Raw genomic sequence first — 53,871 nt, forward strand, 5'->3', positions numbered from 1 at the left:
TCGGGATAGACGTCGAATGTCTTGTCGCCCTTGCCGATCTCAGGCTCGACCCAGTTGGCCTTGTATTTCAGCATCAGATGCACTTTTTCAGGCGGCGTTGGCAGATCGCTGTCGATCGCCGAGGCGAAGGGATGCACCAGGTCCGGCCAGGTTGGGTCGTAGAGCCAGAGCGCCGACCCGCATTTGCGGCAGAAATTGCGCTCCCCGGTCGAGATCTCGCAGTGGGGATGCTCGTCATCCTCGATCTCGGCGCGATAGACGCCGAGATTGCTCTTGCCCCTGATGTTCAGCGTCTCGTAGGCGGCGCCGAGATTGATGGCGAAACCGCCGCCGCCCTGCTGCTTGCGGCAGATCGAGCAGTAGCACAGCATGAACGGCACAGGCGTGTGGCTTTCCACCTCGAAACGCACGGCGTTGCAGCGACAGGACCCCTTGAGCAGCACAGGCATGGCAAAAACTCCGACAGGATAGCCACAACCTGTCAGCATGATTTTGGTTGCGGCGATGACAAGGCCAAATGCCGGTGACATGATCGCGGCATGGACAATGAGCGCATCGCGGAACTGTTCGAGGGCCTCGGTCCGGTCAGCATCCGAAAACTATTCGGCGGCAAAGGCATCTATTTCGATGGCGTCATCGTCGCCATCGTGCTGCGCGGCGAATTGCTGCTGAAAGCCGACGCGCAGAGCGCATCGGAGTTCGAAGCCGCGGGCTGCCGGCAATGGACCTACACCGGCTCTCGCCACGGCAAGCTTGTCGCCATGCCCTATTGGAGCATTCCCGACAGCGCTTTCGACGATCCCGACGAAATGACGGTGTGGGCGCGACGCGCCTACGAAGCTGGGCTGCGGGCGGGGAAGTAGGCTCCCGCCAGCACGAGGCACCCCTCATCCGGCCGCTTCGCGGCCGCCTTCTCCCCGGCGGGGAGAAGAGGTTTGCGTTGAGGCCGCAAGTTCCTCTCCCCTCGGGGAGAGGTCGGATTGCCCCGAATTGCTCTTTGCAATTCGGTCTTGGTAATCCGGGTGAGGGGGACTTTCTTGGCAGTCCCTACAGCGCCTTGGCGATCTCAGCCGCCAGCCTTGCATTGTTCTCGACCAGCGCGATGTTGGTCTTCAGGCTGCGGCCGCCGGTGAGTTCGAGGATTTTTCCCAGCAGGAACGGCGTCACAGCCTTGCCGGTGACGTTGAGGGCTTCGGCCGCCTTTTGGGCGGCTTCGATGTAGCCCGCCATTTCTTCAGCGGGGATTTCGTGGGATTCCGGCACGGGATTGGCAATCAGCATGCCGCCGCCCAAGCCCAGAGCCAGGCGTGTCCGGTAGAAATGCGCGATATCTTCCGGTCCGTGCAAGGTCAATGGCGCCCGGAACGGTGACTGCCGCGACCAGAAGGCCGGCATCGTCTCGCAGCCATGGCCGACCACGGGCACGCCGCGCGTCTCCAGCACTTCCAGCGTCTTTTCGATGTCGAGGATCGCCTTGGCGCCGGCCGAGACGACGATCACCGGTGTACGCGCCAATTCATCGAGGTCGGCCGAGATGTCGAAGCTCTTTTCCGCCCCCTTGTGCACGCCGCCAATGCCGCCGGTGGCGAACACCTTTATCCCGACCATGTCAGCCGCGATCATGGTGGCGGCGACCGTGGTGCCACCGGTGCGGCCCTGCGCGACGGCGAAGCCGAGATCGGCGCGCGACAGCTTCATGGCGTCACCGGTCATCGCCAGCGATTCGCGTTCGCCGTCCGAAAGCCCGATCTTGATGCGGCCGTTGACCACCGCGATGGTTGCCGGCACGGCGCCGCCGTCAGCGATGATCTTTTCGACGTTGGCCGCCATGGCGCCATTGTCGGGATAGGGCATGCCATGGGTGATGATGGTGCTTTCGAGCGCCACCACCGGGCGCCCGGCGGCCAGGGCCTGCGCCACCGGTGCGTGGATATCGATGAAGGGGCGGGCGGTCTCTGGCGTCATCTCTGATCTCCAATCCGGAGTGCGGCGCATCCATCAGGAAAGCGTAGCTTCACCGCGCGTTATGAACTTGCCGGGTCTCATGCCACTTCCCTGGCATCCGGCACAAGGGCCAGCGCTTCCGCGAAGCTCGCCGCGGTGAATTCGGGCACCGCGTCGGCGCTTTCGATGGCCAGCGTTGCCGCGGCGACGCCCTCGCGCACGGCGTGGCGCAGCGGATGGCCCCGCAGCAGTGCTGCGACCGTCGCACCTGCCAGCGCGTCGCCGGCGCCGGTGACATCGGCGACTTTTCTGGGGGCAGGCGGCAGGATCGAAAAGGCGCCTGTCTCATCGAAACCCAGCACAGGGCCGCTGCCTGCCGTGACCACGCCGCTGGCAAGGCCGCTGCACCGCAACCCGTCGACCATTTCCCGCTCGGCGGCCGCTGCATTGACACCGGCCAGCACGACGGCCTCTCGCCGGTTCATGAAGAGCTGGGCCAGCCCGCCGAGAACCGGTATCAGCCGCGTTACCTTCGCCGGCGAAATCGCGATGGCGAAAACCGGTTTACCGGCGGCGAGCGACAGCAGCCGCTCCAGGGCGGCCGACGGCAGATTGGCGTCGCACAGGATGGCATCGGCGGCGGCCACCTCCTGGCGTATCTTGGAACGCCTGATCTGCTTGGGAAAAGCCAGGTCGTACAGTGCCATGTCGGCAAAGCCGACGATCAATTCGCCCTCGCGATCGATCAATGCCGTGTAGCTCGGCGTGGTACGGTCGAGGAACACCGCCGAAAGATCGGCGATGCCTGCCTCGGCGATGGCCCGTGAAACCGTATCGGCCGATGCATCGCCGCCCCGCATCGACACCAGGGAGGCCGACACGCCGCGCCGTACCATGCTGCGCAACGCGTTGAAGACGCCGCCGCCGACATCCTCGCGCATCGTGCCGGGATTGGAGGCTGCCGGCACGTAGGGACCGTACACCTGGCCACGCCGGTCGATATGGGCGCCGCCCACGGCCAGGATCTTCGGGGATTCCACCATGGCGGCGATATGACCTTTGTTGTTGCGGCCGCACAAGCGCTAGAGTGCGCGACAGAGCTTCGCATGCTGGTCGGCGATTCGGCCGGGCGATACGATCGAGCCGTCTGGCCCAATGCGGAGCCCGTTCGTGCCCGAGCTTGCGAGACAAAAAAAGAACAAACCGCGATATCCTTTGTTTTTCAGTTGGTTGTCACCCCTTGCCAAATGAGAACAAAAAAGGTACAAAATGGTAGGGATTACGGATTGTCCGGCCTTCATTGACGACCAAGGGGTGATGTATCATGGCTCAGAATTCTTTGCGGCTGGTAGAGGATAAGGCAGTGGACAAATCAAAGGCTCTGGATGCGGCGCTGTCGCAAATCGAGCGGGCTTTCGGCAAGGGCTCGATCATGCGGCTCGGCGCCAACGAGCAGGTCGTCGAGATCGAAACGGTGCCGACCGGCTCGCTCGGCCTCGACATCGCGCTCGGCGTCGGTGGCTTGCCGCGCGGCCGTATCATCGAGATCTATGGGCCGGAAAGCTCCGGCAAGACGACCCTGGCCCTGCACACCGTGGCTGAAGCCCAGAAGAAGGGCGGCATCTGCGCCTTCGTCGATGCCGAGCACGCGCTCGATCCGGTCTACGCCCGCAAGCTCGGCGTCGATCTTGAAAACCTGCTGATCTCGCAGCCCGACACCGGCGAGCAGGCGCTGGAGATTTGCGACACGCTGGTGCGTTCCGGCGCCATCGACGTGCTGGTGGTCGATTCGGTGGCGGCGCTGACGCCGCGTGCCGAGATCGAGGGCGAGATGGGCGATTCGCTGCCGGGCCTGCAGGCCCGCCTGATGAGCCAGGCGCTGCGCAAGCTGACCGCGTCGATCTCGCGCTCCAACACCATGGTCATCTTCATCAACCAGATCCGCATGAAGATCGGCGTCATGTTCGGTTCGCCCGAAACCACGACCGGCGGCAACGCGCTGAAATTCTACGCTTCGGTTCGCCTCGACATCCGCCGTATCGGCTCGGTCAAGGATCGCGATGAGGTCGTCGGCAACCAGACCCGCGTCAAGGTGGTCAAGAACAAGTTGGCGCCGCCCTTCAAGGTGGTCGAGTTCGACATCATGTATGGCGAGGGCGTCTCCAAGACCGGCGAACTGGTCGACCTCGGCGTCAAGGCCGGCGTGGTCGAGAAATCGGGCGCCTGGTTCTCCTATAATTCGCAGCGTCTCGGCCAGGGCCGCGAGAATGCGAAACTGTTCCTGCGCGACAATCCCGATACCGCGCGCGAGATCGAGCTGGCGCTCAGGCAGAATGCCGGATTGATCGCCGAAAAGTTCCTCGAAAATGGTGGCTCCGAGGGCAATGGCGACGACGGTTTTGAGGACGAAGCCGGCGCGATGTAGGCAACGGTCAGAATTTGGCCATAAATCCAGACTATTAGTCAATGCTTAAGTAAAAGAGTTCTGTAGCACCGCGTTCCAAACCGCCGGCCTTCGCGCCGGCGGTTTTCGTTTGGGCGGCCCCGCAAGTGCCGGTGCAAAGCGCGAATTGGCCCAATTCCGTGTTTCTGGACAGGGTCAAGAGCTACGGCTAAAAGGCCAGCTCCATCTTCTAGAAAATACAGAGCCATCTCCCGCCGGTCCGGCCGGCGGCTCTCTTGAAAAGGCAGTATCCATGAGTGGCGTCAACGAGATCCGGTCGACCTTTCTCGACTATTTCCGCAAGGAGGGCCACGAGGTCGTGGCCTCAAGCCCGCTCGTGCCGCGCAACGATCCGACATTGATGTTCACCAATGCCGGCATGGTGCAGTTCAAGAATGTCTTCACCGGTTTGGAGAAGCGGCCCTATTCGCGCGCCACCACAGCCCAGAAAAGCGTCCGCGCCGGCGGCAAGCACAACGATCTCGACAATGTCGGCTATACCGCGCGCCACCTGACCTTCTTCGAGATGCTCGGCAATTTCTCCTTCGGCGACTATTTCAAGGAGCGCGCCATCGAGCTTGCCTGGAACCTCATCACCAGGGAGTTCGGGCTGAAGAAGGACAAGCTGCTGGTCACCGTCTATCACACGGACGACGAGGCGGCTGGCTTCTGGAAGAAGATCGCCGGTTTCTCCGACGATCGCATCATCCGCATCCCGACCTCGGACAATTTCTGGGCGATGGGCGACACCGGTCCTTGCGGACCATGCTCGGAAATCTTCATCGATCGTGGCGAGCACATCTGGGGTGGACCTCCCGGCAGTCCCGAGGAAGACGGCGATCGCTTCCTCGAATTCTGGAACCTGGTGTTCATGCAGTATGAGCAGGTGACGAAAGAGGAGCGCGTCGACCTGCCGCGCCCGTCGATCGACACCGGCATGGGCCTGGAGCGCATGGCGTCCATCCTGCAAGGGGTGGAGAGCGTCTTCGAGACCGACCTGTTTCGTCATCTGATCGATGCGGCATCCTCGGCACTTGGGCGCGCGCCCGACGCCGAAACGGTTGCGTCCTACCGTGTCATTGCCGATCATCTGCGCTCGTCCTCCTTCCTGGTCGCCGACGGCGTGCTGCCGTCGAACGAAGGCCGCGGCTATGTGCTGCGTCGCATCATGCGCCGCGCCATGCGCCATGCGCAGTTGCTGGGGGCGAACGAGCCGCTGATGTGGAAGCTGGTGCCGGCGCTGGTGCGCGAGATGGGCCAGGCCTATCCCGAACTGGCACGCGGCGAAACGATGATCGCCGAGACCCTGAAACTCGAGGAGACCCGTTTCCGCAAGACGCTGGTGCGTGGCCTCGGGCTGCTGTCCGAGGCGACGGAGAAGCTCGGCGCCGGCGACATGCTCGATGGCGAAACGGCATTCAAGCTCTACGACACCTATGGCTTCCCGCTCGACCTGACGCAGGACGCGCTGCGGCAGCGCAGCATCTCGGTCGACCTTGCCGGCTTCACCAATGCGATGGAGCAGCAGAAGGCGGAGGCGCGCAAGCACTGGGCCGGGTCCGGCGAGGCCGCCACCGAGACGGTTTGGTTCTCCGTGCGTGAAAAGACCGGCGCCACCGAATTCCTCGGCTACGAAACCGAGCAGGCGGAAGGCCTCATCGAGGCGCTGGTCAAGGACGGCAAGACCGTCGACAGCGCCGGCAAGGGCGATGCGGTCGCCGTGGTCGTCAACCAGACGCCGTTCTACGGCGAGTCCGGCGGCCAGATGGGTGACACCGGCATAATCTCGGGCGAGGGCTTCTCGATCGAGATTTCCGACACGCAGAAGAAGGCCGATGGCCTCTTCGTGCATCTCGGCAAGGTGGTCGCCGGCACGGTCAGTCCGGGTGCCGCGGTCGAACTTAAGGTCGATCATGCCAGGCGCTCCCGGCTGCGCGCCAACCACTCGGCGACGCACCTGATCCACGAGGCGTTGCGCGAGGTGCTGGGCACCCATGTCGCGCAGAAGGGTTCGCTGGTCGCACCCGAGCGTCTGCGCTTCGACATCTCGCACAACAAGCCGATCTCCGCGCAGGAGCTCGAAGAGGTCGAGCGCATGGCCAACGAGATCGTCGTGCAGAACGGCCCGGTGACCACGCGCCTGATGTCGGTCGACGACGCCATTGCCGAGGGCGCGATGGCGCTGTTCGGAGAGAAATATGGCGATGAGGTGCGCGTGGTGTCGATGGGCACGGGCTTGCATGGCGCCAAGGCCAACCGGCCTTATTCGGTCGAGCTCTGCGGCGGCACGCATGTCAGGGCGACCGGCGATATCGGCCTGGTGCGCATCGTCTCGGATGGTGCTGTCGCCGCCGGCGTGCGCCGCATCGAGGCATTGACCGGCGAGGCCGCGCGCAGGCATCTCGATGAGCAGGACCGACGCCTGAAGACCACGGCGGCAACGCTTAAGATCTCGCCCGCAGATGTGCCAGCGCGCGTCGAAGCGCTGCTCGAAGAGCGCAAGAAGCTCGAGAAGGACCTGGCCGAAGCGCGCAAGAAATTGGCCCTGGGCGGCGGGTCGCCTGCCGATGCTCCTGCCGCCAACGAGATCGTCGCTGGCGTCGGCTTTCTCGGCAAGGCGGTGTCAGGTGTCTCGCCAAAGGACCTGAAGCCGCTGGCCGATGCCGGCAAGACTTCGTTGGGTTCTGGCGTCGTCGTGTTCGTTGGCGCCGGAGAAGACAACAAGGCGAGCGTTGTGGTCGCTGTCACCGATGATCTCGTCGGCCGTTTCAGCGCCGTCGACCTTGTTCGCGTGGCCTCCGCAGCATTGGGCGGGCAGGGCGGCGGCGGCCGCCCCGACATGGCGCAGGCCGGCGGCCCGGATGCGTCGAAGGCCGATGATGCGATCGCGGCAGTGAGGGCGGCGCTCGAGGCAGCGTAGCTACCATGCGTGGGGCCAGGCGGGATCCTTTCTCTTGGGGCAGCGCTGCCCCTCATCTGGCTGCCGCCATTTTCTCCCCGTAGAACGGGGAGAAATGCCCGCCAGGGCAGGGGCGGCGCGACGTCGAGGAAGCTCACCTCGAGTTATACGCTTTTTCGGTACGCACGAAGCTCGGGCGGCCAGCCATTCGCAAATACAAATCCCAGATGCCTGCAAACTGCGCCAGCAATCCCCGTCCTTCTGGAACCTTGACGAAGTAGCCGATGATCGGCGCGGCGTGCAGATCGGCCAGGGTCAGCTGGTCGCCGAGCAGCCAGGGCCCGTCTTGCTTCAGCGAAGTCAGCGCCTTCAGCACCGTCTCTGCCTGCCGCAGGCCATCCGCGATCAAGCTCTCGTCGGGCACTTCCTTCTCCAGACGCTCGACCGCGACATCCCAGACCATTGCACGGTAGGCGTAGGCGTCGAGCATGCCGATGATCTGGTTCATCCTTGCGCGGGCGCGTATGTCGGCGGGCTGCAGCGCCGGCCCGTCGAAGGCCTCGTCGACGTAGCGAGCGATCGCGCTCGCCTCGAACAGGCGGAAATTGTCATGCTCGAAGGCCGGGATGCGGCCGAAGGGATGGTGTTTGCCGTACCATGCCGGCGCGCCACCTTCTGCAAAGATGTCGACCGGCACGAGATCGTAGGCGATGCCTTTCTCCTCGAGCGCAAGCCGGACGATGCGTACATAGACGCTGTAATCCGCGCCGTAGACGACCGGCTTGCCCATTTGTCCGCGAGGCGGTTACGCCATCGCCTTCTGCAAATTCTCGCCGATCTTGTCGAGGAAGCCGGTGGTCGAGAGCCAGGGCTGGTCGGGGCCGATCAAGAGCGACAGGTCCTTGGTCATGAAGCCGCTCTCGACAGTCTGGATGCAGACCTTTTCGAGCGTCTCGGAAAAACGCTTCAGTTCGGCGTTGTCGTCGAGCTTGGCGCGGTGCGCGAGGCCTCGCGTCCAGGCGAAGATCGACGCGATCGAATTGGTCGAGGTTTCCTCGCCCTTCTGATGCTGACGATAGTGGCGGGTCACGGTGCCGTGCGCGGCTTCCGCTTCGACGGTCTTGCCGTCCGGCGTCATCAGCACCGAGGTCATCAGGCCGAGCGAACCGAACCCTTGCGCCACCGTGTCGGACTGGACGTCGCCGTCATAGTTCTTGCAGGCCCAGACATAGCCGCCCGACCATTTCAGGCTCGACGCCACCATGTCGTCGATCAGGCGGTGCTCGTACCAGAGCTTCTTCGACTTGAACTCGGCCTCGAATTCAGCCTCGTAGACTTCCTGGAAAATATCCTTGAAGCGGCCGTCATAGGCCTTGAGAATGGTGTTCTTGGTCGACAGGTAGACCGGATAGTTGCGCAGCAGGCCGTAGTTCAGCGACGCCCGGGCGAATTCGCGGATGGACTCGTCGAGATTGTACATGGCCATGGCGACACCGGCGCCGGGCGCGTCGAACACGTCGTGCTCGATGACCTGGCCGTCCTCGCCGACGAACTTGATCGTCAGCTTGCCCTTGCCGGGAAAGCGGAAATCGGTGGCGCGATACTGGTCGCCGAAGGCGTGGCGGCCGACGATGATCGGCTTGGTCCAGCCGGGCACCAGGCGCGGCACGTTCTTCATTATGATCGGCTCGCGAAAGATGGTGCCGCCCAAAATGTTGCGGATGGTGCCGTTCGGCGATTTCCACATCTTCTTCAGCTTGAATTCCTCGACGCGCTGCTCGTCGGGGGTGATGGTCGCGCATTTCACGCCGACACCGTATTTCTTGATGGCGTTGGCCGAATCGATGGTCACCTGGTCGTTGGTGGCGTCGCGATGCTCGATGCCCAGGTCGTAATATTCGAGCTCGAGGTCGAGATAAGGGTGGATCAGCTTGTCCTTGATGAACTGCCAGATGATGCGGGTCATCTCGTCGCCGTCGAGTTCGACGACCGGGTTCGCCACCTTGATCTTCGCCATGGAAAGAATGCCTCGTTGCTGGGAATGGGACGGCCTTGCCCGCGTGGCGTCGGCCGGGGATGCCGCCCGTATATCAAAGCGCTTTTGGCCACGCAAACGGCGATCGGTCACGAATGTGAGCCCACGGCGCCGTCATTTGCGAATGCTTCATTTTCGCGGCCGAATATGGCAGGGGACGCTGAAATGCCGCAAACAGCAGTTCATTGACAATCATGCCCATTACCAAAGATCCCGATAACACCGCAGCCGGCCCGGCGATCATCCTTGTCGAGCCGCAGCTCGGCGAGAATATCGGCATGGTCGCCCGCGCCATGGCCAATTTCGGACTGTCGGAACTGCGTCTGGTCAATCCGCGCGATGGCTGGCCGAGCGAGAAGGCGCGTGCCGCCGCCAGCCGTGCCGACCACGTCATCGATGCCGTCAAGGTTTTCGACGATCTGGCCTCGGCACTTGCCGACCTGAACTTCGTCTTCGCCACCACCGCAAGGCAGCGCGACGGTTTCAAATCCGTGCGTGGACCGGTGGAGGCGGGCAGGATGCTGCGCGCCCGTCACGCAATGGGGCAACGCACCGGTATCCTGTTCGGTCGCGAGCGCTTCGGCCTCTACAATGACGAGGTTGGCCTCGCCGACGAGATCGTCACTTTCCCGGTCGATCCTGATTTCTCCTCGCTCAACATCGCCCAGGCGGCCTTGCTGATGTCCTACGAGTGGATGAAGTCGGGCCTGGAGGACGAGACCAGGACCAATTTTTCGGGGCCGGAGATGAAGCCTGCAAGCAAGGAAGAATTGCACGGCCTGTTCACCTATCTCGAAGGCGCGCTCGAGGCGCGCGGCTATTTCAGGCCGGCGCCGAAGAAGCCGAAAATGGTCGACAACCTCCGCGCCGTGCTGACGCGGGCAGGCTTTGCCGAGCCGGAGCTCAAGGTGCTGCGCGGCATCATCTCTTCGCTTGACCGGTTCTCGCCGGCGATGCCGCGCGGCGATGGGTCACCTGGCGATGACCCGAGGCGTTTGCCCGCGGCGGCGGCGCGCGCCCGCAAGGCGGAGGCGACTGGTCGGGCGCCGGACGCTAGCGGCGACGACACGGACACGCCACTGCTCGGCGGCAAGGGAACCGACAATGACTGACCAGCCGATCCTGATGTTCGATTCCGGCGTCGGCGGTCTGACCGTGTTGCGCGAGGCACGCGTCCTGATGCCCGACCGGCGCTTTATCTATGTCGCCGACGATGCCGCTTTTCCTTTTGGCGCCTGGGAGGAGCCGGCCCTAAGGGAGCATATACTAGGATTATTTGCCAAACTGCTCGACCGCTTCGCGCCGGCCATCTCGGTTATCGCCTGCAACACCGCCTCGACACTGGTGATCGACGCGCTGCGCGAAAGATTTCCCGGCCATCCCTTCGTCGGCACGGTGCCGGCGGTTAAGCCGGCGGCCGAGCGCACGCGCTCCGGGCTGGTCTCGGTGCTGGCGACGCCGGGCACGGTGAAGCGCCAGTACACGCGCGACCTGATCAGCAAATGGGCGCAGAAATGCCATGTCCGCCTGGTCGGCAGCGACAGGCTGGCTGGCCTGTCCGAAGCCTATATGCGCCAGGGCTTCGTCGACGAAGAGGCCGTGCGCGCCGAGATCGAGCCATGCTTCATCGAGCGCGACGGCATGCGCACCGACATCGTCGTGCTGGCCTGCACGCACTATCCCTTTCTGGTCAATCGCATGCGCAAGACCGCTCCCTGGCCGGTCGACTGGATCGATCCGGCCGAGGCGATCGCACGGCGCGCCCTTTCGCTGCTGCCGCCGATCAATGGGGCGCTGCCGCAAGCCGAGCCTGATATCGCGGTCTTCACCTCGGGCAAGGCGGACTTCGCCGTCAGCCGCCTGATGCAGGGGTTCGGGCTGACCGTTCACTTGGACAGCGGCAAAGCCGCCCGCCACTCAAACAGGTTCGAAGACGATGCTGCGTTGATCCGGATCGGCCAGGACTAGCCTAAGCGTCAGACCATCACCCTGTCTGAGCCCCGAGGCCTTCACGGTGGCAACGACAGCCATGTCGGCAAGCTGAATGCGCACGCCATGGTCGACGAAGTCGGTGACGACGGCTTTGAACGTCTCGCCCTCGCGCCCCTCCAGCATTACCGCCTCGGCAAGGTCGATGGCCGCGTGGTTGATCTGCGAAGCGCGGCTATCCGCGCGTCCCATCGCCTTCGGCAACCTGGCAAACGCGTCGGTAACAGCCTGGGGCACGGGCTGGCCGTTGGCGATAGCCAGCGCGCAGCGCACGACATAACGATCGGCAAGGCGCCTCAGTGGGGCGGTTGCATGGGCATAGGTCGCGGCCATCGCCTCATGCCATGGGACAACGCCGTCCTGATACGGTTGATAGGATGCGCCGGGGCTTGCATGGCGGATTTCCAGCATCAGCGCCGCCTGATGCGGATCGGTCGGATCGAGGGTTCGCTGATAGTCCCGCAAGCTGGTCGAGGCCGGCCAGGACAGTCCGAGAGCCTGTGCCGCGTTGCGCAGCCTTTGAACCTTGAAGGCATCCGGCCCCGACATCACCCGAAAAAGGCCGGTATGATGCGCAAGCATGGCATCGGCGATCGCCATGTTGGCGGCCAGCGAAAGCGCGGCGTTGTCCTGCTCGGATTGCAGAAGCGGCCTGAACGAAAGCCGGAATGTGCCGTCGGCAAGCCTTTCCACCTCCTGCTCGGGTGGGTCGACGCGGGAAGCCCCACGGCGCCGCTCATTCGCCGCCATGCGCCGCGCCATTTCGGCGAAGCCGGCCGGGACATCGGAGGCCTTCACGCTGTCATAGGCGAGCTTCGCGCGGCTTTGAATGATTGCCCGCTCCGCGCCGTCCAACTTCGTCGCGCCGTCCTGCGCAACCCGAACCGTGAAGATAGCAGCTGGACGGGGTCCATCCGGCAACAGGCTCGCCGCACCCTCGGCAATTACCGGCGGATAGAGCCCGGCCTTGCCGTCCGGCAAGTAAAGCGTCTCGCCCCGCGTCCAGGCTTCGCGATCGATCGCGTCGCCGTCCTCGACGAACCAGGCCACGTCGGCGATGGCGTAATGCAGCAGAAGATCGCCACCGCTCGCCTCGATCGAGAACGCCTGATCGAGATCGGTGGAAGCAGCCGGATCGAGCGTGACGAACGGCATTTCAGTTCGATCGGCATGCTGGTTGGGCACACGTTTGGCCGCCGCCTCCGCCGCGGCAAGCACATCGGCCGGAAATCCGTCCGGCACGTGGAATTCGGCGCGGATTTTCGCCAGTCCCGCGGAGAGAACCTGTGAGGGATCGGTCAGGGATTTCATTCAGCCGTCCTACACTGGGGTTCCGGACACGAGAAGGCTGCCGACGAAAATCGCCGAGCGCGGCCAAGGGTTGGCACCAGGCGGACGGGGAGCAGCGCCACTGGCGCTGGAACCGCCGCCGAAGCGTGGCGTTTCTCCTGACAGCAAAGGAGACCCGCCATGCCAGCCACTTCGAAAGCCCAGCAGAAAGCCGCCGGCGCCGCACTCTCCGCCAAACGCGGCGAGACCAAGAAAAGCGAACTCAAGGGCGCCTCCAAGGGCATGTATGAATCGATGAATGAAAAGCAGCTCGAGGAATTCGCCGAGACGAAGCGCAAGGGATTGCCGGAGAAAAAATCCTAAGGATTGAGCGCTCGAGCCAGACTACCTTGGAATGAAAAAGGGCCAGCGACGTTCGCTGGCCCGGGAATTGTGGCGTTGAACAGTCTTACCAGCGGCAGCGCCGTACTCTCTCGACGATCACCCTGCGATGGCCATGCCGCCACACCACTCGCTTCTTCACGACGATGCGGCAGACCTGCTTGTGGCCGTGCCAATGACGCGCCATGGCCGGCTCAGGGGCCACCGCCATCGACCCGGCAAGCACCGCGGCCCCTGCCAGGGTAAGGAAAAACTTCTTCATGCAATTAAGCTCCTCTAGCTCCAGTCCCTTCCTGGTGCCGCTGGCGCAAACCTCCCGCCACATCGGCATCGCATCAACGCCTTGGACGCTATACGGTTGCGTTGCGCCGCGCCACTCACAAGCTTGACACCGGTTAAATCTCGGTTTAACCAGCCGCCAACGCCGGGCAGCGATGTCCGGTGTTTGTTTTGTATACGCAAGATCTGTCACGACAATCGTTTCCGATCTTGTTTGAACTGACGTGTCCCGTGGGTTTTCCGCCGCGTTGCGTGGGAAAACCCTGTCAGGTCTCGAAAACGGAGGCCAGAGGAGGGCGCGTTTCCTTCACCCGGACCAAGAGGTGCCGGGTGTGTTGTCTTTGAAAGGGAATGCGATGAGCAAGCGCGAATCCGCGAAATACAAGATCGACCGCCGTCTCGGCGAAAATATCTGGGGCCGCCCTAAGTCCCCGGTCAACAAGCGTGAATACGGCCCCGGCCAGCATGGCCAGCGCCGCAAGGGCAAGCTTTCCGACTTCGGCCTGCAGCTCCGTGCCAAGCAGAAGCTGAAGGGCCACTACGGCGACGTGTCGGAAAAGCAGTTCCGCAAGGTCTATGAAGAGGCCGATCGCCGCAAGGGCGACACCTCGGAGAACCTGATCGGCCTGCTCGAATCGCGTCTCGACGCGGTTGTCTACCGCTCCAAGTTCGTGCCGACCATTTTCGCCGCCCGTCAGTTCGTCAACCACGGCCACGTCAACGTCAACGGCAAGCGCGTCAACATCGGCTCGTATCGCTGCAAGCCGGGCGATGTCGTCGAAGTGCGCGAAAAGTCGAAGCAGCTGGTGATCGTCCTGGAATCGGTTGGCCTCGCCGAGCGCGACGTGCCCGACTACATCGAAGCCGATCACAACAAGATGACCGCGACCTTCTCGCGCATCCCGGGCCTGGCGGACGTTCCGTTCGCCGTGCAGATGGAACCGAACCTGGTCGTCGAATTCTACTCGCGCTAAGCGAACGCTTTTTTGCGATACCGGAAAGGCCGCCCTCGAGGCGGCCTTTTTTGTTTCGGGCACCCGTTTTGCGGCGTGTCGCTAAAATCAATTTCGATTTTCCAGACAATGCGCTAAGCCGGGCGGAAGTCACATCCGGGGCCGTCGCGCCATGAACATGCAGCCAGACATCGAAACACTAGAACCGGCCGCCGAAGGCGGCTCTCACCCGCTGTTCGCCGATGTACCGTCCTCGGTCGAGTTCAACAAGCTGCGCAAGCGACTGCTGCGGCTGACCCGCCAGGCGATCGAGGATTTTTCGATGGTGAAGCCGGGCGAGCGCTGGCTGGTCGCGCTATCGGGCGGCAAGGATTCCTACGGTCTGCTGGCCATGTTGCTTGATCTCAAATGGCGCGGGATGCTGCCAGTCGAGTTGCTGGCCTGCAATCTCGACCAGGGCCAGCCGAATTTCCCCAAACATATCCTGCCCGACTATCTCGACACCAACGGCATAGCGCACCGTATCGAATACCGGGACACCTATTCGGTCGTGACCGACAAGCTCCCCGAAGGCAGCACCTATTGCTCACTCTGCTCGCGGCTGCGGCGCGGCCATCTCTACAGGATCGCGCGCGAGGAAGGCTGCTCGGCCCTGGTCCTCGGCCATCATCGCGAGGACATCCTCGAAACCTTCTTCATGAACCTGTTCCACGGCGGGCGGCTTGCCGCCATGCCGCCAAAACTGCTCAACGACGAAGGCGACGTCATGGTGTTGCGGCCGCTGAGCTACTGTGCCGAAATCGATCTGGAGAAATTCGCTGCCGCGATGCGGTTCCCGATCATCCCTTGCGATCTCTGCGGCAGCCAGGAAGGGCTGCAGCGCAACGCCATGAAAGCGATGCTCGAGGACATCGAAAAGCGCATGCCCGGCCGCAAGGACACCATGATTCGCGCTCTGTCCAACACCAGGCCGTCGCATTTGCTCGACCGAAAGCTGTTCGATTTCGCCGCCCTCAATGAAACCCTCGCGATCAGGCAAGACATTTCCGATGACATTTGACGACACCGCGATCGACTGGCTGGCCGGCATTCTGGCCGAGGCAGCCCAAGCCGAAATCATGCCGCGCTTTCGCCGACTGGGCGAGGGCGACGTCAGGCAGAAGACTTCCGCCGCCGACCTGGTGACGGAGGCCGATGTCAACGCCGAGCGGCTGATCGCCGCCAGGCTGCGCGAGCGCTATCCCTCTGCCATGGTGGTGGGCGAGGAGGCCTGCTCCGAAGATCCGGCGCTGCTCGACGGCTTGGGCGATGCCGAACTGGCGTTCACCGTCGATCCGGTGGACGGCACCTTCAATTTCGCGTCCGGCGTGCCGCTGTTCGGCGTCATGCTGGCGGTCGTGGTCAGGGGGGAGACGGTCGCGGGCATCATCCATGATCCGGTGGGCAAGGACTGGCTCATCGCCGCCAGGGGTGCCGGCAGTCATATCAGGCATGCCCATGGCAGCCTGGAGAAAGTGCGTGTGGCGGCGCCAGTGCCGATCTCGCAGATGACCGGCGCGGTGTCCTGGCAATATCTCGACGAACCGGAGCGCTCACGCTTGGCGCGCAACCAGACCAAGGCACTGTCGCAGTTCGCCTATCGCTGCGCTGCTCACGAATATCGCCTGCTGGCGAGCGGGCATGCGCATTTTGTCGTCTACAACAAGCTGATGCCCTGGGATCATCTGCCCGGCGTGCTGATCCATCAGGAGGCCGGCGGCCATGCCGCTCGGATCGACGGCAGCGCCTATCTGCCTTCGCATGTCGATGGCGGCCTGCTTGTCGCGCCGGACCAGGACAGCTGGCAGGAACTGCGCCGCGAGCTGTGGGCGGAATAGGACCAATTCCTGTGGCTTGAACCGTTGTATGATCGAGTCGGGCGTTTTGGCGGAGGCTCTCGGATGAAACCTCGGTTCGCAATTTTTGCGGCGGCTCTTGCCGTGGTGCCGTTTGCGAACGCGGCAATCGCGCAAGAACGCCCCTGTCACAGTCCCGATCCTATCGACACCATCAAGGAGATGTCGGACGCTATCTATGCCTGCTGGAAGCCGCCACCCGGAACCGCGGGCATGTCCTTGACCATCCAGTTCTCGCTTCGTCGCAACGGGACGCTGATCGGGACGCCTCGCGCCACCTATTCCGATCTGGGGGTCGATCCGCGGCTCAGCCGAGCCTTCGTGGCGTCCATTCTCAAGGCGCTCGACGACGCTCTTCCATTGCCCTTTTCAAATGGCATGGGCGGAGCGATCGCGGGGCGGATGCTCTCTCCTCGCTTCACGGCGGCGCTTGAACGCGCATCCTGACGCCACCAGCAGACGACAATCAATGCAGGTCGGTGACGTGGCCTGAAACGGGGGCGTTCTGCGGCTGGAACATCTTGCCGCGTTCCGCAAACAGGATCATCAGCAGCGCGGCCACCGAGACGCTGCAGAAACCGGCGGCTAGCGGCGTCACCGTGCCGTTGAAAGCCTGACCGATCAGCGTGCCGAGAATGCCGCCGAGAAAAGTCTGCATGAAACCCAGGATGGACGACGCCGTGCCGGCCAGCTGGCCAAGCGGCTCCATGGCCAACGCATTGAAATTGGCTCCAAGACAGCCAAACGGCAGCATGGCACTGGCAAAGAAGGTGATGAACAGCCAGAGCGGCATCTTCGTTTCCAGTGAAACCACCAGCCAAGCCAGGCTGATCACCAGAAACAGCAACAGCGCGCTTTGCGACAGGCGGCGCATGCCGACGCGGCCGACGAGGCGCGAGTTCAGATAGTTGGAGAAGGCGAGTACGCCCGCGACACCGGCGAAAATGACGGGAAACATCTCGCCGACGTCGAAGATGTTGACGTAGATTTGCTGCGCCGAGGCGATGAAGCCGAACATGGCGCCGAAGATGAAGGTGCTGGCGAAGGCATAGCAGAGCGCGATGCGGTTGGTGAGCACGATGCGGAAGCCGCCGAGGATGGATGAAACCGTCAGTGGCCGGCGATATTCGGGATGCAGCGTCTCGGGCAGGCGCAGCAGCGACCACGCCGAGACGATCATAGCTCCGACGGCCATGGTGACGAATATCCAATGCCAGGTCGCGAACAGCATGATGAACTGACCGATGCCTGGGGCCACGACCGGTATTGCCATGAACACCATGAAGATCAGCGACATGACTTCGGCCATACGCCGGCCGTCGAATGTATCACGCACGATCGAAACCGCTATGACGCGCGTGGCAGCCGCGCCAAGACCTTGCACGGCGCGGCATATTAAGAGCGTTTCGAAGCTCGGCGCGATGGCGGCCGCCGCGGCCGCCGCCACATAGATGATCAGGCCGCCGACGAGCGGCGAGCGGCGCCCGAACCGGTCCGAGATCGGCCCGAAGAACAGTTGGCCGCCGCCGAAACCCAGTATGTAGGCGGTGACCACATATTGCCGATGATTTTCGTTCTCGACCCCCAGCGAGGCACCGATCTGCTGCAGCGCCGGCAGCATGATGTCGATGGCCAGCGAATTGAGCGCCATCAGTGCCGCGCAGAGCGCGATGAACTCCCAGCGCGGAATCGGCAATTGGCTTGCCCGGGACACGGTGCTTGCCCCTTGCGGCGCTGATTTCTGCTGGTCCACGGCAAGTCCGATCTCTCAAACGAAAACGCGCCGGCGGGCCGGCGCATTTGGCTCGTCTTGGTCCCGGGATCCGGGCTTGTAAAATTGCCGAGGTGGGGCCGCCCCGGTGGCTTGGGCATGTCGATACCGACACGCCCAAAACGGAAGTCAGGCGGCGCCTTTGACGCTCACGCCCTTCTCGACCAGGAAGGTCTGCAATTCGCCGGCCTGGAACATTTCGCGGATGATATCGCAGCCGCCGACGAATTCGCCCTTGACGTAGAGCTGCGGGATCGTCGGCCAGTTGGAATAGTCCTTGATGCCCTGGCGCAGCTCGGCGGAGTCCAGAACGTTCACGCCTTTGTAGTCGGCGCCGATATAATCGAGGATCTGGACGACCTGGCCGGAAAACCCGCATTGCGGGAAGCCGGGCGTGCCCTTCATGAAAAGGACGACGTCGTTGCCCTTCACTTCATTGTCGATGTAGTCGTTGATGCCGCTCATGGAATATCCTTTCACGCCTGTGGGAGTCAGGCTCGAAACATGTCCCTCAAATAAACCCATAGGTTGCCCGAAACAAGACTTTAGCCATGCCATCACCCGAATGGCGCAAAGAATGGGCGGCTTTGGGCCAAGCGTGTCGGGTGGAATGCCTCAGTCGGGAACGCTGGTCTGCAGCGCCAGCGCGTGAAGCACGCCGCCCATATTGCCCTTCAGCGCGTCATAGACCATCTGATGCTGCTGGACCCGGCTTTTTCCGCGAAAGCTCTCGGCCACGACCTCAGCGGCGTAGTGGTCGCCGTCACCGGCGAGGTCGCGAATCGTCACACGGGCATCCGGTATGCCGTCCTTGATCAGTTTTTCGATGTCGTGGGCGTCCATTGCCATTGTGGAAATTCCTGTTTCGGAAGGGCGGCGGCGCGGCGGCCTATGTGATGAGAGTCGGGCAAGCCTAAAGCCTTTCCGATCCGGATTGAAGCGGTTCTGTCCAGTGTCCGTTCTGTTGGTGTTTCAGGCGATGGGTTCACCCGGCCCGTGCGCCGGCTCATCCTCGCGCATCGAGAAGGCGCGGCCAAGGCTGAAGACCAGCACGTAGAGCGGGAGGTTGACCGCCATGTTGGCGATCGGCAGATAGCTGGTCATTCGCCAGGCAGGCGAGAAGAACGGCTGGCCGTAACCATCGCAGACAAGTGAAGAGCCGTACTCCCACAGGGGCCCCAAAACGGCCGAGACGGCGAAAAGCTTGATGCAGGTGACGACGTGTCTTGTCCGCGCCTGGTCCGGCAGAAGCCGGTTCCAGAGCACCACGCAGACGATCGGAACCGCATAGATGAGGTTCTGCAGCACAAGCATGGGAAGCGTGCCGTTGGCCGCGGCGAGGAATTCTCCGCGCGTTTCCAGCCTGGGGCAAACCTCGCTCGATGTCGTCGAGAGCAGGAAGAAGACGAACGGCCCGAGGCACCAGAAGAAGAACAGCGACGGCCAGAAGACGACTGCAAGCAGCGCCCGGACGGCCAGTTTCTTATGATTGAGCAGGATCTCTGGACAAAACGGTTTTCCCTTCGTCCAAGAAAACCGGTTTCCACCTTTCGGGATCATGCCCTGGTCAACTGGCGTGATCCATGAAGCGCGGGAACCAGCCTTCATGGGCGGCGGTCAAGTCGCTGACCGGGATTGCCCTGGCATCGCCGAGCTTCAGCGCGGCGCCCCCGGTCGAGCCGATCCACGGCGCGAAAATACCGAGATCGCCCTGCTGCTTGCGGATGGCGTCCCATTCATCGCCATGCGGATCGATCGACAGCGTCAGGAGATAGCGGCCCTGGTCTTCGCCGAACCAGACCGGGATCGGATCGGTACCGACAAGCCCGGGAACGGTCGCGCCGATGCCCGACGCCATCGCCATTTCGGCCAGCGCCACCGCAATGCCGCCATCGGAGACGTCATGCGCCGCCGTGACGACGCCGGACGCGATCAACGAGCGCACATGGTCGCCGACACGCTTCTCGTGTTCGAGGTCGACCGGCGGCGGCGGGCCGTCGCTGCGGCCGTGGATATCCCTGAAATAGACGGACTGGCCAAGATGCGTTCCCCAGGAAGCCGGTGCGCCGACCAGCAGGATCATCTGGCCTTCCGCGGCGAAACCGATCCGCGCCATCTTCGACCAGTCTGATATCAGGCCGACGCCGCCGATGGTCGGTGTCGGCAGGATGCCTTGGCCGTTGGTCTCGTTGTAGAGCGAGACATTGCCCGACACGATCGGGAAACCAAGCGCCCGGCAGGCGTCGCCGATGCCTTTCACCGCGCCGACCAGTTGGCCCATGATCTCTGGCCGTTCGGGATTGCCGAAATTGAGATTGTCGGTAGCGGCGAGCGGCAGCGCGCCGGTGGCGGTCAGGTTGCGCCAGCATTCGGCCACCGCCTGCTTGCCGCCCTCGTAGGGGTCGGCTTCGCAATAGCGGGGCGTCACGTCGGAGGAGAAGGCCAGCGCCTTGGTTGGATGGCCCTCGACCCGCACCACGCCGGCGTCGCCGCCCGGAAGCTGCAGCGAATTGCCCTGGATCAGCGTGTCGTACTGTTCCCACACCCAGCGGCGCGAAGACAGGTCCGGTCCGCCAAGCAGCTTCAGCAGCGCATCGGCGAGGTCGGCCTGCGGGATATCGTTGGCGGCAAGCGGCGCCGGCTTCTTCGGCTCGACCCAAGGGCGATCGTATTCGGGAGCCTTGTCACCGAGATCCTTGATCGGCAGATTGGCGACCTCGTTCCCCTGGTGCCGCACGCGGAAGCGCAGATCGTCGGTGGTCTTGCCGACGATGGCGAAGTCGAGGCCCCATTTGTGAAAGATCGCCTCGGCCTCCTTCTCCTTTTCAGGGCGCAGCACCATCAGCATGCGCTCCTGGCTTTCCGACAGCATCATCTCGTAGGCGCTCATGCGCTCCTCGCGCACCGGCACCTTGTCGAGGTCGAGTTCGATGCCGAGGTCGCCCTTGGCGCCCATTTCGACCGCCGAACAGGTGAGGCCGGCAGCACCCATGTCCTGGATGGCGATCACGGCGCCCGAAGCCATCAGTTCGAGAGAGGCCTCCAGCAGGCATTTTTCGGTGAAGGGATCGCCGACCTGCACGGTCGGGCGCTTCTCGTCGATCTTGTCGTCGAATTCGGCCGAGGCCATGGTGGCGCCGCCGACGCCGTCGCGGCCGGTCTTGGCACCGAGGTAGACGACCGGTAGGCCGACGCCCTTTGCCTCGGACAGGAAGATGGCATCGGTCTTGGCAAGGCCCGCGGCAAAGGCATTGACCAGGATGTTGCCGTTGTAGCGGGCGTCGAAATTGACCTCGCCGCCGACCGTCGGCACGCCGAAGGCATTGCCGTAGCCGCCGACGCCGGAAACCACGCCCGCGACCAGATGCCTGGTCTTGGGATGGTCGGGCGCGCCGAAGCGCAGCGCGTTCATCGCCGCGATCGGCCGCGCGCCCATGGTGAAGACGTCGCGCAAGATGCCGCCGACGCCCGTCGCCGCACCCTGGTAGGGCTCGATGAAGGAGGGATGGTTGTGGCTTTCCATCTTGAAGACGACGCAGTCGCCGTCACCGATGTCGACCACGCCGGCATTCTCGCCCGGGCCCTGGATGACTTGCGGGCCGGTGGTCGGCAAGGTGCGCAGCCATTTCTTCGAGGATTTGTAGGAGCAGTGCTCGTTCCACATCGCCGAGAAGATGCCGAGTTCGGTGAAGCTCGGCTCGCGACCGACCAGGTCCAATATGCGCTGATACTCATCGGGCTTCAGCCCATGCGAGGCGATGAGGTCTGATGTGATCGGGACGGAATTGGAAGTGGTCATGGGCGTCGATTTATGTCCATGGAGCAGGGATTTTGAGTCTCCTCTTATCGCAAGCCTTGCGGCCGATACACCCGTCGGCTGAGGAAAAAGGCAGAAAGCTACAGGGGTGATGACCATGATGGTTGCGGCCAGGCCTTTTGGTGAGCAGCGAAAGGCGTCCACTCAGCTTTCAAGTCCCCGCAAAACCAAAATGGGGAACGCTCCGATGCCCCGGTCGTTAGGTCCCTATCACCGAGGAGACAGAATCATGGCTACCAAGCAAGGCAAGAACGACAATCGCCTCTCGGACAAGGAAGCTCTCCATATCGCGGAGACCACCGACGTTTCGCCGCGGCAGGCCAAGGAATTGGCTGAGAAGCACGGCAAGCAAAAGGCCGAGAAGGAAGCCAAGAACTTCAAGGCCGAAGGTTGATCCGGGTCTGGTTCTGACAAGTCCAGTGTCGCAAGTCGACGTCTCGAGGCAGCAGGGCGGGTGGCCGCGAACGGTTCAGGAAAAACTGTCGTAGCCCGCGCGGCCCTCGTCCAGCAGCCGCCTGATCACCGCGACGCCGCCGGCAACATCCTCGCGCCCGCTCGGCTGCGAGACACCGAAGCGCACCCCATGGAAAACCCGCTCCGAGCGCCCCGCCTTGAATTCATCCTCATCGTCGATCAGCACGCCATGCTCCAGGCAGGCATTCTTGAACGTGCCGGAAAGCCAGGGATCGGGCAGGGTGAGCCAGACGAACGGCACCTTGTCGTGCGATCTGAATGAGAAGCCCGCCAAACTTTCGCGCACTATGGACATGCGGGCGCTGATCTCCGCGATGCTGCGCTTGCGGATTTCGCTGGCCTGGCCGGAAAGCACCAGCCGGGCATTCACCTCCGCCAGCAGGAATGGCATGCCGCCCGTCATCATCTTGTGGGCGACCCGGATGCGATGGCGATAGGCGGGCGGGCAGGAGAGCCAGCCGCCGCGCAGTCCGGCGGCGACCGACTTCGACAGGCCGCCGGCGATGATGGTGCGCTCGGGCGCGAATTCGGCAAGCAGCGGTGTCGGGTCGTCGGTCAAATGGCCGTAGAGGTCATCCTCGATCAGGATGACGTTGTAATCACGGGCGATACGCGCGATCGCCTCGCGTCGCGCCGACGACAAGGTCACCAAGGTCGGATTCTGCGCCGTCGGTATCAGGAAGATCATCTTGGGGTGCTTTTGCGCGCAGACGCGTTCGAAATCCGCCGGATCGAGGCCTTCATCGTCCGATGCAACCAGCGCGGTGCGCCGGCCGATCAGGCCGGCGCTGCGGGAAATCTGCGAGTAGGTGAGGTGCTCGAAGGCGACATAGTCGCCGGGCGTGGTCAGGGCCGCGATCGCGGCCATCACCGCGGCGTGGGTACCGAGGGTAGGCACGATTGTATCGATCGTTGGCCGGAAGGCATTCCGGGACAGCCAACGGGCGCCGGCTTCGTACCAGCGATCCGGGAAGTCGCGCGTGTAACTTGAAATCTCATGCGGATGGTCCTGAGCGGTGCGCGACAGGACGTCGGCTACAACGGCGCCTTGGCCGATATCAGGGGCTGCCGTGCTGTCGAACCGCAACTTGCCCTTGGGGGCATCGACATAGCGCGTGCCTTCCACGCTGGTGTCGGGCGCCTCCGGCTTCGTAACTCCGATGTTCTGGCTAAGCACATAGGTCCCGCGTCCGACTTCGCCGCTGACGAGACCGCGCTCGCGCAGCAACTGATAGGCCCGCCCGACGGTGCCGACCGTGGCGCCGATGTCGTAGGCAAGGTCGCGCTGTGGCGGCAGTTTTGCCCCCGCGCCGATCACTCCTCGATCGATATCCGCCTCGATGGAATCCGCGAGACGCTGATACAGCGGGCCTGAACCGGTGAGATCTGGAATCCAATTTGTCATGGTGACAATTTTCTATATTGCACCGTTTTGGGAGTCAATACATACCGGCAATGCACCCAACCGAGGGTGCAATTGACATTTGGCAGAAAGAAAATGAATACAATCGGAACATTCCGCCACTCGGAAACCCAATTGCTCGGTCAGCCTGCTCGCCCGTCCGGGCAGCGCGGCTTCGCCGGCCGAATTGTGCATGTGGTCAGTTCGCTGGCGAAATGGATCGACCGCCTGCTGGAGCGCCGGCGCGGCCGACTGGCGCTGCTGGAGATGACCGACGATCAACTCAAGGACATCGGCATCTCACGCTGCGACGCTCACCGCGAAGGCATTAAGCCGCTCTGGGAATAGCGGCCCGTCTACCGGGCGCCTTTGCTCCCGAGGCGCCCGATAGCGTGGTCGACGAAAACGGCGACGACGCATATCACCAGGAAAAGTGTGGTTATGGCGAGCGCGGCCACGGCGACGCTCTCAACGCCGTTCCTGGCGACATCGAGGAAGGGATAGGGCACTTCGCCCGCCAGCGGCGCGCGCGCCAGCGCATAGGCCAGATAGGCGATGGGATAGAGCACCCACCAGGAGATGTCGCTCCATCGCGTCCTGCCATCGGCGCCCGATATCAGCCACCACAGCACGAACAGCACCGGCGTCACGTAGTGCAGCAGGATGTCGCAGAGCAGGAACAGGCCTTGCGGCTGCCAGAGCCGCGCCAGAACCGTGGCATAGACGATGAACACCAGGGTGATCGAAGCCGCGACGCCCGCGCGCATCCGCGGTCCGGCAAAGGCCGGCAGCCACGCATAGAAGCCGGATGACAACAGCGAGGCGTGGACCAGCACGGCGCCAATGTTGGTCAGGATGGTGAAGAAGCTGAAATAGAACACGATCGAGCCGAGCAGGCCGCGGCCCGCTACCATCGAAGCCGGAATGGTGATCGAGAACTGCAAAGCGAGCACTATCAGGCCAACAACCAATCCCGCGATCTGCAGGAACCGGCCCATGGCTGGCTCAGGCCGTGGCCGCGCAGGCCGGATTGCCCGCCTGCCAGCGCGCGACATCGGAGCTGATGCGTGCGCCGAGCGGGTCCTTCATCAACGGTCCGAAGACGTCGACACGGCTTGAATTGCCCTGTGCCTGCACGACCAGCAACGGTTTGCCGCCATAGTGCTTGGCCGGCACCAGAAGGAAGCGCGGGGTGCCGCTGAACGAGTTCAGTTCATTGGCCATCTGATACTGCCTGAAGGCCGGATCCTTGCTGGCGATCCAGCATTTGTGGGCCGATATCGCCACCTGTTCCATGGAGAGCAGCGCGGCGCTCTTGCCCGACGGCACGGGCGTGCTCTTGGGGCTCGATTGGCAAGATGCCAAGGCAAAGCCTGACACGGCGATCAGGGCGATCGTCCTGTTCTTGATCAAGCGGCACCCATTTCGAGTTCGGACAGAGAGATCTTCAGGCCGTCGGTCATCTCGCCCCACACCCTGGACAATGCCGGATGCTGCGAAGCGATCTGCTCATAGGCATCGAATCTGGGATAGGCGTCGAGCAGGTCGTGGCGGCCGGTCATGGCGCGGAAATTGTTGAAGATGAACCGCGTCGGCGTCAGCCAGGCATCGGCGAAACTGATGTCGCTGCCGAGCGCGAAGGGGCCTTGCGCCATGCGTGCCTCGATGGCGGCCAGCCCATGGTGCAGACGGGCGAATTGGGCGTCGATCTCGGCAATGTCGCGCTTCGGCACGAAATGCAGTTCGAAAAGCTTCATCGTCGGTGTGAGTACGTCGAGATCGACGATGCGGGCAAACATGCGCACCAGCGCGCGGTCCTTCGAATCGGGCGGCAACAGAGCCGGTTCGGGAAACCGTTCCTCGAGATATTCGGCGATCACCACCGATTCGACGATCGTTTCGCCCGAGCCGGTGATCAGAACCGGAATCCGGTTCATCGGCGAGATGGCGCGAAACGCCTCGGGGATCGGAAAACCGGGCGGAGGCGCGATGATCTTGATCGGCACGTCCTTGATATAGGACAGCGCCCGCACGATCGAAGAGTAGGGCGACAACGGCCGCGAATAGAGTTTCATGACCGTCTCTCCCTCACGCTATGATCTTGAATTGCCGCAATTCTTAAGGTTGCGGTTGCAAACTTCAAGCGGCAATGCCCAAGGCGCCTTCGAACAGCGCTCTGCCGTCATTGCCGCCATGCGCTGCTTCTATCAGATTCTCGGGATGCGGCATCAGGCCGAGCACATTGCCTTGTTCGTTGACGATGCCGGCAATGTCGTTGATCGAGCCGTTCGGGTTGGTGCCTTCGGCATAGCGGAACACCACCTGGCCTTCGCCCTCGAGACGGGCAAGTGTGTCGGCGTCGGCAAAGTAATTCCCGTCGTGATGCGCCACCGGCGAGCGGATGATCTGGCCCGGCTGGTAGCGACGCGTGAACATGGTGTTGGCGTTGGCGATCTCGAGCTTGACCTGCCGGCAGACGAATTTCAGCGAGGTGTTGCGCATCAGCGCACCTGGCAGCAGACCGGCCTCGACGAGAATTTGGAAACCGTTGCAAACGCCGATGACCATGACGCCCTTGGCCGCCTTTTCGGCGACCGCCCGCATGACCGGCATGCGTGCCGCGATCGCGCCGCAGCGCAGATAGTCGCCAAAGGAAAAACCGCCTGGGATGGCGATCAGGTCGACATCGGGAATTTCGGTGTCGGTCTGCCAGACGGTTGCCGGCGCCTGTCCGGAAATCTTGGTCAGCGCCGCGATCATGTCGCGGTCGCGGTTGAGGCCAGGGAGAAGGACGACGGCTGATTTCATTTTGGTTCGTAAGGCCTTTGTGCTTCGGCAAGTTCGCGCGGGTCGAGACGGCGCTCGATATGTTCTAGCCAATCATCCCGGCGAGCGAGCACGCCATAGATGTTCTTCACGTCACTCTCGGTGGCTATCAGATGACCGCGGATGGAGCCAAGCTCGGATTTTACCTCTCCGAGCGTCAAATCCATCCTGTCCAACCGTGATTGAATGGACTTGAGGCCTTCAAATATCAAAGCTTCCATCGCTCTCGGCCATCAGTTCCTCCGGCACAACTTCAGGTAAGCGTCACACTATAATTCTCAATTACAGTGTTCGCCAGCAGCTTGTCGCACATGGCCTTGAGATCGGCCTCGGCCTTGCCCTTGTCGCTTTCCGAAAGCTCGACGTCGAACACCTTGCCCTGCCGCACTTGGCCGACGCCATCGAAGCCCAGCCCCGACAGCGCGTGTTCGATCGCCTTGCCTTGCGGGTCGAGCACACCATTCTTGAGGGTGACGGTAATGCGGGCCTTGATCACGCTGGACATGCTCCTGTTCTGAACGTTGGGCGCAAGCCGGTGTCAGTGCGGCTTGCCTTTGAGGCCATCGGTCGAGGCGACAAGCACCGGACCGGTAGGACGCGGCGGCTCGTTCTCGTTCATGATGCCGAGGCGGCGGGCGACTTCCTGATAGGCCTCGACGAGGCCGCCCATGTCGCGGCGGAAACGGTCCTTATCGAGCTTGTCCTGCGTCGCCACGTCCCACAGGCGGCAGGAATCCGGCGAAATCTCGTCGGCCACGACGATGCGCATCATGTCGCCCTCGAACAGGCGACCGCACTCGATCTTGAAGTCGACGAGCTGGATGCCGACCCCCATGAACAGGCCGGAGAGGAAATCGTTGACGCGGATGGCCAGCGCCATGACGTCGTCGATCTCCTGCGGGCTTGCCCAGCCGAACGCCGTGATGTGCTCTTCCGAAACCATCGGATCGTCGAGCGCGTCGGCCTTGTAATAGAATTCGATGATCGAGCGCGGCAGGACGGTGCCTTCCTCGATGCCGAGGCGCTTGGACAGCGAACCGGCGGCGACATTGCGCACCACCACCTCGAGCGGGATGATCTCGACTTCCTTGATCAGCTGCTCGCGCATGTTGAGCCGGCGGATGAAGTGGGTCGGGATGCCCATGCGGTTCAAATGATTGAAGATGTATTCGGAAATGCGGTTGTTAAGTACACCCTTGCCGTCGATGACCTCGTGCTTCTTCTTGTTGAACGCGGTTGCGTCGTCCTTGAAGAACTGGATCAGCGTGCCCGGCTCGGGTCCCTCATAGAGGATCTTGGCCTTGCCTTCATAAATGCGGCGGCGATTTTTCATTTGAATTTTTCTCTGGATTTGCGGACAGGCGGCAAGCGACCACTTCCTGTCCGTCCGCCTGAATTAATGCGGCGACGGTGACGTTCAATGCCGGGTCTATCCCAATCACACCGTTTGCTCAATCGGCAAATCCTTTCAATCAACCGCTTTCGGGACTGAAATGCCGCAGCGCAGCATATGACGAAGCATATTGACCGGCCCGCGACCTTTTGGTTTGTGCTTCGGCAACACACATATCCATTGCCAACGAATCGGATTTGACCGGAGGGACGCCATGAGCAGCATGAAAGACCGCGAAGAGGGCTTCGAGCGCAAATTCGCATTCGACGAGGAGCTTCGGTTCAAGGCTTCGGCGCGGCGCAACAAGGCGCTTGGTCTGTGGGCAGCCGAAAAGCTCGGAAAATCCGGCGCCGATGCCGACGCCTACGCCAAGGAAGTCGTTGTTTCCGACATCGAGGAAGCCGGCGACCACGACGTGTTCCGCAAGATCCGCAAGGATTTCGATGCCGCCGGCGTCGAGCAGTCCGATCACCAGATCCGCCGCACCATGGACGAAATGATGGCGCAGGCGATCGAGCAGATCAAGAACACCTGATCCGGCCGCTTTCTGGCCCAATCGACCGCCCTGCCGATCCGGGCGGTTTTTCTTTGCCTTTGCGGCGGTTTCCGGCTGAAACTGCCGACGTTAACGAGGAAAGAGATTAGATGTCCCTGAAGTCCCGTCTTGCCGCAGATGAAACGCTGGTAACCGCCTGGTCGGGCGTGCCGGACGCCTTGACCGTGGAGATCCTCGCCAGGCAGGACTTCGATGCCGTGACACTCGACATGCAGCATGGCGGCCATCACGAGGACAGCGTCCTGCGCGGCCTGGCACCCGTGCTGGCCCTGGGCAAGCCGGCGCTGGTGCGCATTCCCGTTGGCCGTTTCGACATGGCCAGCCGTGCTCTCGATTTTGGCGCCGAAGCAGTCATTGCGCCGATGGTCAACTCGGTGGCCGATGCAAAGCTGTTCGCCGCGGCCATGAAGTATCCCCCGCTCGGCGAGCGCTCGTGGGGTCCGACCTATGCCTTTCCCCGCCATGGCAAGGGCGACTATGCCGAATGGCTGCGCGACGCCAATCAGCGCACCATGGCTTTTGCCATGGTCGAGACGCGCGCCGCGCTCGATGCGCTTGACGGTATCCTCGACACGCCGGGCATCGACGGCATTTTCCTCGGGCCGTCCGACTTCTCGATCGCCTGGACCAACGGCACCACGGTCAATTCGACGCTGGAAAGCATGATGGAGACGGTGGCTTCGGTTGCCGAGCGCACCCGCAAGGCCGGCAAGCATGCGGCGATCTATGTCGTTGAACCGGCTATCGCCGGCCGCGTCATGTCGATGGGCTATCGCCTGCTCGCCACGGGTTCCGAGCACGCGCTGATTTCATTGGGAGCAAGGACCTTGCTCAAGGACATGCGGGACTCGATCGGATCCTGAACCAGCGGACTGCTGTCGCCAGCGTGTTGCTCAGGCCTTTGCACCGCGAGCGCCGTGGCGGCCGATCCGCCGCGTCTGATCCTGTCGAACAAAGCGCCGAGCGCCTGGACCCACCAGTTGTTGAAAGCCATCAGCGGCAATGCCGCGAGGATCGACCCAGATATCGCGGCGGCAGCGCCGAGTGCGGCGGAGTCGCTTGCCAACAGCGCCCATGATCCCAACGAGCAGATAACGGGTACATGCACGAGGTAGAGCGGGAAAGACAGGTCGCCCAGGAAACGTGCGGCCTTGCCGGAGAGCCATGACGGTGGGTCATCCATGCTCAGCACGGCGTAAACCAGCATGATGCTTGCCGGGATGGCCACGCAAGCTTGCCGCAATCCGATATCGGAAGCTGCAATATCGAGCACGGCGAAGGGCCGGTATATTCCCACAGCATCTCCTGCATAACCCAGCAGCACCAGCGAAATAATCGCCATGGCCCCTCTCACCCATCGATTCGGGCGAAATCCCATGGCGAGAAGCGGATAGAGTAGGAGGCTGGCCGGAAAGGCACAAAAAAAGAAGCTGACTTGCACCGCCAAGAATACGCCTGTTGCTATGCAAAGCCAGGACAATAGCGCCCAGCGGCCTTGGAAGAAAAAGACGATCGGGGCGAGGGCGAAGGTCAGCATGCTGCCCCAGAACTCGATCGTCATGGTCCACAGGCTGCTGTCGTAATATTTGTCGCCGTAAATGAATGTCCGCCACGCTCCTTGCAGGAATGCGTCGGAGAAACTCGCTGTCTCCCGCGACAGTACCTTTGAAGCATTGCCGAATCTGCCGAGCCACTCAGATTGAGCGACCGCCGCTGCATCCTCGAAGAAATACAGATCGAGCTTGAAGATGACACAGGACGATAGAACCACAACAAGCACGGGTCCAGCCAGACGAGGCAAACGTTTGATCGCACCCAGCCGAAGGTCTTGTGCGTCGCGGGACTGGAAATAACGCTTCACAAGCACATAGGAAGAGAGGACGAAAAACAAGTAGACGGCAGAGCCGCCATTGAAAGCGAGGAAAGCCAGACTTGTCTTGAGCGATTGCGCAGCCGCCTCTTCGCCCGCCGCGGACGGCGCAAAAGCACACAAGATATGCCAATTGAGAACGATAAGCGCTGCGGCACCTCTCAAGAATTCGAGTGAAGCGTCCTTGCGCAAGCATTGACCTTTGTTTCAAGGGCGAAGAATTGGCAGCCCGGTTCAAGCACGGATGATCATCCAGAAAGCAATTTCCACTGCTTCTGAATAGTTAACGCTGGCCCTCTTAAATTATTATTTATTCGAGTCCTGCAGTTTGATCGAATGCCATCGTGCGTTGATTTTGGCGCGCCTCAGAGGTCCGTCAGAAACTTGGCGAAGGTCATCGATCCCTCGGGCCAGGGGCCAAAGCCTGAATCCTCGCTGAGATGGCCGGTTTCTCCGGCATCGATGAACAGCGAGCCCCAGGCGCCGGCGATGTCCTCGGCGACATCGAAAGGGCAGAAGGGGTCGTTGCGGCTGGCGATCACGATGGAGGGAAACGGCAGCGGTTCGCGAGGATAAGGGCCGAAGGTCATCAGATGTCTTGGCTTGATCTTGGGATTCGCGACGTCCGGCGGTGCCACGAAGAAGGCGCCGGCGACCGGCTTCCGGAACTGCGGAATGGCTTGTACGGCCGCGGCCACTCCAAGTGAGTGGGCGACGAGAACGACAGGTCTCTCGGCCTCGTTGACCGCCTTGGCCACACTCGCCGTCCAGTCCTCGCGTACCGGCTTCGACCATTCCGCTTGCTCGACGCGGCGCGCCGTGGACAGTTTCGATTGCCAGCGGGTCTGCCAATGCTCAGGCCCCGAATTGGTGTATCCGGGAATGATCAGAATATCTGCGTCCTTGACTTTCATGGCGCTCAGATAGCGAGCGCGATTGCCTCATGCAACCGTTGATGGGCAGGCTTCCGGTCGCAACGGTGAACACCATGTTCGCTTTTCGCTGTCTTGTGTGAACGATGAAGATCGACGATCTCTGTCGGGAGAGAAACAGCCGTGGAGGACCGGGATTTTGGCGCTGACACGACGTAGAATGATCGGCGCCGCTGGCCTCCTGGCTTTGGGAGCTTCGCGAGACGTCGCCGCAACGGAGACAATGATGAGCGAACTGCCATTTGCCGCCACCACCCCGGTGAGCGTCGCCCGCGTCGGTTTGAAGGCGCGTGATGCCGAAAGTCTTGCCGCCTACTATCGTAAAGTCGTCGGACTGCAGGAATTGAGCCGTGCCGAAGGCGCGATCACGCTCGGCGCCGGCAGCCGTCCGCTGCTAGTGCTTGAGCCGGACAGCTCTGCCAAACCGGACGATCCGCGCAGCGCCGGCCTGTTCCATACGGCTTTCCTGCTGCCCAGCCGTGCCGATCTCGGACGCTGGATCAACCACGCCATCTCAGACAAGATCGCTATCGAGGGCGCTTCGGACCATCTGGTCAGCGAAGCGCTCTACCTGACCGATCCCGAGGGCAACGGCATCGAAATCTATGCCGACCGCCGCCCGCAGGATTGGAAATGGAACGGCGACAAGATCGCCATGGCGACCGAGCGGATGAACATTCCGTCTGTCGTTGCCGAAGTGCCGGCCGGCGATGCGGGATGGCAAGGCGCGCCGGAAAACAGCATTGTCGGCCATGTCCACCTGCGCGTCGGCAGACCGGAAGAGGCCGAAGCCTGGTGGAACCAGGAATTCGGCTTCGACACGGTCGCCAAATATGGCGGCCAGGCGGTGTTCCTGTCGTCGGGGCATTATCACCACCACATCGGCGCCAATGCCTGGCACAGCGCCGGCGCCGGCCGCCGCGACCCCTCCCGCTCGGGCCTTGCCTGGGTCGAGATGCGTTCGGACAATGCGAGCAGCGAAACGACCCGTGAGGATCCTTGGGGCACGGTGATCAGGACCGTGCCGGGTAAGGCTTGATTGGACGTCATCACGGCACCTTCTCCCCATAAACGGGGAGAAGGAAAGCTCATGCTCCTCCGAACACCCGCTTGAAGATCGTGTCGACGTGCTTGGTGTGGTAACCCAGGTCGAATTTCTCGCGGATTTGCGCCTCCGGCAGTGCGGCTGTCACTTCCTTGTCGGCCAGAAGTTCCTCAAGAAAATCAGCGCCTTGTTCCCACACCTTCATGGCATTGCGCTGCACCAGCCGGTAGGAATCCTCGCGTGACAGGCCGGCCTGCGTTAGCGCCAGCATGACGCGTTGCGAATGCACAAGGCCGCGAAACTTGTTCATGTTGTTCAGCATGTTGTCGGGATAGACGACCAGCTTGTCGACGACGCTGGTCAGGCGTGACAGCGCGAAATCGAGCGTCACGGTGGCGTCCGGGCCGATCATGCGCTCGACCGAGGAGTGCGAGATGTCGCGCTCATGCCAGAGCGCCACGTTCTCCATCGCCGGCAGCGCCATGGAACGCACCATGCGGGCAAGGCCGGTGAGGTTTTCGGTCAGCACCGGGTTGCGCTTGTGCGGCATCGCCGACGAGCCTTTCTGGCCCGGCGAAAAATACTCTTCCGCTTCCAGCACTTCGGTGCGCTGCAGATGCCGGACCTCGATCGCCAGCCGCTCGATCGAGGAGGCGATAACGCCGAGGGTCGCGAAGAACATGGCGTGGCGGTCGCGCGGAATCACCTGCGTCGACACCGGTTCCGGCTTCAGTCCGAGCTTTGCCGCCACATGTTCCTCGACATAGGGCTCGATGTTGGCGAAGGTGCCGACCGCGCCCGAAATCGCACAGGTGGCAATGTCTTCGCGCGCGTGCACCAGCCGCTCGCGGCAGCGCGAGAATTCGGCATAGGCCTGCGCCAGCTTGATGCCGAAGGTCGTCGGCTCGGCATGGATGCCGTGGCTGCGGCCGATGGTGACGGTGTCCTTGTGCTCGAACGCGCGGCGCTTGAGCGCTGCAAGCAACGTATCGATGTCGGCCAGCAGAATGTCGCTGGCGCGGGTGAGTTGCACCGCAAAGCAGGTGTCGAGCACGTCCGAAGACGTCATGCCCTGATGGATGAAGCGCGCATCGGGCCCGACGAATTCGGCAAGATGGGTAAGGAAGGCGATAACGTCATGCTTGGTGACGCGCTCGATCGCGTCGATCTTCTCGACGTTGAATTCGGCCGCGCTTCCCTTTTCCCAGATCGTTTTTGCCGCTTCCTTGGGGATGACCCCCAGTTCGGCCAGCGCGTCGCAGGCATGGGCCTCGATTTCGAACCAGATGCGAAACCGGGTTTCGGGCGACCAGATGGCGACCATTTCCGGCCGGGAATAGCGAGGGATCATCGGTCATTCCTGATGTGTCGGAGGGATTTGTCCGCGTCCTAACAGAGGCGGGCCAAATGCTCAACGCTGCTGCCGTGCAAACCAGAGGCTGACGGCGAACAAGGCGACGAAACCAAGCGGGAAATAGAGCCGGATGCCCAGCACCACGAACTGGTAGGACGCCACCGCCATCGTGAAGGCGAGCTGAAAGCCCCAGGTGAAGGTGAATACGGGCGCATGCCATTCGGCATAGTAGGAGCGGTATTGCAGGGCATACAGCAGGGCGGTGAGGCCGATCGTTGCGGCCGCAAGCCCTACGAATGTTGCCGCGAAGGCGACCTCCCGGCCCCTTTCGAGCGAAACCAGCCGTGCGGCAAAGAGGCCAACCGGAAAGGCCAGGGCGCCGCCGACGGCAAACAGCAGGGACACGGTGCGGATCTTGCCCGGCGTCACCCAATTGTCCAGCAACAGGTTGACGAGTGCGCTGGCGCCCATGGCGGCGGCCCACAGCAGCGCACCGAGAAGCGCTGCACGCAGTGTCGGCATGGCGCCGCGAAGGTGGTGCAGGGCGCGATTGCGCCTGACGGGTTGGACAAGCTCTGTCACAGGCGGCCGGTCACGGCGATCCAGCGAAAGTCCGGCCCTTCGAAGCCATACTGGCGCACCGCGATCAGCACCGCATAAGCGCTGAGGCTGTCCATCGAGAACGTCTGCACCGCGCCGATGCGGTAGCCGTTCGGGCAGCCCCGGCTCTTGGGGATCGCTTTGTCCTCGTGCAGCAATTTGGTGGTGCCGCCATCCCGCGCCTCGATACGCAGCAGCCGGAAGCCATTGATCTCGCCCTGGCTGGCGCAACTTTCGGTGTCATTCATGCCGATCTCGTCGAGCCGGAACTCGAGCGGCTGGTCGACAGGGGAAAAGATCGGTCGCGGATTGACCACTATGCGATGTGGATCGGCCGAAAGCTCGGTCACCGGGTTGGAGCCGGCGGTGATGCCGCGGTTGGCACTCAGCTCGGCCTGGCTGACAATGGCCTCGCCCTTTTGCCGGGCCTGAAGGCGGGCAGCGTCGAGCGTTGCCTTCTCGTCGTCGAGCCGGACCCTGACCGGCGTGCCCTTGAGAAAGCTGTCGTTGCTCGTGTCGATGTAATACCGGTTGGCATAGGGAAAGCCCGACCCGTCCTGGATGCCGTACTCCTCGAAGGCGAACACGCCGCCATCCCGGGTGAAGCCCAGGATTTCGAGCTCCGCGACATCGCCGGCCTGGGCAATCGACGCCGCGAACTGCGTGGCCAGGCAAACGGCAAACAGGAAAAGCGTCCGCATTGTCATCGCTCCTTCGGCCTGATCGCTTCAATCCCTAGCACGACGAGATCAAAACGTCGTGCGGACCAAGGCCGATGCATCCAAACCGCTCGTCATTTGTTATTGTCGGCAGTCCCAAGGGAAACCCACCCCAATGGAGAAGCTAACATGACCGACACCAGCAAAATTCGTGAGCACATGGACGTCGTCGGCGCCGACGGCGTGCATATCGGCACCGTCGACAAGGTCGATGGTCAGCGCATCAAGCTGACCAAGGCCGACAGTGGCGAGGGGGCTCACAAGGGCCATCACCACTATATTTCCCTGGCCCTGGTTGCCGAGGTCGATGGCAAGAAGGTGTGGCTGTCCGCGAATTCCGATGTCGCGGTGACGTTCGAGGAAGAAAAATCCGATCCGGTTTGATCGACGGCTTTAGCCAGCCTAGTGACGTGACGACCAGACGGGAAACAGGTCGTTGTCGGCTGGCGTCGCGGCAAACACGCCACGGCTGATGGCGCGCGCCATAGTGGCGCCGGCGGCGGCGTAGAGGTCGATTGCCGCGTCGGCGGTCAGTTCGACCCCGCTCTTGCCGGTGGCCAGCGCGAACACCAGGTCGCCGTCGGCCGGCGTATGGGTCGGCCAGATGGCGCGTACGAAGCCGTCATGCGCCGAAATCGCCAGGCGTTTGGCGGCGGCCTTGGTGAGAACCGCGTCCGTGGCAATGACCGCGATGGTCGTGTTGCCGCCGCTGTCCATCTGCCGTCCGTGATCCTTGTCCCGGTATTTCAGCAAAATCCGCTTCGCGTCCTCGGGCATGGGCGAGGGATAACCAAGCCCGCCGAATTCATCGCCGATTTCGAAGGGTGCCGCCCAGAAATGGCGGGTGCGGCCGACGGTCACCGAGCCGGTCGGGTTGACGGCGGCCAGCGCGCCGATGGTGATCCCATTGTCCAGCAGTGTCGAGGCCGAACCCAGGCCACCCTTCAGCCCCGATGTCAGGGCACCGGTCCCGGCGCCCGCCGTGCCAAATTGGAAATCGACAGCGGCAGCCTGCACCGACTCGTAGCCGAGGTCGCGATAAGGTGGATAGCGGTCCCAGTCCTTGTCGCCGCCATTGCGCAGGTCGAAGAGGATCGCCGCCGGGACGATTGGTACGCGGAAGCCGCCAACCTCGAAGCCGATGCCGCGTTCGCGCAGTGCGGCCTGCACGCCGGAGGCAGCATCGAGACCGAAAGCAGAACCGCCCGACAGCACCACGGCATGGATCGTCTCCACCAAATTATGCGGTTCCAGCAGATCCGTCTCGCGGGTGCCGGGCGCGCCGCCAAGAATCTGGACTCCCGCGACCGCCGGCTCGTCGCAAAGGACAGTCGTCACGCCGGACTTCAGCCTGGCGTCGGAAGCATTGCCAACGCGCAGGCCCATGACATCGGTGATGAGATTGCGTGGACCGGTGCGGAACATCAGTTGTTTTCCAAGGGCACGAAGCGGGTGCCGTCGAAGCGGAAGACACGGTAGAGGCTCTGGCTGAGGTCGCCCTTGTCGTCGAAGCGGACCGGTCCGATCGCCGTGGTGAAATCATGCCCGGTGAGTGCCTCGGCCAGCGCCCCGCCGGAGCCTGCTGCGTCCGACGAAGCCGCCTTGGCGATCTCGACCGCCGCATAAGCCGGCAGGGCGTAGCCGTCCGGCACGATCTTGTGCGCGGAAAAGTTTTCCAGCACTTTGGGATCCGCGACATCGGCCCATTCGGGTGGCGCGATCATCAGCGTGCCGGTCGCGTAAGGCACGTCGCCGGGCGGCGTGCGCAGGTTTTCGCCGCCGGCGAGGACGATGCCCGTCTGGAGCTGGGCGGCATCGCGTCCCATAATGGCGATGTCGTCGCCGTCGCCGCCGGCAAAGACATGCGTGGCGCCGGCCTTTTTCAGCCGTCCGACCAGGCCGATCTGGTTGTCGAGCTGCGGCCGGAACGTGTCGACGAAGACCGGTTTCAGTGCCGCCTGCTCGGCAGCAGCACGAAATGTCTCCGCCATCTCGCGGCCATAGATGGTGCCGTCGTCAATGATCGCGAATAGCTCGTTCTGCCATAGCCGGGTGAGGTTAGCGGCAACGGCGTTGCGCTCGTCGTCGCCGCGCGGGCCGAGGCGATAAACCGGCCAGCCGGTCTTGGCGCGGCGGTCGGTCAGGCTTTCGGTTCGCACACCAACGGTGATGACAGGAATATTGGCGTCCTTGAGGACAGGCATCGCCGCCTCGATCGCCTCCGTGCAGAGGAAGCCGATCACGACATTGACCTTGGCTGCCACGAATTCCCTGGCCGCCGCGGCTCCGCCATCGCCGGTGCAGGCGTCATCAACGGTCTTGAGTTGGATGCCGTCCACCTCTGCCGCGAGCCCGGCGCCAACCTCGATCTGCCTGCCGAGGATGGCCGATGGTCCCGACAGGGGTGCTGCGACACCAATCGTGAGCGTCTGTGCGCTGGCGGCGCCGGCCATGAACAGCCAGGCCAGCGCTGCGGTTATGGTTGCCCCGGATCGCATGCTGCCGAAGAATTCCTCCAAGCCCGCGACGTCGCGCAGGCGTCAAATTCCCGCCAAGACCTAAAGGCTGCCCGGCCTTGGTGCAACACGCGAATTCGGGATATGGGCCAAGCACTTCGCTTGTGGCATGTGATGTCTGGCCATATATGTCAGGTGAACAATGGCCATGGAATGTTCCAGTGCTGAAGAAGAACGATATTGGACCGCAGGCCTATCGCGACGCGATGAGTCATTTTGCCGGTCATGTCCATGTGGTGACCACCGACGGACCCGCCGGAAAGCGGGGGACGACGGTGATCGCGGCATGCTCTGTGTCGGATACGCCGCCGACCATCCTGGTCTGCCTCAATCGTGAAAATGCCAAGAATGAGCTGTTCGTGAAGAACGGCAAATTTGCCCTGAACACGCTGGCTTCGCACCAGGAGCCGCTGTCGATTGGATTTTCCGGCATGACTGGCCTGCCGGTCGAAGAGCGCTTCGCGCTCGGCGAATGGGATGTGATTTCCACCGGCGCGCCGACGCTGAAGGGCGCGCTCGCCGTGTTCGACTGCGAATTGATCGACACCAAGGACCTCGCCACCCATCGTGTGCTTTTTGGCAAGGTGACAGGTCTGCGTATGGGCGATAATTTGCGGCCGCTGATCTATCACGCCCGCGGCTACCACGTCCTGGAAAGTGGGGCCGCCGCACCCACGGAGAAGGAATGAGCGACTTGAACCCGCGCCCCGTGCCGCGGACGATCGACGAAACGCTCGATCTCCTGACCGGCGCGGACTATGTCGCGGACCGGTCGCTGGCAACGGTGCTTTTCCTGTCTCTGCGCATGAGACGGCCGCTTTTCCTCGAAGGCGAGGCCGGCGTCGGCAAGACCGAGATCGCCAAGGTGTTGGCCGAGGCGCTTGGCCGCCGGCTGATCCGCCTGCAGTGTTATGAGGGGCTCGACGTCTCCTCGGCCGTTTATGAGTGGAATTACGCCGCGCAGATGATCGAAATCCGCATGGAGGAGGCAGCCGGCAAGGTCGACCGCGCCGCCATGGAGCGTAACGTCTTCTCCGAAAAGTACCTGATCCGCCGGCCGGTGCTCGATGCGCTGACTGGCAAGACGGGCGCAGCCCCGGTTTTCCTGATCGACGAACTCGACCGCACCGACGAAGCCTTCGAAGCCTTCCTGCTCGAAATCCTCTCCGACTTCCAGGTGACTGTGCCTGAACTCGGCACGATCAAGGCGGAAGAGCCGCCGATCGTCATCATCACCACCAACCGCACCCGCGAAATCCACGATGCGCTGAAGCGGCGCTGCCTTTATCACTGGGTCGACTATCCCAGTGCCGAGCGCGAACTGGAGATCGTGCGCCGCAAGGTGCCTCGGGCCAACCAGCGGCTTTCGGCCGAAGTGGTGTCATTCATCCAGAAGCTGCGCCAGATCGAGCTGTTCAAGGTGCCGGGCGTCGCCGAAACCATCGACTGGGCCGGCGCGCTGACCGAACTCGACAAGGTGGCGCTCGATCCGGAGACCGTGTCCGACACGATCGGGGTGCTGCTGAAATACCAGGACGACATTGCCCGCATGGGCGCGGGCGAGGGCCGGCGCATCCTCGACGAGGTCAAGACCGAGCTCGCGGCGGCGGAGTAGGGTGGTGAAGGCGTCCCGACCCGACCCTGGAGAGGCGACGGCGGACGGCCGGATCGCAGACAACATAGTCTATTTCGCCCGCACCTTGCGCAAGGCCGGCATGCGGGTCGGGCCCGCTTCGGTCAAGGACGCGATCGAGGCGGTGCTCGTCGCCGGCATCGGCTCGCGTGATGACTTTTACTGGACCCTGCACGCCGTTCTGGTCTCGCGGCATGAGGATCATGCCACCTTCGACGAAGCTTTCCGACTGTTCTGGAAATCGCGCGAATTGATCGAGAAGCTGCTGGCGATGTTTTCGCCGGTGGCGCCTGACATCAGGCAGAAGCAGAAACCGCGCGCGGCTGAAAATCGCGTCAGCCAGGCGATGTTCGAGGGTCATCAGAAAAACCAGACGCCTCAGGAAATCCCTGAGATCGAGGTCGACGCCCGCTTCACCTTTTCCGGCAACGAGCTGTTGCGGGGCAAGGATTTCGCGCAGATGAACGCAGTCGAGATGGCTGACGCCAGGAAGGCGATCGCGGCGTTGCGGCTGCCTGTCGACATGGTGCGGACCAGACGCTTCAAGGCCGATGCGCATGGCCGCCGCATCGATCCACGCGCCATGATGCGCTCGGCGGCGCGTACCGGCGGTGAATTGATCCTGCCGAAATTCCGCTCGGTCCGCGAAGTCCATCCGCCCCTGGTGGTGCTGGCCGATATTTCCGGTTCGATGAGCCAATACACGCGCATCTTCCTGCATTTCCTGCATGCGCTGACGGAAAAGCGCCGGCGCGTGCACACTTTCGTCTTCGGCACGCGGCTGACCAACCTGACCCGGCAGATGCGCCACCGCGATCCCGATGCCGCCCTTGCCGATTGCTCGGCGGCGGTCAAGGACTGGTCGGGTGGCACGCGCATCGGCGATACGCTAGCCGAGTTCAACCTTGTATGGTCGCGACGTGTGCTGGGACAGGGCGCGGTGGTGCTTCTGATCACCGACGGGCTGGAGCGCGACGATATAGGGGGCTTGGCGGAAGAAATGGAACGGCTGCACAAATCCTGCCGGCGGCTGATCTGGCTCAATCCGTTGTTGCGCTTCGATGGTTTTCAGGCGCGCGCCCGCGGCGTCAAGGCGATGCTGCCGCATGTCGACGAATTCCGCTCGGTGCACAATCTCGACGCGCTCGCCGATCTCTGCACCTCGCTGGACAAGAAATCGGTCCTTTCCGTCGATCCACGGCGGTGGATGGATGCTGGCGCAAGGCGCGCCGCATAGCCATATATTTTCCGGCTTTTGGAAAAACAGACCCTGAGAGAAGCAACGATGAGTGACAGTCTTTATCTCGATGAGGCCCGCGACCCGCTGATCATCGCGGAAGCCTGGATGAAGGACGGCAAGGATGTCGCTGTCGCGACCGTGGTCGAGACCTGGGGTTCGGCGCCGCGCCCGGTCGGCAGCCACCTTGTCATCGATGCCGATGGCAATTTCCACGGCTCAGTTTCGGGCGGTTGCGTCGAGGGCGCTGTCGTGACCGAGGCGGTCGACGTCATCGGCTCCGGCAAAGCCAGGATGCTGGAGTTCGGTGTTGCCGATGAGACCGCCTGGCAAGTCGGCCTGTCCTGCGGCGGCCGCATCAAGGTTTATGTTGAGCGATTGGGCTGACCTCCGATGGATCCTTATGCGCTGAAGACGCTCAATGCCGAGCGGCGCGCCCGCCGCGCGGCGATCCTCGTCACCGATCTCGGTGATGGTCGCGACCGTATCGTGCGGGAGGGCGATCAGGTCGCCGGCGATCTCGGAGCGGCGATCGCCAAGGCGTTTCGATCCGGCAATTCGGGGTCCGTCGAGGCGGAAGGGCGGACCTTCTTCCTCAATGCGCATCTGCCGCGGCCGCGCCTGGTGGTGATCGGCGCCGTGCATATCAGTCAGGCGCTCGCGCCGATGGCCCGGATATCAGGTTATCCCTTGGAGATCATCGATCCGCGCACCGCCTTTGCCACATCGGACCGCTTTCCCGATGTCGCCTTGCATGCCGACTGGCCGCAGGACGTGCTGGAACGCCAGCCGCTTGACGCTTACACCGCGCTCGCCGCCGTTACCCATGACCCGAAGATCGACGATTTCGCGCTGAAGGCGGCACTCGACGCCAACTGTTTCTATGTCGGAGCGCTCGGCAGCCAAAAGACGCATGCCAGGCGCGTCGAGCGCCTGCTGGCGCTGGGCGCGAGTGCGGACCAGATCGCGCGTATCCACGCGCCGATCGGGCTGGACATCGGGGCGGCAAGCCCCGCCGAGATCGCCGTCGCCATTCTCGCGCAGACCATTCTTGCCTTCCGCTCACGCGGCCTCGATGCGAAGGGCGCGGCGGCGTGAAATTCGGTCCGATCCCGATCGACGCGGCCGAAGGGGCGGTGCTGGCGCATGCGACCGCGGCCGGCGAAAAGCGATTTCGCAAGGCGCACAGGCTGAGCGCCGAAGATGTCTCCACGCTCAAGGGGGCAGGTGTTTCGCAGGTCGTTGCGGCCGTGCTGGCGCCGGACGATCTCGGCGAGGACGCCGCGGCGCAAAAAATTGCCGAAAGCATGACCCTAGGCGGCATCGAGGCGAAGCCCGCCGCTACCGGCCGGGTCAATCTCCACGCCAAGGCGGCTGGCATCTTCACCGTCAATGCCGCTGTCATCGATGCCATCAATGCGGTCGATCCCGCTATCACCATCGCCACGCTTGGCCAGCACGCGCCGGTCGAAAAGGGCCAGATGGTCGCGACGGTGAAGATCATCCCCTTTGCGGTCTCTTCCTCGTTGGTGGCCGCCGTGACGGAAATCTGTGCCAGCGGCGAAATTTTTGCCGTCAACGCCTATCGGCCGATGCGTGTCGGCGTCGTCCAGACGGTGCTGCCGGGCACCAAACCAACCGTGCTCGACAAGACGCTACGCGTCACCGAAGCCCGGCTGGCGCGCTCCGGCGGCAGGCTGACGGCGGAGCGCCGTACGCCGCATGAGATCGCCCCTGTCGCCGAGGCTGCCATCGCGCTTGCGCGCGACAACGACATGGTGGTGATCTTCGGGGCTTCCGCGATGAGCGATTTCGCCGACGTCGTTCCGGCGGCGATCGAGAGGGCGGGCGGTACCGTCATCCGCGCGGGCATGCCGGTCGATCCCGGCAATCTGCTGGTGCTCGGCACACTCGGCGGCAAGCGCATCATCGGCGCGCCTGGCTGCGCCCGCAGCCCCAAGGAGAACGGCTTCGACTGGGTGCTCGACCGATTGATTGCCGGCCTGGACGTCACCGCGCGCGACATCGCCAGCATGGGCGTCGGCGGCCTGCTGATGGAGATACCGACGCGGCCGCAGCCGCGCGAGCCGCTGCCGGCCAAAAGTCGGCTCAAGGTCGGGATCGTGCTTCTGGCGGCCGGCCGGTCGAGCCGCATGGGCGGGCCGAACAAGCTGATGGCGCTGTTCGACGGCCAGCCACTGGTGCGCCGCACCGCCGAACGCGCGCTCGCCTCGAAGGCTTCGGGCACGATCGTCGTCACCGGTCATCAGCGCGAGCGGGTGCGCGCGGCATTGTCGGGCCTCGACGTCACCTTCGCCGACAATCCCGATTTTGCCAATGGTCTGTCGACCTCGCTTAAGGCCGGCACTGCCTATCTGCCCGAAGACGCCGCTGGTGCGATGATCGTTCTGGGGGACATGCCGGGTGTCGCATCCGACGATCTCGACAGGCTTATCGATGCCTTCCGCAGGGCCGGCGGCAACTCGGTGGTCCGTGCCACGCACCAAGGCAAACGCGGCAACCCGGTGCTTTTGCCGCGCTCGTTATTCGCGGCAATCGCCCATCTCGAAGGCGACACCGGCGCTCGCCATCTGGTCGAGGCCGAAGGGCTCGATGTCATCGATGTCGAGATCGGCGAAGGCGCGTCCGTCGATGTCGACACCCGAGAGGCACTGGAAGGCGCTGGCGGCGTGCTGCAGGATTGACAAACAGAGGCGGCATTAGCATGCCTGCGGTATGGCTATTCGTACCGTCGCGTGCCGCGCTTTCGTCACGGCAATGCTTTTCTTGTTTTCCTCGGCCGCCAGTGCCGACACATTGTCCCTGAAACCCTTCAAGGACGATCTCTTCGCCTATCCGGCGACGCTGTCATCCGACAGCAATGGCGCCTACACGGTCCTCGACTACCGCGAGATGCGCGACATCAACCAGCGCGACGAGGTGCCGGAAAAGCGCGTGCATGCCCAGTACACCGACACCGGCGTACGCAAGGTGCAGCAGGATCTGATGCTGAAGACCGACGCCGGCGATGTCAGGCATGTCGCCGTCGGCAAGACGCAAGGAGCCGCCATCATCGTGCTTTACCTGCATGGGCAGGGCGGCAGCCGCAAGCAAGGCGTCGACGACTTCACCTTCGGCGGCAATTTCAACCGGCTGAAGAACCTGATGGCCGGCAATGGCGGGCTCTATATTTCTCCGGATTTTCCTGATTTCGGCGACAAGGGCGCGGCACTGGTCGCTGCCCTGATCGACCATTATGCCGAACAGTCTCCGGGCGCGAAAATCTTCGTCGCCTGCGGCTCGATGGGCGGCGCGCTGTGCTGGAAACTTGCCGCACGCAAGGATACCGGTGGCCGCGTGAATGGACTGCTGCTGCTCGGATCGCTGTGGGACGAGGGCTTTCTCGGCAGTCCCGCCTTCAAGCGTCGTGTGCCAGTGTTCTTCGGCCAGGGCAGCCACGACGTGGTTTTTCCGGTGGCTAACCAGGAAGCGTTCTTCCGCTCCATCCTTGCCAAATCAAAAAACTATCCGACCCGCTTCGTCCGCTTCGAGACCGGCACGCACGGCACGCCGATCCGCATGGTAGACTGGCGCGGCACGCTCGACTGGATGCTGTCGAAGGCACCATAAGCCTGACGCGCTAGAGGATCTAAGGCGCGGTGTTGTAGTCGACGATCGTCTGCGGGTTCTCCTCGCCGTCATAGGACGCGTCGACGTCATACTGGACCAGCGAGAAATCGCCGTTGCGGAACAGATATGTCCCGGCATCCGAAGCATCGCCGACGCCGCGCCATTTGTTGAACGTGGTGATGGTGTGAGCGTTCTGGTCATAGTCGGAATTGACCGCCCACCCTGTGGTCCGGAAGCCGATCACCGTTACACTCAACAGCTTGCCGTCGCTGTCGTTGTTCTCGTAGCGTATATCGGTCTCCGGCTCGGCGAACTGCAATTGCCTGACACCGTCCACCTCGTCGGTCATGTAATAGACCGAGCTTTCATTGTAGGCGGCGGCCGAGCAGGAGAAGTGGAACAGCCGGGTCTCCTTGTCAGGATCGTTCGGCTGAGCATTCCTGTCCTTGTATTTGATCGAAAAGACCTCCGGCTCATTGGCCAGGCGGTCCTTGTCGCATTGGTCGCCATAGGTCGCCAGGAAGGCCTTCTTGGCCTGTTCCAGTGCGGTGTCCTTTTTCGGCGGCGGCGGGCCGTCGCCGCAGCTTGGCGGCAACGCCTCGTCGAAGTCAGCGGTGGAGGGCTTCAGCGCTCCCTTGTCGATGAAGATAGGCTGGAACGGCGGCGCCTGGATCTGGGCGTTGACCTGGCGCAGCGTATAGCAGCCGGCGAAAACCTTCGCCTCGCCCTTCTTGTCGGTTGCCTGGATGGCGACCGGGACGTTGTAATAGATGCTGCCCGCCGCGCCCTCGTCCGAAATCGGACCGGTCTTGACCTCCACCTTGTCGGTGCCGTCATAGCCTTTGGCGAATGTGTCGAAATCCTTTGCCGGCTTTGTATCACCGAAGTAGCCCCAGGCGCGGGCGAATTCATGCCGGTTGATGGCGCTGTAGAGTGAATGCACGACCGCATCCGCGCTCGACCGATCATCGACGTAAGGCGCTTCGGGCGTATCGGCTGCGGCCAATGCCGCGTGGCCTGTCGTGGCAAGGGAGAGAAGGGCAGTCGCTGCGAAAAGGGCGCGTCTCATCGGGAATCTCCGCTCGATAACGAAGATTCTACCACGGCGATTGCGGCGACGTGGTGACGCCATGCGCCCGCGGCTTGAAGAATCGCGCCTGAGAGCGCTACGTCCTCCCGCCGGCGTTCCTGCCGGACAGGAGATCCGACGTGACGATATCGATGTATGAGGCATCCGTGCCCGTGTTTTCAGCCAGGCTGAAAGCACTTTCCAGTGTGCTGGCTGCAGCCGAACAGAATGCGCTTGACCGCAAGATCGACCCGCAGGTGTTTTTGACGGCGCGGCTGGCGCCCGACATGTTCGCACTTGCCAGGCAGGTGCAGATCGCAACCGACCATGCCAAGGGCGCGCCTTCACGGCTGGCCGGCCGCGAAGTGCCTAAATATGAAGACAATGAAGCAAGCTTCGCCGATCTCGAAGCGAGGCTCGCCAAGACGGTCGCCTACCTGGCGACTTTTTCCGCAGCCGATATCGACGGGTCGGATGATAGGATGATCGAACTGAAGCTGGGGGGCCGGGAAACGACGCTGAGCGGCATGCAATATCTGCTGCATGTGGCCATGCCCAATTTCTATTTCCACCTGACCACCGCCTACGACATCCTGCGCCACAATGGCGTGCCGCTGGGCAAGGCGACATTCCTCGGATCGCGTTGAGATCAGACTTTGAGATGTCCCGGGTCGATCCGGGACATCTCGCAACCTGCTTAGCGGATGGACATTTCGCGGGCGATGCGCGGGAAATCGGCGGGCTTGATGCCGATATCGGCGCGCTCGGCATTGCTCATCGAATAAAGGAGCGCGAGCGCCGCGCGATATCTCAGATGTTCCTGCGGGCGCGGCCGGGCGAACATTTCCGTGAAGAAACCCATGATTCAGGCTCCTGGTTGGTCCTCCACATCAGGTAATATAGGTGAATCGTGAAGATTGTGCAGTGCAGCATTTGCATGCCTGCCATGTCCGGATGTTTTTTGTAAAATTTTTTTGCAGCAAGGTGAAACTCTTGCGCCGCGCCGAACGTAGGCTTCGAAGCTGGTACATGGCCAGTTTTCCTCGCCATTCCTGGCGAATTTCCGGACTGCATGAACATGCGGTCCGGCTTTTGCCGGCGCCTCCGCCAACGATCCCCTGAAGGGAAATTAGTTAAGACCGGCGGCATTTATTTTTAACGAGCTGGTTCTATGGTCTGAAACTCGAACTGTCGGGCATGGGGGAGGCTGATATCGCTACCGGCGCCAAGCGGGATTTTGCGTCACTACTCGACGACCTCTTCGTTGCCACCGACAAGGGCAACGGCGGTGAGGGCGTAGAGACCGGCGCGCGCCCATCCATCCCGTTCGACTATCTCTCGGTCGCCGATGAACTCCATTCCGGCCGCATCAAGGTATCCGCCGCGGAATATCGCGAGGCCGGCGCTGATCTGGCCAGCGAGTTTGCCGCCGTGCTTGAACAGGCAAGGCTGGCGCTGGCTGGCGAAGAGCCGAAGCCGGAAGAAACATTGCCGCCAATCGATCCTGAATCGATTGCGGTCGAACTGGGACTGGAGCAGTCCAAGAGCGCCGCCGACTTCGGCCGCATGCGCCGCAGCTTTGCTTTCGCCAACCATCCCGATCGCGTCGCCCCGCATTTGCGCCAGCGCGCCATGATCCGCATGCAGGTGGCCAACATGCTGATCGACGAGGCCAAGCGCCGCGCCGTGGCCGCCGCACGACGCTAACCCCGCTCTGCTCACGCAAAAGTCGGCCTGGCAAGGCTTGGAGAGCGCTTCCGCTTTTCCTATAAGATGCGAACTCCTCCCCGCGCAGCCGCGCATACATGCCCTCCGGAGCAGAATTCCATGCACAAACGCCGTCTCGGTCGGACCGATCTTCTTGTTACCCAGATCTGCCTTGGTTCGATGACCTGGGGCCAGCAGAACACCGAGGCCGAGGGCCATGCCCAGATGGACCTGGCCTTCTCGCGCGGCGTCAATTTCATCGACACCGCCGAACTCTATCCGATCCCGCCCAAGGCGGAGACGCAAGGACGGACCGAGAAGATCATCGGCAGTTGGATGAAGGCCAAGGGCAACCGCGACAAGGTGATCCTGGCCTCCAAGGTCGTCGGTCGCACGGCCAACAGCTGGTTTCGCGGCGACCGGCCCTCGCAATTGGTGCGGGCCGATATCTTCGATGCCATAGACAAGTCGCTGGCCAAGCTTGGCACGGATTATCTCGACCTTTATCAGATCCACTGGCCAGAGCGGGACATCCCCTGGGGCGCCAACCCGACGCGCGTCGGCGCCGTGGCGCGGCGTGCCGATTCTGTCGGCGCACCGGTCGGTGAAACGCCGATCGCCGAGACGCTCGCGGTGTTCGATGACCTGGTGAAGGCAGGAAAAGTCCGCCACTTCGGTCTCTCCAACGAGAGTTCCTGGGGCGTGATGCGCTTCCTTGCAGAGGCCGACAAAGGGATCGGTCCGCGCGCCGCCTCGATCCAGAACGCCTACAATCTCGTCAACCGTACTTTTGAGGTGAACCTCGCCGAGGTCTGCGAGCGCGAAGGGGTGTCGCTGCTTGCCTATTCGCCGCTGGCCCAGGGTTATCTGACCGGCAAATACGATCATGGCGCCCGCCCGCAGGGCTCGCGCTCGCAGCTGTTCAACCGCGGCCAGCGTTACGAGACGCCCAATGCCGCCGAAGCGCAGCTCGAATACAATGAACTGGCACGCTCTTTCGGCCTGGAGCCGGCGCTGTTTGCCAATGCCTATGTCTCAAGCCGGCCCTTCGTGACCTCCAGCATCATCGGCGCGACAACCATTTCCCAACTGGAGATGGCGCTGTCTTCGGTGGATGTCGTCTGGACTGAAGAAATGCAGAAGGCGGTGGATGCGGTTCACCAGCGGGTCGGCAATCCTTGCCCGTGACCGAGCCCGGAATTGTCGTGTAGCAGCAAAGGGATGGAGACCATGGTGGATTTTTCGATCGAGGCCGTGCGTGGAAAATTCCCCGCTCTCTCGCTGACCGACAAGGGCCGGCGGCGCATCTATCTCGACAATCCTGCCGGCACGCAGGTGCCGCAGGCCGTGGCCGACGCGGTGTCGCGCTGCCTGCTTACGACCAACGCCAATCTCGGCGGTTATTTTGAAACGACGATCGCGGCACAGCAGGTCGTTGACGATGCGCATCTGGCGATGGCCGACTTCCTCGGCGCGGCGAGCCCGCACGAGATTGTCATCGGCGCCAACATGACGACGCTGACCTATCACATGTCACGCACGCTCGGCCGCACGATGAAATCAGGTGACGAGATCATTCTCACCCGCATGGATCATGAGGGCAATGTGTCGCCCTGGCTGCAACTGGCCGAGGACCTCGGTCTCGTCGTGCGCTGGTTGCCGTTCGACGAAAGGACCTGGCAGATCGAGGAGGCGACACTCACCGGTCTGCTGTCCGGGAAGACAAGGCTGGTGGCGTTGAACTACGCCAGCAATCTCACCGGCTCGATCAACCGGGTCAGGTCCTTGACCCAACTTGCAAAACGGGCCGGCGCGCTGGTTTATGTCGATGCGGTGCAATTCGCACCGCATGGGCTGATCGATGTGCAGGAGCTCGGCTGCGATTTCCTGATCTGCTCGGCCTATAAATTCTTCGGCCCGCATATGGGTATCTTGTGGGGCCGGCGCGACGTCATCGACGGTCTGCAAGCCTATAAGTGCCGTTGCTCCTCGAACGGCTTGCCCGAGCGGTTCGAACTCGGCACGCCGCAGATCGAACTGATGGCCGGCTTGACCGCCGCGGTCGACTATTTCGCCGAGCTCGGCGCGGCGGCAGGTGAGGGTGGTTCAAGAAGGCAGAAGATCGCCAAGGCGTTCCAGGTCTCCATTGCCCATGAAAACCCGCTGGCGCAAAGGCTGATCGATGGCTTGTCCGACATTTCCGGGCTGACGGTCCGAGGCATCACCGATCCGAAACGGCTCGGCGATCGTGTGCCGACCGTCTCCTTCACCGTCGATGGCATTGTCCCAGAAACGATCGTGCGGCAGATGAACGCCGAGAACATCTTCGTGTGGTCGGGCCACAACTATGCCTGGGAGATCGTCCATCAGCTCGGCATTCCGGCCGACCAAGGCGTCGTGCGCATCGGCATCGCGCAGTACAACACCGCGTCCGAAATCGACGAGACACTGGAGAGCGTGCACCGGGTGATTGCCATGCTCAGGCAGCAACGCTCCTGACTTGGGCTTGAACTCTCACCGCGCCTTGCCGCCAAAGCCGGTGAGGAAGGCGGTGAGATTGTCGCCGAGTTCGTCGCAGAGATAGCCGCCTTCCTGGACGATGACCGCCGGCAGGCCGAGCCCGGCGATGGCCTCGCCGATGCGCGAGAAGCCCGGCGTCGTCACCGAAAGCCCGCCGAACGGATCGCCCTCGAACGCGTCGAGGCCGAGCGCCACGACCAGCACATCGGGGGAGAAGGCGCGGATACGCTGGAACGCCACGCCGAGCGCTTCCAGAAACGCCGCATCCGCGGATTTGCGCGGCAGCGGCAGGTTGAAGTTATAGCCGAGCCCGGGACCTTCACCGCGCTCGTCGGCATGGCCCCAGAAGAACGGGTAGAACCGCACCGGATCGGCGTGCAGCGACACCATCAGCACGTCAGGTCGCGCATAGAAAATGCCTTGCGCCCCGTTGCCGTGATGCAGGTCGACATCGAGGATCGCCACGCGGGCCGCCTGCCTGCGCAGCACTTGCGCCGCCACGGCTGAGTTGTTGATGAAGCAGAAGCCGCCGGCGACATCGGCGAAGGCGTGGTGGCCGGGCGGGCGGCAGAGCGCATAGGCGGCCGACGCTCCGGCCATGACGGTTTCGGCGGCCTCGACCGCGCTCCAGGCGCTCCACAGCGCGCTCTGCCATGTCTCGCCCGAGATCGGGCAGGCGGTGTCGGCCATGTGGTAGCCGGCTTGGCCCACTGCTGAGGCCGGATAGGAGCCGTTGCGGGCGATCGGGTGGATGTTGGGAATGACCTCGGCCGACGCCCCTTCGATCCGCTGCCAGCGTTCGAAAATATGTTCGAGGAAGTCGAGATACTCGGGTGTGTGCACCGCCGAGATCGGACCGAGGCCGTGATCGCGCGGTCGCTCGATCGTGCAACCAGCGGATTTTGCGCCGGCTAACAATCTTTCGACGCGCTCCGGCTGTTCAGGGTTGGGCTGCGCCGCGCCACTGGAAAGAAAGGCCCTGGGATCGTGGCGCTTCTGCTCCTGCGCATAGAAGGCCTTCATTGCTGCTCCCCATTTTCCGGCGCGTCGGCGAAGGCGAAAAAGGCCTCACCGATGATTTTCTGCGTCTGCTCGTAGCTCGACCAGGCAATGCCCAGCCGTTCGTAAAAGGACTTGGCACCCTCATTGTCGGTGTCGACCGACAGCCTCAGATACACGCCGCCCTCTTTGCGGCACTCGGCAGCCACGCGTCGCAGCAGGCGTTCGCCGATCTTGCGGCCGCGAAACCGGTCCTCGACATAGAGGTCCTGCACATAGACGCCAGGCCGTCCCATCCAGGTCGAGAAGATCGGGAAATGCAGGCACAGCCCGGCGAATTCGCCGTCGACTTCTGCGATCAGGGTCGAGAAGGCGGGTTTTTCGCCAAAGCCCCAGCTTCTGAGATCGTCCGCTGTCGAGATGATTTCCTCGGGCGCCCCGATATGAGTGCCAAGCTTCAGGATCGCCGCGTGAATGGTTTCGACGTCATCGATGGTGCCGGGGCGAAGGATAATCGCACGCGTGACAGGTACAGTGGCAGGACCGGGCGCTGTCATCTCGTCAAAAAGCCACCCTGTCGCCGCCCTTGAGCGCCAGCATGTCGCGCGCTTCGGCCGGCGTGGCGACCTCCAGCGACAGTCCATCGAGAATGCCACGGATGCGCCGCACCTGGTCGGCGTTGGACTTCGCCAGCTGGCGGCCATCATAGAGGCTGTCCTCAAGTCCGACCCGCACATTGCCGCCCATGGCTGCGGCGATCGAGATCAGCGGCATCTGGTTGCGGCCGGCGGCCAGCACCGAAAACTGGTAGCTGTCGCCGAACAATTTGTCGGCGATGCGCTTCATATGGATGAGGTTGTCCGGGTCGGCGCCGATGCCGCCCAGGATGCCCAGCACGAATTGGATGAACAGCGGCCCCGAAACCAGCCCCCGGTCGCGGAAATGCGCCAGCGAATAGAGGTGGCCGACATCGTAGCACTCGAACTCGAAGCGGGTGCCGCAGCCCTTGCCCAGCCGCTCGATCACGCCTTCCATGTCGGCGAAGGTGTTCTTGAAGATAGTGTCGCGGGTGGCCTCGAGCAGCTTCGGTTCCCACTCGTGCAGCCATTCCCTTGGCTTGTCGAGCATAGGGAACAGCGCGAAATTCATCGAGCCCATATTGAGCGAGCACATTTCGGGCTGGGCCCGAAGCGGCGCCGCCAGCCGCTGGTCCAGCGTCATCAGCGAGGAGCCGCCTGTCGTGATGTTGATCACCGCATCGGTCGTCTGCTTGATGCGCGGCAGGAACTGCATGAACACTTCGGGATCGGCGGTCGGGCGGCCATCTTTGGGATCGCGGGCGTGCAGATGCAGGATCGAGGCGCCGGCCTCGGCCGCGGCGATAGCGTCCGCGGCGATCTGGTCCGGCGTCACCGGCAGATAGGGCGACATCGACGGCGTGTGTACCGAGCCTGTAACGGCGCAGGTGATGATGACTTTTCGCGGCGCCATCTCCGCTACCCCCGGCCTTCGACCGGCAGGTCGAATTCGCCCGCCAGAACCTCAAGCGAGTCGCCGATGATGGAGATGATCTCGCCGACCTGCTCGCCGGTGACGATCATCGGCGGCGCGACCATGAAATTGTCGCCGTCGACGCCACCCTTGACCCTGCGGCCATAAATGATCAGCCCGCGGTCATAGGCGAGATCGAGCAGGCGCTGCGTGGCTTTTTTGCTCTGCTCGATCGGTTTCAGCGTATCGGGATCGGCGACCATTTCGGCGCCCGTAAGCAGCCCTTTGCCACGCACATCGGCAATGAACGGGAACCGCTTCGCAAGCGCCTTCAATCCGTCCATCAGCACGTCGCCCATGGCAGCCGCATTGGCAATCAGGTCGAGCCGGTCCATTTCGCCCAGCACTGCAAGCCCGGCGGCGCAGGCGAGCGGATTGCCGGCATAGGTGTGGCCATGCTGGAAGCCGCCGGAAGCGAGCAGCGGCTGGACCAGTCGCATCGGTGCGGCCAGCGCGCCGAGCGGCGCATAGCCCGAGCCGAGCCCCTTCGACAGCGCGACGATATCAGGCTTGCAGTTCCAGTGGTCGCCGCCGAGGAATTTGCCGGTGCGGCCGGCACCGCTCATCACCTCGTCGTGGATGAGCAGGATGCCGTGGCGATCGCAGATTTCGCGGATGCGCGCATAATAGCTGTCGGGTGCCACCAGGGCCGCGGTTGCAGCACCCCCGATCGGCTCCATGATGAAGGCGACGACGCTCTCGGGACCTTCGGCGAGGATCTTCTCCTCCAGCATGTCGGCGTAGCGGACGCCACGCTGCTCCATCGAGAGATTGTCGCGGTCGCGCCAGGCGGTCGGTGCCGGCACGGTCGGCATCACCCGCATCATCGGCGTAAAAGTTTCGGCCAACGCGTCGTCGCCGGTGATCGAAAGCGAACCGAGCGTGCCGCCGTGGTAGGAAGGAAACCGCGTGATCACCTTCCAGCGGCTGGCCTGGCCGGTGGCCACAGCCCATTGCCGCGCCAGCTTGATGCAGGATTCCGTCGCTTCCGAGCCGCCGGACACGAAAAAGATGCGGTCCATGCCTTCCGGCAACTTTCCAGCCAGTTCGCGCGCCAGTTCTTCCGCCGGCTCGTTCTCGAAATGCAGCCGGTAGGCGAAGGTGGCGCGGTCCATTTGCCGCTTCATCGCATCGAGCACATTGCGGTTGGAGTGGCCGATATTGGCGACCATCGGGCCGCTCGATCCGTCGATGAAACGGCGACCGTCCTGCGTCCACATGTAAATGCCTTCGGTGCGGTCGATCAGCGGCCGGCGCAGGCTGGAGAGGTAGAACAAATGCGATTGGCGCCGGGCATCAGTGTCTTGAACGGCGGTCTGGGCTTTCGACATGTCAGGACTTTCCGAGATAGCGGTCGAGGACATTCTGGGTGACCCGTTCGACCATCGGGTCTTGTCTTAGCAGGCCGGCGACCCATTCGCAGCTTCCGGCATGGAACACCTCGCCCTTGCCGCGCGGGAAGTTGACGATCATGCCATTGCCGCGTTTGACCTTTTCGAGATTGGCGTCGCTTGCCTCGCCAAACAAGGTCTCGGCGGTGAAGCGGCCATCCTCGTCGGTTAGGAACTGGTCCTCGATCGGAATGTCGGCGCTTTCCTCGACCTGGCTGGCCATGCCGACGGCCAGCACTTGCAGGCCGTCCGGCGCGCCGCTGTCCGGCGTGGGGTAGGGCAGCCCGCCGCGGATCTCGAAATCGAGCCCGTCGACCTCATAGCCATAGACATGGCTGTCGGCGCCGAGCAGGTCGCCATAGTAGACGCCGGTGCCGGTAAAGGCCCAGTGCTCCGGCCGATAGACCGGAAAGCCGCGTACGCCGCGTGGCGCGCAGCCACCCCAGCCGGCATAGACGCCCCGTGTTGCATTAAGTCCGAAGGTCGCCGAACCCGGCCGGCCGATCTCGGGCGCCTCCCAGGAGTTGGTGGCGCGGGTCACGTCGCCGCCGCGATAGACAGGGTCCTCGGCGCGGGCCCGGTATTTGTAGCAGACCTGCCGGTGGCCTTCATCCTCCAGCCGTGTCTGCCACATGAAATTGCCGGCGAATCGCGCCGCATGGCCGCCGCGTTCGACATAGAAGTCGACCGCGTCGCGCATGTCCCAAGTCCAATATTCGTCATGGCCGACGAAGACCGCGCAGTCGTACCC

General features: G+C 62.9%; 61 protein-coding genes (2 of these 61 cut by a window edge). 27 read left to right on the forward strand and 34 right to left on the reverse strand.

Annotation, left to right across the window (positions count from 1 at the left end; translation table 11 throughout):
* Positions 1 to 449, reverse strand: partial view of a GFA family protein gene (locus tag FJ954_RS16695; RefSeq protein ID WP_140662017.1) — the 5' portion only. The gene continues 49 nt to the left of window position 1, outside the view; the window shows 449 of its 498 coding nt (coding positions 1-449); it begins with the start codon at positions 447 to 449; its stop codon lies beyond the left edge, outside the window.
* A 90-nt stretch (positions 450 to 539) separates the two neighbouring features.
* Between FJ954_RS16695 and FJ954_RS16700 the strand changes: the two genes are divergently transcribed.
* A complete protein-coding gene (locus FJ954_RS16700; RefSeq protein WP_140662018.1) occupies positions 540 to 863 on the forward strand; it encodes a TfoX/Sxy family protein in 324 nt (107 codons plus the stop codon).
* A gap of 184 nt (positions 864 to 1,047) precedes the next feature.
* Here FJ954_RS16700 and FJ954_RS16705 read toward each other — a convergent pair whose 3' ends face one another.
* Positions 1,048 to 1,965, reverse strand: coding sequence for a pseudouridine-5'-phosphate glycosidase (locus tag FJ954_RS16705; RefSeq protein ID WP_140662019.1), 918 nt, complete (start codon positions 1,963 to 1,965; stop codon positions 1,048 to 1,050).
* A 77-nt stretch (positions 1,966 to 2,042) separates the two neighbouring features.
* A complete protein-coding gene (locus FJ954_RS16710) occupies positions 2,043 to 2,987 on the reverse strand; it encodes a carbohydrate kinase family protein (protein WP_140662020.1) in 945 nt (314 codons plus the stop codon).
* Between the two features lie 281 nt (positions 2,988 to 3,268).
* On the opposite strand from FJ954_RS16710, the gene recA reads away from it, so the two are divergent.
* Together recA and alaS are read left to right on the forward strand one after the other, a co-directional pair.
* A complete protein-coding gene (gene recA / locus FJ954_RS16715) occupies positions 3,269 to 4,369 on the forward strand; it encodes a recombinase RecA (protein WP_013895892.1) in 1,101 nt (366 codons plus the stop codon).
* Positions 4,370 to 4,640: 271 nt separating this feature from the next.
* Positions 4,641 to 7,307 carry an alanine--tRNA ligase gene (alaS, locus tag FJ954_RS16720; RefSeq protein WP_140662021.1) on the forward strand — a complete coding sequence of 889 codons (2,667 nt, stop codon included), beginning with the start codon at positions 4,641 to 4,643 and terminating at the stop codon, positions 7,305 to 7,307.
* A gap of 133 nt (positions 7,308 to 7,440) precedes the next feature.
* On the opposite strand, the gene FJ954_RS16725 is transcribed toward alaS, so the two are convergent.
* Positions 7,441 to 8,076: a glutathione S-transferase family protein gene (locus FJ954_RS16725; protein WP_140662022.1), complete on the reverse strand. Its 636-nt coding sequence runs from the start codon at positions 8,074 to 8,076 to the stop codon at positions 7,441 to 7,443.
* A 15-nt stretch (positions 8,077 to 8,091) separates the two neighbouring features.
* Positions 8,092 to 9,303, reverse strand: a complete 1,212-nt coding sequence (locus FJ954_RS16730) for an NADP-dependent isocitrate dehydrogenase (protein WP_140662023.1) — start codon at positions 9,301 to 9,303, stop codon at positions 8,092 to 8,094.
* Positions 9,304 to 9,515: 212 nt separating this feature from the next.
* On the opposite strand from FJ954_RS16730, the gene FJ954_RS16735 reads away from it, so the two are divergent.
* Together FJ954_RS16735 and murI are read left to right on the forward strand one after the other, a co-directional pair.
* Positions 9,516 to 10,433, forward strand: coding sequence for an RNA methyltransferase (locus tag FJ954_RS16735; RefSeq protein ID WP_140617001.1), 918 nt, complete (start codon positions 9,516 to 9,518; stop codon positions 10,431 to 10,433).
* Complete coding sequence (gene murI, locus FJ954_RS16740) at positions 10,426 to 11,289, forward strand: glutamate racemase (RefSeq protein WP_140617000.1); 864 nt, start codon at positions 10,426 to 10,428, stop codon at positions 11,287 to 11,289. The genes FJ954_RS16735 and murI overlap by 8 nt, the downstream gene beginning before the upstream one ends.
* Here murI and FJ954_RS16745 read toward each other — a convergent pair.
* The gene (locus FJ954_RS16745) at positions 11,239 to 12,621 is read right to left on the reverse strand and encodes an RNB domain-containing ribonuclease (protein ID WP_015318154.1); all 1,383 of its coding nucleotides are present in this window, start codon (positions 12,619 to 12,621) and stop codon (positions 11,239 to 11,241) included. The genes murI and FJ954_RS16745 overlap by 51 nt on opposite strands.
* 159 nt (positions 12,622 to 12,780) lie before the next feature.
* Between FJ954_RS16745 and FJ954_RS16750 the strand changes: the two genes are divergently transcribed.
* Positions 12,781 to 12,963 carry a DUF3008 family protein gene (locus FJ954_RS16750; RefSeq protein ID WP_015318153.1) on the forward strand — a complete coding sequence of 61 codons (183 nt, stop codon included), beginning with the start codon at positions 12,781 to 12,783 and terminating at the stop codon, positions 12,961 to 12,963.
* 85 nt (positions 12,964 to 13,048) lie between these two features.
* Here FJ954_RS16750 and FJ954_RS16755 read toward each other — a convergent pair whose 3' ends face one another.
* Positions 13,049 to 13,243, reverse strand: coding sequence for a hypothetical protein (locus FJ954_RS16755; RefSeq protein WP_041163853.1), 195 nt, complete (start codon positions 13,241 to 13,243; stop codon positions 13,049 to 13,051).
* A 373-nt stretch (positions 13,244 to 13,616) separates the two neighbouring features.
* On the opposite strand from FJ954_RS16755, the gene rpsD reads away from it, so the two are divergent.
* From rpsD to FJ954_RS32025, 4 genes are all read left to right on the forward strand, one after another.
* Positions 13,617 to 14,234, forward strand: coding sequence for a 30S ribosomal protein S4 (gene rpsD / locus FJ954_RS16760; RefSeq protein ID WP_015318151.1), 618 nt, complete (start codon positions 13,617 to 13,619; stop codon positions 14,232 to 14,234).
* A gap of 151 nt (positions 14,235 to 14,385) precedes the next feature.
* Positions 14,386 to 15,273 carry a tRNA 2-thiocytidine(32) synthetase TtcA gene (ttcA, locus tag FJ954_RS16765; RefSeq protein WP_140662024.1) on the forward strand — a complete coding sequence of 296 codons (888 nt, stop codon included), beginning with the start codon at positions 14,386 to 14,388 and terminating at the stop codon, positions 15,271 to 15,273.
* Entirely contained in the window at positions 15,263 to 16,090 is an 828-nt protein-coding gene (locus FJ954_RS16770) for an inositol monophosphatase family protein (RefSeq protein WP_140662025.1), read from the forward strand. The genes ttcA and FJ954_RS16770 overlap by 11 nt, the downstream gene beginning before the upstream one ends.
* A 231-nt stretch (positions 16,091 to 16,321) precedes the next feature.
* On the forward strand, positions 16,322 to 16,555 hold the full coding sequence (locus tag FJ954_RS32025; RefSeq protein WP_224582991.1) for a hypothetical protein: 234 nt from the start codon (positions 16,322 to 16,324) through the stop codon (positions 16,553 to 16,555).
* A gap of 19 nt (positions 16,556 to 16,574) precedes the next feature.
* Here FJ954_RS32025 and FJ954_RS16780 read toward each other — a convergent pair whose 3' ends face one another.
* The 5 genes from FJ954_RS16780 to purL form a co-directional block, all read right to left on the reverse strand.
* Complete coding sequence (locus FJ954_RS16780) at positions 16,575 to 17,798, reverse strand: multidrug effflux MFS transporter (RefSeq protein WP_181173934.1); 1,224 nt, start codon at positions 17,796 to 17,798, stop codon at positions 16,575 to 16,577.
* 210 nt (positions 17,799 to 18,008) lie between these two features.
* Positions 18,009 to 18,344 (reverse strand): Grx4 family monothiol glutaredoxin, encoded by a 336-nt coding sequence (gene grxD / locus FJ954_RS16785; RefSeq protein ID WP_013895877.1) that lies wholly within the window; start codon positions 18,342 to 18,344, stop codon positions 18,009 to 18,011.
* Between the two features lie 150 nt (positions 18,345 to 18,494).
* Positions 18,495 to 18,728, reverse strand: coding sequence for a BolA family transcriptional regulator (locus FJ954_RS16790; protein ID WP_015318146.1), 234 nt, complete (start codon positions 18,726 to 18,728; stop codon positions 18,495 to 18,497).
* Positions 18,729 to 18,851: 123 nt separating this feature from the next.
* Entirely contained in the window at positions 18,852 to 19,439 is a 588-nt protein-coding gene (locus FJ954_RS16795; RefSeq protein WP_246681076.1) for a hypothetical protein, read from the reverse strand.
* Between the two features lie 7 nt (positions 19,440 to 19,446).
* Complete coding sequence (gene purL, locus FJ954_RS16800; RefSeq protein ID WP_140662026.1) at positions 19,447 to 21,678, reverse strand: phosphoribosylformylglycinamidine synthase subunit PurL; 2,232 nt, start codon at positions 21,676 to 21,678, stop codon at positions 19,447 to 19,449.
* A gap of 247 nt (positions 21,679 to 21,925) precedes the next feature.
* Here purL and FJ954_RS31585 point away from each other — a divergent pair, with 247 nt between their 5' ends.
* The gene (locus FJ954_RS31585) at positions 21,926 to 22,090 is read left to right on the forward strand and encodes a hypothetical protein (RefSeq protein ID WP_181177830.1); all 165 of its coding nucleotides are present in this window, start codon (positions 21,926 to 21,928) and stop codon (positions 22,088 to 22,090) included.
* A gap of 75 nt (positions 22,091 to 22,165) precedes the next feature.
* On the opposite strand, the gene FJ954_RS16805 is transcribed toward FJ954_RS31585, so the two are convergent.
* Positions 22,166 to 23,575, reverse strand: coding sequence for a PLP-dependent aminotransferase family protein (locus FJ954_RS16805; protein ID WP_140662027.1), 1,410 nt, complete (start codon positions 23,573 to 23,575; stop codon positions 22,166 to 22,168).
* 93 nt (positions 23,576 to 23,668) lie between these two features.
* Between FJ954_RS16805 and FJ954_RS16810 the strand changes: the two genes are divergently transcribed.
* The gene (locus tag FJ954_RS16810; protein ID WP_041163466.1) at positions 23,669 to 23,920 is read left to right on the forward strand and encodes a DUF1127 domain-containing protein; all 252 of its coding nucleotides are present in this window, start codon (positions 23,669 to 23,671) and stop codon (positions 23,918 to 23,920) included.
* Between the two features lie 8 nt (positions 23,921 to 23,928).
* Here FJ954_RS16810 and FJ954_RS16815 read toward each other — a convergent pair whose 3' ends face one another.
* The 7 genes from FJ954_RS16815 to purC form a co-directional block, all read right to left on the reverse strand.
* Positions 23,929 to 24,570, reverse strand: a complete 642-nt coding sequence (locus FJ954_RS16815) for a Pr6Pr family membrane protein (protein ID WP_140662028.1) — start codon at positions 24,568 to 24,570, stop codon at positions 23,929 to 23,931.
* Positions 24,571 to 24,577: 7 nt separating this feature from the next.
* On the reverse strand, positions 24,578 to 24,985 hold the full coding sequence (locus FJ954_RS16820) for a hypothetical protein (protein ID WP_140662029.1): 408 nt from the start codon (positions 24,983 to 24,985) through the stop codon (positions 24,578 to 24,580).
* Complete coding sequence (locus FJ954_RS16825) at positions 24,982 to 25,647, reverse strand: glutathione S-transferase family protein (RefSeq protein ID WP_140662030.1); 666 nt, start codon at positions 25,645 to 25,647, stop codon at positions 24,982 to 24,984. The genes FJ954_RS16820 and FJ954_RS16825 overlap by 4 nt, the downstream gene beginning before the upstream one ends.
* 64 nt (positions 25,648 to 25,711) lie before the next feature.
* Positions 25,712 to 26,380, reverse strand: a complete 669-nt coding sequence (gene purQ / locus FJ954_RS16830; RefSeq protein WP_015318137.1) for a phosphoribosylformylglycinamidine synthase subunit PurQ — start codon at positions 26,378 to 26,380, stop codon at positions 25,712 to 25,714.
* Positions 26,377 to 26,619 carry a hypothetical protein gene (locus FJ954_RS16835; protein WP_140662031.1) on the reverse strand — a complete coding sequence of 81 codons (243 nt, stop codon included), beginning with the start codon at positions 26,617 to 26,619 and terminating at the stop codon, positions 26,377 to 26,379. The genes purQ and FJ954_RS16835 overlap by 4 nt, the downstream gene beginning before the upstream one ends.
* Positions 26,620 to 26,651: 32 nt before the next feature.
* Entirely contained in the window at positions 26,652 to 26,894 is a 243-nt protein-coding gene (gene purS / locus FJ954_RS16840; RefSeq protein ID WP_015318135.1) for a phosphoribosylformylglycinamidine synthase subunit PurS, read from the reverse strand.
* 42 nt (positions 26,895 to 26,936) lie between these two features.
* Positions 26,937 to 27,731: a phosphoribosylaminoimidazolesuccinocarboxamide synthase gene (purC, locus tag FJ954_RS16845; protein ID WP_013532127.1), complete on the reverse strand. Its 795-nt coding sequence runs from the start codon at positions 27,729 to 27,731 to the stop codon at positions 26,937 to 26,939.
* 274 nt (positions 27,732 to 28,005) lie between these two features.
* On the opposite strand from purC, the gene FJ954_RS16850 reads away from it, so the two are divergent.
* Together FJ954_RS16850 and FJ954_RS16855 are read left to right on the forward strand one after the other, a co-directional pair.
* Positions 28,006 to 28,326, forward strand: a complete 321-nt coding sequence (locus FJ954_RS16850; RefSeq protein WP_015318134.1) for a DUF1476 domain-containing protein — start codon at positions 28,006 to 28,008, stop codon at positions 28,324 to 28,326.
* 110 nt (positions 28,327 to 28,436) lie between these two features.
* Entirely contained in the window at positions 28,437 to 29,210 is a 774-nt protein-coding gene (locus FJ954_RS16855) for an HpcH/HpaI aldolase/citrate lyase family protein (RefSeq protein ID WP_140662032.1), read from the forward strand.
* Here the strand turns inward: FJ954_RS16855 and FJ954_RS16860 are convergent.
* Both FJ954_RS16860 and FJ954_RS16865 read right to left on the reverse strand, forming a co-directional pair.
* A complete protein-coding gene (locus FJ954_RS16860) occupies positions 29,117 to 30,409 on the reverse strand; it encodes an acyltransferase (protein ID WP_140662033.1) in 1,293 nt (430 codons plus the stop codon). The two genes, FJ954_RS16855 and FJ954_RS16860, sit on opposite strands and share 94 nt — an antisense overlap.
* Positions 30,410 to 30,582: 173 nt before the next feature.
* The gene (locus FJ954_RS16865; protein WP_140616988.1) at positions 30,583 to 31,131 is read right to left on the reverse strand and encodes an alpha/beta hydrolase; all 549 of its coding nucleotides are present in this window, start codon (positions 31,129 to 31,131) and stop codon (positions 30,583 to 30,585) included.
* 244 nt (positions 31,132 to 31,375) lie between these two features.
* On the opposite strand from FJ954_RS16865, the gene FJ954_RS16870 reads away from it, so the two are divergent.
* Complete coding sequence (locus FJ954_RS16870; RefSeq protein ID WP_140662034.1) at positions 31,376 to 32,188, forward strand: VOC family protein; 813 nt, start codon at positions 31,376 to 31,378, stop codon at positions 32,186 to 32,188.
* A gap of 49 nt (positions 32,189 to 32,237) precedes the next feature.
* Here FJ954_RS16870 and purB read toward each other — a convergent pair whose 3' ends face one another.
* Genes purB through FJ954_RS16885 form a run of 3 tightly spaced genes read right to left on the reverse strand, consistent with a single transcriptional unit; the run spans position 32,238 to position 34,849 of the window.
* Positions 32,238 to 33,545: an adenylosuccinate lyase gene (gene purB / locus FJ954_RS16875; RefSeq protein WP_140662035.1), complete on the reverse strand. Its 1,308-nt coding sequence runs from the start codon at positions 33,543 to 33,545 to the stop codon at positions 32,238 to 32,240.
* Positions 33,546 to 33,605: 60 nt separating this feature from the next.
* Positions 33,606 to 34,070, reverse strand: coding sequence for a hypothetical protein (locus FJ954_RS16880; RefSeq protein WP_140662036.1), 465 nt, complete (start codon positions 34,068 to 34,070; stop codon positions 33,606 to 33,608).
* A gap of 56 nt (positions 34,071 to 34,126) precedes the next feature.
* Positions 34,127 to 34,849, reverse strand: a complete 723-nt coding sequence (locus tag FJ954_RS16885; protein WP_015318127.1) for a DUF2259 domain-containing protein — start codon at positions 34,847 to 34,849, stop codon at positions 34,127 to 34,129.
* A gap of 147 nt (positions 34,850 to 34,996) precedes the next feature.
* Here FJ954_RS16885 and FJ954_RS16890 point away from each other — a divergent pair, with 147 nt between their 5' ends.
* A complete protein-coding gene (locus tag FJ954_RS16890; RefSeq protein WP_015318126.1) occupies positions 34,997 to 35,251 on the forward strand; it encodes a DUF2171 domain-containing protein in 255 nt (84 codons plus the stop codon).
* Positions 35,252 to 35,269: 18 nt separating this feature from the next.
* Here the strand turns inward: FJ954_RS16890 and FJ954_RS16895 are convergent, their stop codons facing one another.
* Both FJ954_RS16895 and FJ954_RS16900 read right to left on the reverse strand, forming a co-directional pair.
* Positions 35,270 to 36,292 (reverse strand): P1 family peptidase, encoded by a 1,023-nt coding sequence (locus tag FJ954_RS16895; protein ID WP_140662037.1) that lies wholly within the window; start codon positions 36,290 to 36,292, stop codon positions 35,270 to 35,272.
* A complete protein-coding gene (locus FJ954_RS16900; RefSeq protein WP_140662038.1) occupies positions 36,292 to 37,365 on the reverse strand; it encodes an ABC transporter substrate-binding protein in 1,074 nt (357 codons plus the stop codon). Before FJ954_RS16900 ends, FJ954_RS16895 begins: the two co-directional genes overlap by 1 nt.
* 179 nt (positions 37,366 to 37,544) lie before the next feature.
* On the opposite strand from FJ954_RS16900, the gene FJ954_RS16905 reads away from it, so the two are divergent.
* From FJ954_RS16905 to FJ954_RS16935, 7 genes are read left to right on the forward strand one after another with little or no spacing between them, the layout of a single operon-like run.
* Entirely contained in the window at positions 37,545 to 38,072 is a 528-nt protein-coding gene (locus tag FJ954_RS16905) for a flavin reductase (RefSeq protein WP_140662039.1), read from the forward strand.
* Complete coding sequence (locus FJ954_RS16910) at positions 38,069 to 38,998, forward strand: MoxR family ATPase (protein ID WP_140662040.1); 930 nt, start codon at positions 38,069 to 38,071, stop codon at positions 38,996 to 38,998. The genes FJ954_RS16905 and FJ954_RS16910 overlap by 4 nt, the downstream gene beginning before the upstream one ends.
* Before the next feature lie 4 nt (positions 38,999 to 39,002).
* Positions 39,003 to 40,253, forward strand: a complete 1,251-nt coding sequence (locus FJ954_RS16915) for a VWA domain-containing protein (RefSeq protein ID WP_140662041.1) — start codon at positions 39,003 to 39,005, stop codon at positions 40,251 to 40,253.
* Positions 40,254 to 40,301: 48 nt separating this feature from the next.
* Positions 40,302 to 40,640 carry an XdhC family protein gene (locus tag FJ954_RS16920; RefSeq protein ID WP_015318120.1) on the forward strand — a complete coding sequence of 113 codons (339 nt, stop codon included), beginning with the start codon at positions 40,302 to 40,304 and terminating at the stop codon, positions 40,638 to 40,640.
* Positions 40,641 to 40,646: 6 nt separating this feature from the next.
* Complete coding sequence (locus FJ954_RS16925; protein WP_140662042.1) at positions 40,647 to 41,351, forward strand: XdhC family protein; 705 nt, start codon at positions 40,647 to 40,649, stop codon at positions 41,349 to 41,351.
* Positions 41,348 to 42,958: a molybdopterin-binding/glycosyltransferase family 2 protein gene (locus tag FJ954_RS16930; RefSeq protein ID WP_140662043.1), complete on the forward strand. Its 1,611-nt coding sequence runs from the start codon at positions 41,348 to 41,350 to the stop codon at positions 42,956 to 42,958. The genes FJ954_RS16925 and FJ954_RS16930 overlap by 4 nt, the downstream gene beginning before the upstream one ends.
* 31 nt (positions 42,959 to 42,989) lie before the next feature.
* A complete protein-coding gene (locus tag FJ954_RS16935) occupies positions 42,990 to 43,883 on the forward strand; it encodes an alpha/beta fold hydrolase (RefSeq protein WP_181173053.1) in 894 nt (297 codons plus the stop codon).
* Positions 43,884 to 43,902: 19 nt separating this feature from the next.
* On the opposite strand, the gene FJ954_RS16940 is transcribed toward FJ954_RS16935, so the two are convergent.
* Positions 43,903 to 44,952 carry a DUF1176 domain-containing protein gene (locus FJ954_RS16940; protein WP_140662044.1) on the reverse strand — a complete coding sequence of 350 codons (1,050 nt, stop codon included), beginning with the start codon at positions 44,950 to 44,952 and terminating at the stop codon, positions 43,903 to 43,905.
* A 140-nt stretch (positions 44,953 to 45,092) separates the two neighbouring features.
* On the opposite strand from FJ954_RS16940, the gene FJ954_RS16945 reads away from it, so the two are divergent.
* Positions 45,093 to 45,599 carry a DUF1993 family protein gene (locus FJ954_RS16945; RefSeq protein ID WP_015318115.1) on the forward strand — a complete coding sequence of 169 codons (507 nt, stop codon included), beginning with the start codon at positions 45,093 to 45,095 and terminating at the stop codon, positions 45,597 to 45,599.
* Between the two features lie 50 nt (positions 45,600 to 45,649).
* Here FJ954_RS16945 and FJ954_RS16950 read toward each other — a convergent pair whose 3' ends face one another.
* Entirely contained in the window at positions 45,650 to 45,814 is a 165-nt protein-coding gene (locus FJ954_RS16950; RefSeq protein ID WP_015318114.1) for a hypothetical protein, read from the reverse strand.
* 335 nt (positions 45,815 to 46,149) lie between these two features.
* On the opposite strand from FJ954_RS16950, the gene FJ954_RS16955 reads away from it, so the two are divergent.
* The 3 genes from FJ954_RS16955 (at position 46,150) to FJ954_RS16965 (ending at position 49,158) form a co-directional block, all read left to right on the forward strand.
* Complete coding sequence (locus FJ954_RS16955) at positions 46,150 to 46,659, forward strand: hypothetical protein (RefSeq protein ID WP_015318113.1); 510 nt, start codon at positions 46,150 to 46,152, stop codon at positions 46,657 to 46,659.
* Between the two features lie 120 nt (positions 46,660 to 46,779).
* Complete coding sequence (locus FJ954_RS16960; protein ID WP_140662045.1) at positions 46,780 to 47,847, forward strand: aldo/keto reductase; 1,068 nt, start codon at positions 46,780 to 46,782, stop codon at positions 47,845 to 47,847.
* A 42-nt stretch (positions 47,848 to 47,889) separates the two neighbouring features.
* Positions 47,890 to 49,158 carry a cysteine desulfurase-like protein gene (locus tag FJ954_RS16965; protein ID WP_181177831.1) on the forward strand — a complete coding sequence of 423 codons (1,269 nt, stop codon included), beginning with the start codon at positions 47,890 to 47,892 and terminating at the stop codon, positions 49,156 to 49,158.
* 15 nt (positions 49,159 to 49,173) lie between these two features.
* Here FJ954_RS16965 and FJ954_RS16970 read toward each other — a convergent pair whose 3' ends face one another.
* The 5 genes in view from FJ954_RS16970 to FJ954_RS16990 are tightly spaced (at most 5 nt apart) and all read right to left on the reverse strand, a layout consistent with a single transcriptional unit that may run on beyond the window.
* Entirely contained in the window at positions 49,174 to 50,202 is a 1,029-nt protein-coding gene (locus FJ954_RS16970) for a histone deacetylase family protein (protein ID WP_140662046.1), read from the reverse strand.
* Positions 50,199 to 50,735 carry a GNAT family N-acetyltransferase gene (locus FJ954_RS16975; protein ID WP_140662047.1) on the reverse strand — a complete coding sequence of 179 codons (537 nt, stop codon included), beginning with the start codon at positions 50,733 to 50,735 and terminating at the stop codon, positions 50,199 to 50,201. Before FJ954_RS16975 ends, FJ954_RS16970 begins: the two co-directional genes overlap by 4 nt.
* A gap of 4 nt (positions 50,736 to 50,739) precedes the next feature.
* Positions 50,740 to 51,669, reverse strand: a complete 930-nt coding sequence (locus FJ954_RS16980; RefSeq protein WP_140662048.1) for a 3-keto-5-aminohexanoate cleavage protein — start codon at positions 51,667 to 51,669, stop codon at positions 50,740 to 50,742.
* Positions 51,670 to 51,674: 5 nt separating this feature from the next.
* Positions 51,675 to 53,060: an aspartate aminotransferase family protein gene (locus tag FJ954_RS16985; protein ID WP_140662049.1), complete on the reverse strand. Its 1,386-nt coding sequence runs from the start codon at positions 53,058 to 53,060 to the stop codon at positions 51,675 to 51,677.
* Between the two features lies 1 nt (position 53,061).
* Positions 53,062 to 53,871, reverse strand: partial view of a N,N-dimethylformamidase beta subunit family domain-containing protein gene (locus FJ954_RS16990; protein ID WP_181177837.1) — the end only. 831 nt of this gene lie beyond the right edge of the window; only the last 810 of its 1,641 coding nucleotides appear in the window; its start codon lies beyond the right edge, outside the window — the gene reads right to left on this strand; the stop codon is at positions 53,062 to 53,064.

Source organism: Mesorhizobium sp. B2-3-15 (genome assembly GCF_006442875.1).
GTDB classification, from domain to species: Bacteria; Pseudomonadota; Alphaproteobacteria; order Rhizobiales; family Rhizobiaceae; genus Mesorhizobium; species Mesorhizobium australicum.

What these genes read in the sequence shown, in the direction of transcription:
- FJ954_RS16700 (WP_140662018.1), top strand. Translation starts at nt 540, where the DNA reads ATGGACAATGAGCGCATCGCGGAACTGTTCGAGGGCCTCGGTCCGGTC.
- FJ954_RS16705 (WP_140662019.1), bottom strand. Translation starts at nt 1,965, where the DNA reads ATGACGCCAGAGACCGCCCGCCCCTTCATCGATATCCACGCACCGGTG.
- FJ954_RS16710 (WP_140662020.1), bottom strand. Translation starts at nt 2,987, where the DNA reads ATGGTGGAATCCCCGAAGATCCTGGCCGTGGGCGGCGCCCATATCGAC.
- recA (WP_013895892.1), top strand. Translation starts at nt 3,269, where the DNA reads ATGGCTCAGAATTCTTTGCGGCTGGTAGAGGATAAGGCAGTGGACAAA.
- alaS (WP_140662021.1), top strand. Translation starts at nt 4,641, where the DNA reads ATGAGTGGCGTCAACGAGATCCGGTCGACCTTTCTCGACTATTTCCGC.
- FJ954_RS16725 (WP_140662022.1), bottom strand. Translation starts at nt 8,076, where the DNA reads ATGGGCAAGCCGGTCGTCTACGGCGCGGATTACAGCGTCTATGTACGC.
- FJ954_RS16730 (WP_140662023.1), bottom strand. Translation starts at nt 9,303, where the DNA reads ATGGCGAAGATCAAGGTGGCGAACCCGGTCGTCGAACTCGACGGCGAC.
- FJ954_RS16735 (WP_140617001.1), top strand. Translation starts at nt 9,516, where the DNA reads ATGCCCATTACCAAAGATCCCGATAACACCGCAGCCGGCCCGGCGATC.
- murI (WP_140617000.1), top strand. Translation starts at nt 10,426, where the DNA reads ATGACTGACCAGCCGATCCTGATGTTCGATTCCGGCGTCGGCGGTCTG.
- FJ954_RS16745 (WP_015318154.1), bottom strand. Translation starts at nt 12,621, where the DNA reads ATGAAATCCCTGACCGATCCCTCACAGGTTCTCTCCGCGGGACTGGCG.
- FJ954_RS16750 (WP_015318153.1), top strand. Translation starts at nt 12,781, where the DNA reads ATGCCAGCCACTTCGAAAGCCCAGCAGAAAGCCGCCGGCGCCGCACTC.
- FJ954_RS16755 (WP_041163853.1), bottom strand. Translation starts at nt 13,243, where the DNA reads ATGAAGAAGTTTTTCCTTACCCTGGCAGGGGCCGCGGTGCTTGCCGGG.
- rpsD (WP_015318151.1), top strand. Translation starts at nt 13,617, where the DNA reads ATGAGCAAGCGCGAATCCGCGAAATACAAGATCGACCGCCGTCTCGGC.
- ttcA (WP_140662024.1), top strand. Translation starts at nt 14,386, where the DNA reads ATGAACATGCAGCCAGACATCGAAACACTAGAACCGGCCGCCGAAGGC.
- FJ954_RS16770 (WP_140662025.1), top strand. Translation starts at nt 15,263, where the DNA reads ATGACATTTGACGACACCGCGATCGACTGGCTGGCCGGCATTCTGGCC.
- FJ954_RS32025 (WP_224582991.1), top strand. Translation starts at nt 16,322, where the DNA reads ATGTCCTTGACCATCCAGTTCTCGCTTCGTCGCAACGGGACGCTGATC.
- grxD (WP_013895877.1), bottom strand. Translation starts at nt 18,344, where the DNA reads ATGAGCGGCATCAACGACTACATCGACAATGAAGTGAAGGGCAACGAC.
- FJ954_RS16790 (WP_015318146.1), bottom strand. Translation starts at nt 18,728, where the DNA reads ATGGCAATGGACGCCCACGACATCGAAAAACTGATCAAGGACGGCATA.
- FJ954_RS16795 (WP_246681076.1), bottom strand. Translation starts at nt 19,439, where the DNA reads ATGATCCCGAAAGGTGGAAACCGGTTTTCTTGGACGAAGGGAAAACCG.
- purL (WP_140662026.1), bottom strand. Translation starts at nt 21,678, where the DNA reads ATGACCACTTCCAATTCCGTCCCGATCACATCAGACCTCATCGCCTCG.
- FJ954_RS31585 (WP_181177830.1), top strand. Translation starts at nt 21,926, where the DNA reads ATGGCTACCAAGCAAGGCAAGAACGACAATCGCCTCTCGGACAAGGAA.
- FJ954_RS16805 (WP_140662027.1), bottom strand. Translation starts at nt 23,575, where the DNA reads ATGACAAATTGGATTCCAGATCTCACCGGTTCAGGCCCGCTGTATCAG.
- FJ954_RS16810 (WP_041163466.1), top strand. Translation starts at nt 23,669, where the DNA reads ATGAATACAATCGGAACATTCCGCCACTCGGAAACCCAATTGCTCGGT.
- FJ954_RS16815 (WP_140662028.1), bottom strand. Translation starts at nt 24,570, where the DNA reads ATGGGCCGGTTCCTGCAGATCGCGGGATTGGTTGTTGGCCTGATAGTG.
- FJ954_RS16825 (WP_140662030.1), bottom strand. Translation starts at nt 25,647, where the DNA reads ATGAAACTCTATTCGCGGCCGTTGTCGCCCTACTCTTCGATCGTGCGG.
- purQ (WP_015318137.1), bottom strand. Translation starts at nt 26,380, where the DNA reads ATGAAATCAGCCGTCGTCCTTCTCCCTGGCCTCAACCGCGACCGCGAC.
- FJ954_RS16835 (WP_140662031.1), bottom strand. Translation starts at nt 26,619, where the DNA reads ATGGAAGCTTTGATATTTGAAGGCCTCAAGTCCATTCAATCACGGTTG.
- purC (WP_013532127.1), bottom strand. Translation starts at nt 27,731, where the DNA reads ATGAAAAATCGCCGCCGCATTTATGAAGGCAAGGCCAAGATCCTCTAT.
- FJ954_RS16850 (WP_015318134.1), top strand. Translation starts at nt 28,006, where the DNA reads ATGAGCAGCATGAAAGACCGCGAAGAGGGCTTCGAGCGCAAATTCGCA.
- FJ954_RS16855 (WP_140662032.1), top strand. Translation starts at nt 28,437, where the DNA reads ATGTCCCTGAAGTCCCGTCTTGCCGCAGATGAAACGCTGGTAACCGCC.
- FJ954_RS16865 (WP_140616988.1), bottom strand. Translation starts at nt 31,131, where the DNA reads ATGAAAGTCAAGGACGCAGATATTCTGATCATTCCCGGATACACCAAT.
- FJ954_RS16870 (WP_140662034.1), top strand. Translation starts at nt 31,376, where the DNA reads ATGAGCGAACTGCCATTTGCCGCCACCACCCCGGTGAGCGTCGCCCGC.
- purB (WP_140662035.1), bottom strand. Translation starts at nt 33,545, where the DNA reads ATGATCCCTCGCTATTCCCGGCCGGAAATGGTCGCCATCTGGTCGCCC.
- FJ954_RS16880 (WP_140662036.1), bottom strand. Translation starts at nt 34,070, where the DNA reads ATGCCGACACTGCGTGCAGCGCTTCTCGGTGCGCTGCTGTGGGCCGCC.
- FJ954_RS16885 (WP_015318127.1), bottom strand. Translation starts at nt 34,849, where the DNA reads ATGCGGACGCTTTTCCTGTTTGCCGTTTGCCTGGCCACGCAGTTCGCG.
- FJ954_RS16890 (WP_015318126.1), top strand. Translation starts at nt 34,997, where the DNA reads ATGACCGACACCAGCAAAATTCGTGAGCACATGGACGTCGTCGGCGCC.
- FJ954_RS16895 (WP_140662037.1), bottom strand. Translation starts at nt 36,292, where the DNA reads ATGTTCCGCACCGGTCCACGCAATCTCATCACCGATGTCATGGGCCTG.
- FJ954_RS16900 (WP_140662038.1), bottom strand. Translation starts at nt 37,365, where the DNA reads ATGCGATCCGGGGCAACCATAACCGCAGCGCTGGCCTGGCTGTTCATG.
- FJ954_RS16910 (WP_140662040.1), top strand. Translation starts at nt 38,069, where the DNA reads ATGAGCGACTTGAACCCGCGCCCCGTGCCGCGGACGATCGACGAAACG.
- FJ954_RS16920 (WP_015318120.1), top strand. Translation starts at nt 40,302, where the DNA reads ATGAGTGACAGTCTTTATCTCGATGAGGCCCGCGACCCGCTGATCATC.
- FJ954_RS16925 (WP_140662042.1), top strand. Translation starts at nt 40,647, where the DNA reads ATGGATCCTTATGCGCTGAAGACGCTCAATGCCGAGCGGCGCGCCCGC.
- FJ954_RS16935 (WP_181173053.1), top strand. Translation starts at nt 42,990, where the DNA reads ATGGCTATTCGTACCGTCGCGTGCCGCGCTTTCGTCACGGCAATGCTT.
- FJ954_RS16940 (WP_140662044.1), bottom strand. Translation starts at nt 44,952, where the DNA reads ATGAGACGCGCCCTTTTCGCAGCGACTGCCCTTCTCTCCCTTGCCACG.
- FJ954_RS16950 (WP_015318114.1), bottom strand. Translation starts at nt 45,814, where the DNA reads ATGGGTTTCTTCACGGAAATGTTCGCCCGGCCGCGCCCGCAGGAACAT.
- FJ954_RS16955 (WP_015318113.1), top strand. Translation starts at nt 46,150, where the DNA reads ATGGGGGAGGCTGATATCGCTACCGGCGCCAAGCGGGATTTTGCGTCA.
- FJ954_RS16960 (WP_140662045.1), top strand. Translation starts at nt 46,780, where the DNA reads ATGCACAAACGCCGTCTCGGTCGGACCGATCTTCTTGTTACCCAGATC.
- FJ954_RS16965 (WP_181177831.1), top strand. Translation starts at nt 47,890, where the DNA reads ATGGTGGATTTTTCGATCGAGGCCGTGCGTGGAAAATTCCCCGCTCTC.
- FJ954_RS16970 (WP_140662046.1), bottom strand. Translation starts at nt 50,202, where the DNA reads ATGAAGGCCTTCTATGCGCAGGAGCAGAAGCGCCACGATCCCAGGGCC.
- FJ954_RS16975 (WP_140662047.1), bottom strand. Translation starts at nt 50,735, where the DNA reads ATGACAGCGCCCGGTCCTGCCACTGTACCTGTCACGCGTGCGATTATC.
- FJ954_RS16980 (WP_140662048.1), bottom strand. Translation starts at nt 51,669, where the DNA reads ATGGCGCCGCGAAAAGTCATCATCACCTGCGCCGTTACAGGCTCGGTA.
- FJ954_RS16985 (WP_140662049.1), bottom strand. Translation starts at nt 53,060, where the DNA reads ATGTCGAAAGCCCAGACCGCCGTTCAAGACACTGATGCCCGGCGCCAA.